Source organism: Streptomyces sp. NBC_01190, assembly GCF_045039895.1.
GTDB lineage: Bacteria > Actinomycetota > Actinomycetes > Streptomycetales > Streptomycetaceae > Actinacidiphila.
The window spans coordinates 1,582,501-1,638,464 of the sequence record NZ_CP108580.1 but is presented as its reverse complement, the minus strand read 5'-3'; the positions used below and the strand labels follow the sequence as shown (position 1 = coordinate 1,638,464).

Genomic DNA, 55,964 nt, shown 5'->3' with positions numbered 1-55,964 from the left:
CATGGCAGTTTTCCTCCTTGATTAGCCACGGCGTACGACCTCGACGCCCCCTGACCGTCGTCCGCATGCCCTGGAGCTTTTCCCGTGATCACTGCCACCGGTATCGAGTTGCGCGCCGGCGCCCGCATCCTCATCGAGTCCGCCTCCTTCCGGGTCGCCAAGGGCGACCGCATCGGCCTGGTCGGCCGTAACGGAGCGGGCAAGACCACCCTCACCAAGGTGCTGGCCGGCGAGGGCCAGCCCGCCGCCGGCTCGGTCGCCCGCAGCGGCGAGGTCGGCTATCTGCCGCAGGACCCGCGCACCGGCGACCTGGAAACCCTCGCCAGCGACCGCATCCTCTCCGCCCGCGGCCTCGACACCGTGCTGCGCAAAATGCGGGAGAACGAGGAGCGGATGGCCAGCGGCAAGGGCGCCACCCGGGAAAACGCGATGAAGAAATACTCGCGGCTGGAAACGGAATTCCTCACCAAGGGCGGCTACGCCGCCGAGGCGGAGGCGGCCACCATCGCCGCCGCGCTCGGCCTGCCCGACCGGGTGCTCGGCCAGCAGTTGCACACCCTCTCCGGCGGTCAGCGGCGCCGGGTGGAGCTGGCCCGCATCCTCTTCTCGGACGCCGACACCCTGCTCCTGGACGAGCCCACCAACCACCTGGACGCCGACTCCATCGCCTGGCTGCGGGACTACCTGAAGACGTACCGCGGTGGATTCATCGTCATCTCCCACGATGTGAACCTCGTGGAGACGGTCGTCAACAAGGTCTTCTATCTGGATGCCAACCGCTCCCAGATCGACATCTACAACATGGGCTGGAAGCTCTACCAGCAGCAGCGCGAAGCCGATGAGAAGCGGCGCAAGCGGGAGCGGGCCAACGCCGAGAAGAAGGCCGCCGCGCTGAATTCCCAGGCCGACAAGATGCGCGCCAAGGCCACCAAGACCGTCGCCGCGCAGAACATGGCCCGCCGCGCCGAGAAGCTGCTCTCCGGCCTTGAGGCGGTCCGGGCGTCCGACAAGGTCGCCAAGCTGCGCTTCCCCGACCCCGCGCCGTGCGGCAAGACCCCGCTGATGGCCAGTGGACTGTCCAAGTCGTACGGATCGCTGGAGATCTTCACCGACGTCGATCTGGCCATCGACCGCGGTTCACGGGTGGTCATCCTCGGTCTGAACGGCGCGGGCAAGACCACGCTGCTGCGGCTGCTCGCCGGGGTGGAGAAGGCCGACACCGGCGAGGTCACCCCCGGCCACGGGCTCAAGCTCGGCTATTACGCGCAGGAGCACGAGACGCTCGACCCGGAGCGGAGCGTGCTGGAGAACATGCGGTCGGCCGCCCCCGACACCGATCTCGTGGAGATCCGCAAGATCCTCGGCTCCTTCCTCTTCTCCGGCGACGACGTCGACAAGCCCGCGGGTGTGCTCTCCGGCGGCGAGAAGACCCGGCTGGCGCTGGCCGCGCTCGTCTCCTCCAGCGCCAATGTGCTGCTGCTCGACGAGCCCACCAACAACCTGGACCCGGCCAGCCGCGAGGAGATCCTGGGCGCGCTGCACACCTTCACCGGCGCGGTGGTGCTGGTGACCCACGACGAGGGCGCGGTGGAGGCGCTCCAGCCGGAGCGGATCATCCTGCTGCCGGACGGCGTGGAGGACCTGTGGGGCCAGGACTACGCGGATCTGGTCGCGCTGGCCTGAGCCGGGCGGGTGTCCAAGGGGTGGACGATCATGCCGATTCGATCTTTCGGCCCATCGTTGATCCTTCATCTGCATGAGTCCGGCTGGTACCCGCTGTCGGCGTGGCCGGCCCCTCGGGGCCGGCCGCCGATCAGCGGTGTGACCTAGGCAAACTCCTTACCAACCCCGGCTGACCTGCCGGTATTGCGGGCGGTGTGTTCTGCTGCCGGAAAATGCTTGACGCAAATACTTCTTCGCACCCCGGTCGCGGACGCTATCGCGGCATTCAGCGCGCGAATGTCTGCGGGACGGACCTTGCCGAATGGGTGGCCAGGATCGCGTCGAGGGGTGATCATGAGAGTTCCATAGCGCACTTCCCTAGAGGAGGCACGGGTGGCCGAGACTCTGAAGAAGGGCAGCCGGGTAACCGGCGCCGCGCGCGAGAAGCTCGCGGCAGACCTGAAGAAGAAGTACGACTCCGGTGCGAGTATCCGGGCGCTGGCCGAGGAAACCGGCCGCTCCTACGGATTCGTGCACCGCATGCTGAGCGAGTCCGGCGTGACCCTGCGCGGGCGCGGCGGCGCGACACGCGGCAAGAAGGCCACCGCGGCCTGACCCCTCGAAGGGGGCCGGGCCACGTCCGCCGGACCATCGTGGTTACTCTTCGGTAATCACGTTCAGGTCCGCTCGGAGGTCTCCCGATGCCCCAAGACAACATCCTGCTCGAACGTGACGGGGTCCGGCTCACCGCCGACGGCTCCGTCGCCTATGTCACCTTGTGCAACGCGGCCAAGCGTAACGTGCAGTCGCCCGCTCTCTGGCGGGCGCTGGGCGAGGCGGGCCGGCTGTTGCCTGGGCAGGTGCGGGTCGTGGTGGTGCGCGGCGAAGGGGTGTCCTTCTCCGCGGGGCTCGACCGGCAGGCGTTCACGCCCGAGGGCTTCGACGGCGAGCCCTCGTTCCTGGACCTAGCGCGCGGTTCCGACGCGGAACTCGACGCGACCATCACCCAGTACCAGGAGGCGTTCACCTGGTGGCGGCGCACCGACCTGATCACGGTGGCCGCCGTCCGGGGCCACGCCATCGGGGCCGGTTTCCAGCTCGCGCTCGCCTGCGATCTGCGGGTCTGCGCCGACGACGCGCAATTCGCCATGCGGGAGACCAGCCTGGGCCTGGTGCCCGACCTCACCGGCAGCAAACCGCTGGTCGACCTGCTGGGGTACGCCCGCGCGCTGGAGATCTGCGTCACCGGCCGCTACATCCACGCCCCGGAGGCCGAGCGGACCGGTCTCGCCAACCTGGTGGTCCCCGCCGCCGAACTCGACGCGGCCGTCACCGACCTCGTCGGCGCCCTGCTGGCCGCCCCCCGGGACGCCGTCAACGAGACCAAGGGGCTGCTGCGTGGCGCCCCGACCCGGACCGAACCCGAGCAGTACGCCGCCGAGCGGGCGGCCCAGGCCCGGCGGCTGCGCGATCTGGCGGGCCTGGGGGAGTAGGGCGGACTCGTGCGGACTCAGCCCACGTCCGTGACCACCACCACGGTCGTCACCGGACCCGGCGCGGCCGGAGCGGCGGCGGCGGTGACCGCCTCGGCGACCGCGCGGGCCACACGCAGCGCCACCTGACCGGGGGCGACCGCGATCTGGACCTGGACATGCCGGGCCGTGGGATCCCCCTGCGGGACATCACGGACCCGGACCCCGGAGCCGAGGCCGGTCAGCCGGTGGGTGAGGCACTGGACGCCCGGCACCGCCAGGGCGGCGGCCTCCAGCGCCTCGCGGCCGCCCGGCCGGGCGGCCGGGCTCCCGGGCGGCGCCCCTTCCGGCGCCGGCACCACGACCCCCTCGACCACCCCCGCCGCCACCCCGGCGGCCATCTGGTCCGGGGACCCGCCGGCGCTGCCGGCCGGCAGCGCCGGCGGATCCTCGTCGAGCAGCCCGGTGATCCGCAGATCGACCGCCGCCACCATCAGGCCCAGACCCTCCTGCGCCCGGCCCCACAGCACGTCCCGCAACCGCTGGGCGGTCAGCGGCAGCGGCTGGTCGGCCGCCGCCTCGAAGGCCGCCTCCACCCGTACCGGCAGATGCGGCAGCGCGCCCACCGGCGCCGCGGCCGGCAGCTCCGCCGTGTCCCACTCGACCACCAGCACCTCGACCTCGCGCAGCCGCACGCCGTGGAGCCCGGCGGCGGTCCGCCGCAGCGACTCCACCGCCGCGCTCTCGGTGATCCAGGCCGTGTCCGCTGGGCCGCCCAGCGGAATCAGCCGCCCCAGTGCGAGCTGCTCCCGTACAGTGCGGGTCAGCCGGTCCACCCGGTCCATGGTCATCAGGCATCGCCTTCCACACGCCGACCACTCGTTCGGGGGGTCGGCTCTACCCTCTGGCCGCATCCCCGGAGCGCTTCAGGGCACGTCCACCTAGTGTGGAACACGGAGCAGCCCAGACGAAGGGACGACTCGCGATGACCGAGGCACAGCAAGGAAGGCCGGAACCCGACGACGCGTCATACGGCGGCGAGAGCAGGACGCTGGAGAAGGGCACGGCCGGCTCCAGCGGCCGTAAGGCGCTCGGCGCGCCGGCCAGTCGGGGCCGTACCACCATCGCCGACGGCGTGGTGGAGAAGATCGCCGGCCTCGCCGCCCGGGATGTGGTGGGCGTGCACGCCATGGGCACCGGGCTCTCCCGTACCTTCGGCGCGGTGCGCGACCGGGTGCCCGGCGGCCGGACCTCGGTGAGCCGCGGCGTCAAGGCCGAGGTCGGCGAGGTGCAGACCGCGCTCGACCTGGACATCGTGGTCGACTACGGGGTCTCCATCGTCGATGTCGCCCGCGCGGTGCGGGAGAACGTGGTCGCCGCGGTGGAGCGGATGACCGGCCTCGAAGTGGTCGAGGTCAACATCGCGATCGGTGATGTGAAGCTCCCCGACGAGGACGACGAGGACGACCGTGAGCAACGCGTCCAGTAGCGCCCCCGGCGGCACCGGCGGCACCGCCCCGACCACCGGATCCGCCACGGACCGGACGGCACAGAAGGACCAGAGGACTCACGAGCGAACTGACAAGAGGTCGCAATGGGCGGGATGAGCAACGCTGTGGTCGGTCTGGTCTACGGGATGACCCTGGCCTTCGCCGGGTTCTTCGGCGGATTCGGGGCCTTCTGCCTGGTCGCGTTCCTCGGCGCGGTCGGCTTCGTCGTGGGCAAGTACTTCGACGGTGACATCGAGCCCGGTGACTTCTTCCGGCTGCGCGACCGGGACCGGGACCGTGACGGTGACCTGGATCGCCGTCGTGACCGCGACCGCGGCCGGCTGCGCTGATGACGGCGGCCGTGCCGACGCGGACCCCCGCCGGGGACCGGGGTTCGCTGCGGATCGCGGACCGGGCGATCGCGCGGATCGCCGCCCACGCCGCCGGTGAGGCGCTCGCCGACGCGCCCGGCGCCGAACTCGTGCCGCGCGCGGCCGCCCCGCAGGCCTCGGTCTCGGTCCGCCGCAACACCGCCCGGCTGCGGATCACCGTCGAGCTCGGCTACCCCGTCGATCTCGGCTCGGTGAGCCAGACGGTACGCCGTCATGTCGTCCGTACGGTGGAGGCGTTGACCGGAATGGGGGTGCCGGAAGTGGCCGTCGAGATCGAGCGGCTGCACTCGGTGACCGCCCGCCGGAAGGACGAGGGGAGGGTGCGGTGAGCCATCTCGACCCGGCTGAGGGGTCCGACCCGGACCGCGAACCCGCGCGGGACCGGCCCGCCGCGGCCGGCCTCGCCACCACCGTTCCCGAGCCGGCCGGCGCCCACCAGGAGGAGCAGCCCGACCAGCAGGCGGTGGCCCGCGACGCCAAGCGGTTCTGGGCCGAGCGCCGCGTGCCCGCCGCGATCACCGCCCTGCCGATCCTCGGCCTGGCCGTGCTCTTCCTCGTCGACGTCATCAACGTACGGGCCGGCAACAAGGCGATGAGCTGGCGCAGGTCGCTCGCCCACCAACTCGCCACCCGCCACCTGGACGACACCTGGATCATCCTGGGCGCCTCGGTGTGCGCGGCGATCGGCCTGTGGCTGCTGGTGCTCGCCTGCACCCCCGGACTGGGCGAGGTGCTGCCGATGGCCCGCCGCGGGCCGACCGGGATCCGCGCCGGGCTCGACCGGCGCGCCGCCGCGCTCGTGGTGCGCGACCGGGCGATGGAGGTGCCCGGCGTCCGCTGGGCGAAGGTCACCGTGGGCCGCCGCCGGGTCAGGGTCCACGTCGCCTCGCACTTCCGCGATCTCACCGACGTACGGCAGGACATGGACGCCGCGGTGGCCGAGGCGGTCCGGCAGCTCGGCCTCGCCAGGCAACCGCGGCTGCGGGTGCGGGTGCAGCGCGCCGACAAGAACACGTGAGGAGAGGCCGATGCGTCGAGCCACCGCCAACCGGATCCTGCTGGGCCTCGTCGGCCTGCTGCTGCTCGCCCTCGGCCTGGCCGTCCTGATCGGCAGCTCCGACCTCCAGACCCACTGGGACTTCAGACTGCCGCCCGCATGGCCTTTCAGCGGCCCCAAGGACGTCCTGCTCACCAACCACGACCGGACCCTCTACACCTCGGACGACTGGTGGTGGCCGGTCGGCATCGCCTTCCTGTCCGTGATGCTGCTCGCCTCCCTGATCTGGCTGCTGGCCCAGCTCCGCACCGGGCGGCTGCGCCAGTTGCGGATCGACACCGAGGACGAGCAGGGCGCCCTGATCCGCGGTCAGGCGCTGGAGCGGGTGCTGACCGACGAGGCGGAGGCGTACGACGGCGTGGAGTGGGCGGGTGCGACCATCCTCGAACGGGACGGCGCGCCGCGGGCCCGGCTCGTGCTCGGCCTGGCCCCGCACGCCACCCCGCGCGATGTCGTGGCGGGCCTGGACGACGAGGTGCTGGCCAACGCCCGCACCTCGGCCGCACTGCGCGAACTCCCGGCCGAGGTACGCCTGCGAGCCGTCCGGCACCGCGCCCGCCGGGTCAGCTAAGTGGCCGGCAGGCCGCCGCCCGAGCCCGACAGGGTGAGCGCGCTGTTGACCAGGCCGACATGGCTGAAGGCCTGCGGGAAGTTGCCGAGCTGCCGGCCCGCCACCGGGTCCCACTCCTCGGCGAGCAGACCGACGTCGTTGCGCAGTGCCAGCAGCTTCTCGAACAGCTCCACCGCCTCGTCCCGCCGGCCGGTGGTGTGCAGCGCGTCGGCGAGCCAGAACGAGCAGGCCAGGAAGGCGCCTTCGCTGCCCGGCAGGCCATCGGAGCCGGCCGTGGGGGAGTAGCGGCGGACGAAGCCGCCGTGGTCCAGCTCGCGGCGCACCGCCTCGACCGTACCGAGCACCCGGGGATCGCTCGGCGGCAGAAAACCCACCTGGGGGATGAGCAGCGTCGCCGCGTCCAGCTCGGCCGAACCGTACGACTGGGTGAAGGTGTTGCGCTCGGCGTCGTACCCCTTCTCGCACACCTCGGCGTGCACCTTGTCCCGCATCGCGCGCCAGCGGGTGGCGTCCCCCTTGAGCTTGGGGCTCTGCTCCAGGGTGCGCACCGCCCGGTCGGCGGCGACCCACGCCATCACCTTGGAGTGCACGAAGTGCCGCCGGCCGCCGCGCACCTCCCACAGACCCTCGTCCGGCTGCTGCCAGGCGGACTCCAGGAAGTCCATCAGGGCCCGCTGCATGTCCCACGCGTGCGGCTCGTCCTTCAGACCGCGCTCCCTGGCCAGGTAGAGGGAGTCGAGCACCTCGCCGTAGACGTCGAGTTGGAGCTGGCCGGCGGCGGCGTTGCCGACCCGGACCGGCCTGGAGCCCTCATAGCCCTTGAGCCACGGCACCTCGTACTCGGGCAGCCGCCGTTCGCCCGCGATGCCGTACATGATCTGGAGGTCGGCCGGATCGCCGGCCACCGCCCGCAGCAGCCAGTCCCGCCAGGCGTGCGCCTCGGTCTTGAAGCCGCCGGCCAGCAGCGCGTTCAGGGTGAGCGCCGCGTCCCGCAGCCAGCAGTAGCGGTAGTCCCAGTTGCGCACCCCGCCGATCTCCTCCGGCAGCGAGGTGGTCGCGGCGGCGACGATCCCGCCGCTGGGGGCGTAGGTGAGCGCCTTGAGGGTGATCAGCGAGCGCAGCACGGCGGAGCGCCACGGGCCCTCGTAGGCGAATCCGGCCGCCCAGGCGTCCCAGTCCTCCAGGCTGTGCTGGAGCGCCTGATACGGGTCGAGCTGGGCCGGCCGCTTCTCGTGCGAGGGGTGCCAGGTGAGCACGAAGGCGATCTTCTCGCCCGCGCTGACGGTGAAGTCCGCGTAGGTGCGCATGCTGCGGCCGTGCATCGACAGCGGTGGGACGCTGCGCAGCCACACCGAGTCGGGTCCCGCGATCGCCACCCGGTGGCCGTCGGTGCGCCGCATCCACGGCACCACGGTGCCGTAGTCGAAGCGCAGCGCCAGCTCGCCGCGCATCTCGACGGTGCCGGTCAGCCCCTCCACGATCCTGATCAGATCGGGGGAGCGGTCGCGCTGCGGCATGAAGTCGGTGACCTTGACGGTCCCGGTGGGGGTCTCCCAGAAGGTGTCCAGGACGAGCGTGTCGCCCCGGTAGCCGCGGTGGTCGCAGCGTTCGGCGTCGCGCGGGGCGAGCCGCCAGCGGCCGTTGTCGTGGTCTCCGAGCAGGGCCGCGAAGGACGCGGCCGAGTCGAAGCGGGGCAGGCACAGCCAGTCGATGGAGCCGTCCTGGCCCACCAGCGCTGCCGTTTGCAGATCACCGATGAGCGCGTAGTCCTCGATACGTCCTGGCACGTGTCGCTTCGCCGCCTTCGTGGGTCCGATCGCCGTCCGGGCCGCCGCCCGCCGTCTCCGGCGCCGCGTCCCGGCTTCCGGCCCGCCCGGCGGTGCTGCGACCGTTCGGCGCGGTGCCGTACCCGGCATTGTCCGACGTAGGGGGCGGGACCCGCGCACCGGCCCCCGCGGTTCGCGCGGTCACCGGGGGCGGGGCGGGGCGGCGGGGGGATCCGGGGCGCGGGTCATCGCGCGGGCCGGGCGGGAATCGCGCGGGGCCGGGCGGCGGCGCGTGCCGCCGTCAGGCCGTGCTCAGGCGGTGGTCGGGGAGCCGATCTTGTCCACGATGCCGGCCTGGCCCTCGGCCCTGGCGCAGTGGCCGCTGCAATACCAGTGGCCGTTCACCTCGACGCCCTTGCCGACGATCCGCACCCGGCAGTGCTCGCAGCTCGGGGCCAGCCGGTGGATGGCGCATTCGAAACTGTCGAAGACATGCACCACGTTCTGGGTGTTGACCTCGAACGCCATCTCGTAGTCGTTTCCGCAAACCTCGCAAATAGCCATGGGGCACAGGCTGCGGTCCCGGCCCCGGCGGGGCAACACAGCTCGCGGGCCGGGGCCGCCGCACCACTCGAACGGCGGCCCGGCGGCCCGGCGGCCCGGCGGCCGCGCCGGGCGCCCGGCGCGGCCGCCGGGTGGGCGGCCTCAGCCGTGCACGCCCGGCGCCGGCTGGACCGCCTTCAGCAGCTCGGCGAAGCGCGCCTCGTCGACGACCGGTGTGCCGAACTCCCTGGACTTGGCCGCCTTGGTGGTGGCGGAGTCGGGATCATTGGTGACCAGGACGCTGGTGAGGCGGCTGACCGAGGAGGCCACATGCAGACCCGCCTCGGTGGTCCGGTCCTCCAGCAGCTCGCGGTCGATGCCGGTGTCCCCGGAGAAGGCCACCCGCATGCCCTGCACCAGCGGGCCGCCCGGCACCATCCGGCCCGGGTTGGGATACGGGCAGGACGGCCGCTTGCGGGCCGGCCGCCAGGTGCGGTAACCCGACCCGTAGAGGCGGCCGTAGGTCGGCGCGGGCGCGGAGCCCGGGCGGCCCGACGCCGGGGCGGGCGCGGGGGCGTCCACCCACTCGGTCAGCGGGCGGCAGGCGTGCAGCGGCAGCGGCAGCCGGGTCGCGGCGGCCAGGTGCAGGCTCGGCTGGAACGCCTCGGCGAGCACCCGTGCGTCGTCCAGCGCGTGGTGGGCCCGCTGCTGGACCACCCCGTAGTGCGCGGCCAGCGACTCCAGCTTGTGGTTGGCCAGCGGCAGCCGCAGCTCCTTGGCGAGCACGATGGTGCACAGCCGGTGCTCCACCGGCGCCGCGGAACCCGCCCTGGCGTACTCCCGGGCGAGCATCGACCAGTCGAAGACCGCGTTGTGCGCCACCAGCACCCGGCCCGCCAGCCGCTCGGCCAGCTCGGTGGCGATCTCCGGGAAGAGCGGGGCGTCGGCGAGCATCGCGTCGGTCAGCCCGTGGATCCACACCGGGCCCGGGTCGCGCTGCGGGTTGACCGGCGAATACCAGTGGTCCTGGACCTCGCCGCGGGCGTCGAGCCGGTAGACGGCGGCGGAGACTATCCGGTCGTTCCGGCCGAGTCCGGTGGTCTCCACGTCGACCACGGCATAACCGTCGGGATAGCCCGCGGGCCACGGCGTGGCGGGGCTTCCCCCGGCGGGGGCGTTCGATGGCTCGGTCAGGTCGTCCAGCATGATTACCGAGGATAGGGGCCACCACCGACACCGCCGACAAGGACTCCGCCTTCTGCCGGTCGCCGAGGCGCGGCGCCCGGCCGTGAGTTGGCGGCGGGAGCGGCGGGAGCCGCCGCCGGCCACCGGCGGACCGGCCCGCCCGACGGGCCGTGGTGTCGCACCTTGTCGGGTGCGCCCGCCCCGAATTCTCACAACGCCTCAGTTTTCAACCCCCGCCCCCTGTTGCGCGAGTTGCCTTCCCTTTACCATTCGGAACCGCGTCGATGTGACGTGAATCACGTTGCGCTCATCGGGAGGTCTCGTGGCAGCACCGCCGGATCCGGCCGTCTACTCGGAAGTGGAAGCCAGCGAGGAGTTCCGAGAACTGCGCCATTCCTACCGGGTGTTCGCGTTCCCGGTCACTGTGGCGTTCATCAGCTGGTATCTGCTCTACGTCCTGCTCTCCAGCTTCGCGGACAGCTTCATGTCCACCAAGGTCGTCGGCCATGTCAATGTGGCGTTCGTCCTCGGCATAGCCCAGTTCGTCACCACCTTCCTGATCGCCTGGCTCTACGCGCGCTACGCCGACACCCGGCTCGACCCGCGCGCGGAAAGTCTCAAGTCCATCATCGAGGGCGGCGGTCGGAGCGCCGCCGGGCCAGGCCCCGCGACCGCCACGCCCACGACACCCGTGGTCGCGCCCGGGGAGCCCGCCGCCCCCGCCACCCCGGAGGAGACGGTATGAGCCCGCACACCATCACGCTGGCCGCCGGCGCCGGTGAGCACCGCACCCTGATCGTCACGCTCTTCTCGGTGTTCGTCGCCATCACCCTCGGCATCACCGTCTGGGCGGGCCGCCAGACCAAGGACGCCACCGACTTCTACGCCGGCGGCCGTACCTTCACCGGATTCCAGAACGGTCTGGCCATATCCGGCGACTACATGTCAGCGGCGTCCTTCCTCGGCATCGCCGGCTCCATCGCGCTGGCCGGTTACGACGGCTTCCTGTACTCCATCGGATTCCTGGTCGCCTGGCTGGTGGCGCTGCTGCTGGTCGCCGAACCCCTGCGCAACTCCGGCCGGTTCACCATGGCCGACGTGCTCGCGTACCGGCTGCGGCAGCGCCCGGTGCGGACCGCCGCGGGCGCCTCCACCATCGTGGTGTCGATCTTCTATCTGCTGGCCCAGATGGTCGGCGCGGGCGCGCTCGTCACCCTGCTGCTCGGCGTGCACGGCGACGGCGCGAAGAAGCTGGTGGTCGCGCTGGTCGGTGTGGTGATGGTGCTTTATGTGACCATCGGCGGGATGAAGGGCACCACTTGGGTGCAGATAGTGAAGGCGGTGCTGCTGATCCTGGGCACCTTGCTGATCACGGTGCTGGTGCTGAACAAATACCACTGGAACCCGTCGAGCCTGCTCGGCGCCGCGGCCGACCGCAGCGGCAAGGGATCGTCCTTCCTCGAACCCGGCCTGAAATACGGCATCAACACCACCAGCAAGATCAATTTCATCTCGCTGGGCCTCGCCCTGGTCCTCGGCACCGCGGGACTGCCGCACATCCTGGTCCGCTTCTACACGGTGCCCACCGCCAAGGTCGCCCGGAAATCGGTCAACTGGGCGATCGGCATCATCGGCGCCTTCTATCTGATGACCATCGCGCTCGGCTTCGGCGCCGCCGCCCTGGTCGGCCGCGACGCCATCGTGGCCAGCGACGCGACGGGCAACACCGCCGCCCCGCTGCTCGCCGAGAACGTCGGCGGCGGCGCCGGCACCACCGGGGGCGCGATCCTGCTCGCGGTCATCTCGGCGGTCGCCTTCGCCACCATCCTCGCGGTGGTCGCCGGGCTCACCCTCGCCTCCTCGGCGTCCTTCGCCCACGACCTGTGGGCCAACGTCATCAAACGCGGCAAGGTCTCGGAGAAGGGCGAGGTGGCCACCGCCAAGGTGGCCGCGGTGGTGATCGGCGCGGTGGCCATCGTGCTCGGTATGTACGCCACCAAGCTCAACGCGGCGGCCCTGGTCGCGCTGGCCTTCGCGGTGGCCGCCTCCGCCAACCTGCCGACCATCCTCTACAGCCTCTACTGGAAGCGCTTCACCACCAGCGGCGCCACCTGGTCGATCTACGGCGGCCTGGTCTCCTCGGTGGTGCTGGTGATCTTCTCACCCGTCGTCTCGGGCGCCGAGGACTCGCTCTTCGCCGGCCGCGACTTCCACTGGTTCCCGCTGACCAACCCCGGCATCGTCTCCATCCCGCTCGGTTTCTTCCTCGGCTGGCTGGGCACGGTGCTCAGCCGCGAGCAGCCGGACGCGGAGAAGTACAAGGAGCTGGAGGTACGCGCGCTGACCGGGGCTGGAGCGCACTGACCGGCCGCTGAAGCGCCGCGACCCACGCCTCACCGGGGCCCCTTCCGCACACCGCGTGCGGATCGGGCCCCTGCGGTTGTCGGCGGCGGGGCCTAAGCTGGGTGGACCGGCGGGCGCGCCGGAATTGTCCGGCCCGCAGGGTGCGACCGGAGTGCTCAGGGAGGGTGGGGACCATGCCGCTGATCGCATGCTGATCGACACCTACGGCCGCGTCGCCACCGATCTGCGGGTCTCGCTGACCGACCGGTGCAATCTGCGCTGTACGTACTGCATGCCGGAAGAGGGCCTGGCGTGGCTCGCCAAGCCTGATCTGCTCACCGACGACGAGATCGTCCGGATGGTGCGGATCGCCGTCTGCCGACTGGGCGTCACGGACGTCCGCTTCACCGGTGGCGAGCCGCTGCTCCGCCCCGGACTCGTCGGCATCGTCCAGGCGTGCGCGGCCCTGGAGCCCCGCCCCCGGCTCTCCTTGACCACCAACGGCATCGGACTGCGCCGCACCGCCGCCGCCCTGCGGGAAGCGGGCCTCGACCGGGTCAATGTCTCGCTCGACACCCTGCGCCCCGAGGTCTTCCACACCCTGACCCGCCGCGACCGCCACCGTGATGTGCTCGCCGGGCTCGAAGCGGCCGGCGCGGCCGGCCTCACCCCGGTGAAGGTCAACACCGTGCTGATGCGCGGGGTCAACGACGACGAGGCGCCCGACCTGCTCGCCTGGGCCCTCGACCACGGCTACGAACTGCGCTTCATCGAGCAGATGCCGCTCGACGCCCAGCACGGCTGGGAGCGCAGCGGCATGATCACCGCGGACGAGATACTCGCCGGGCTGCGTACCCGCTTCGAGCTCACCCCGGAGGGCGGCACGGTCCGCGGTTCGGCGCCCGCCGAGCGCTGGCTGGTGGACGGCGGCCCCGGCCGGGTCGGGGTGATCGGCGCGGTCACCCGCCCGTTCTGCCACGCCTGCGACCGCACCCGACTGACCGCCGACGGTCAGGTGCGCAACTGCCTCTTCGCCCGCGAGGAGTCGGATCTGCGGGCGGTGCTGCGCTCCGGCGCCGGCGACGCCGAGCTGGCCGAGCGCTGGAAGGCCGCGATGTGGGGCAAGAAGGCGGGCTCGGGTCTGGACGATCCGGCCTTCCGCCAGCCCGAGCGGCCGATGTCAGCGATCGGTGGCTGAGGCCGGGCGACCTGACTCGGTGGCGGCGGCCCGCTCCCACTCCGCCAGCGGCACCACGTCCTTGAGGAAGCCCCGCATCCCCAGGAAGGCGGCCAGATGCTCACGGTGCTCGTCGCACGCCAGCCAGGTCTTGCGCCGCTCGGGCGTGTGCAGCTTGGGGTTGTTCCAGGCGAGCACCCACACGGCGGCGGTGCGGCATCCCTTGGCCGAGCAGACAGGCGGCTCGGCGCTCGGAGTGTTGACGGCGCTCGGAGTGCTTTCGGCGGTCGCGGTGTTCTCGGCGGGTGCGGCGTTCACAGCACCCAGTAAACAGGTCCGCGCGAAGGTCCGCGAAACAGCCGCGGAACAGCCACTAAAGGAGTCCGCTCGACTCGCCCGCGAACATGGCGACGCCGGGCAGCCACGGGGGGAGCCGCCCGGCGTCGGTCCGTCGCTCCGACGGGGGATGCGGAGCGCGTACGCAGTATTGCACGCGCTCCGCTCGCCGTGGAGGGGAATCCGCACGATTGAACTGAGCTTTCCTTGAGGTTCGCGGCGGTCGTCAAAGGTCCGGACCGGAGGCTCGCGGGACCGCCAACCGTCAGGCCGCGCCGGTCCCTTCGGCCGGCGCCGCGGCCCGCTCGGTGGCGGCTTCAGCCGCTGGTCCGGGCGCCGGTGCCGCGTCGCGTTCGGCGGTCCGCGCCGTGGCCCACTCCGCCGCGGATTCCACTTTCGTCGCCTCGAGCACCGGCCGTACCGGCGGCGCCTCCGCCACCGGCGGCGGGACGTAGGCCGCCGGCGCCACCGGGGTGTTCTCCCGGCCGGCGTTGGCGAAGACCACGGCGACATAGGGCAGCAGCGCGCCCATCACCAGCGTCACCCAGGCCAGCGGGCGTTCGACGTTCCACAGCACCACGGTCAGGATCACCGAGAGGGTGCGGACCGCCATCGAGATGATGTAGCGGCGCTGCCGGCCGCGTACGTCCTCGGTGAGCCCGGTGCGCGCCCCGCTGATCCGGAAGACCTCGGACCCACTCTGCTTCCGCATCGCGTTCCACCACCCGCTCGACTCGCCAGGACCGTGCTCGGCACACCGGTCACGGACCCCGTCCCGGCCACGACCACGGTACGCCGACGCTACCGTCGAAAGGAGGGCGGGGAGCGGCCATGTCGTACCGGTCGAGCCGAGCACCACCGGTTCGGACCCGTCCCGGGGCGCCGTCGGTCAGTCGACCGCGATCCGCAGCCGCTCCGGCGGCACCGCGTCGGTCAGCCAGACGCCGTTGGCGCTCACCCAGAACGTATGACCGGCCCCGGCCAGCGCGGCGGCGGCCACTTCGAGCACCGCGGGACGGCCGTGCCGCGAACCCACCCGGACCGCCGTCTCCCGGTCCGCCGACAGATGCACCTGCTGACGGCCCATCGGCTTGAGGCCCTCCCGCAGGATCAGCGGCACGGTGGCCGCGGCCGTCCCGTGGTAGAGGACATCCGGTGGCGCGGCGGGGGTCAGGCCCAACTCGACCGCCACCGAGTGCCCCTGGCTCGCCCTGATCCGCCGGCCGTCCGCCGAGAAGGCGAACCGCTGCTTGTTGTTGGTGGCGACCACATGGTCGAGGTCGGCCCGGGAGAAGCGGCGGCCGCGGCCGGCGCACGCGGCGATCAGCACGTCCACATCGAGCCAGCCGCCCTCGTCGAGAACGACACCGATCGTCTCCGGCTTGTGCCGCAGCACCATCGACAGGAACTTCGACACGCTGACCGCGCGCTTGTCGTCCACCGGCTCAGACCCCCTGGCTGACCGAGCTCATATTGAAGTCCGGGATCCGCAGCGCGGGGGCTGCGGCGCGGGTGAACCAGTCGCTCCACTCACGGGGCAGCGTCCGCTCGGTGCGGCCCGCCTCCACGGCCCGGCCCAGCAGGTCCACCGGCGACTCGTTGAAGCGGAAGTTGTTGACCTCGGCGGTCACTTCGCCGTGCTCGACCAGGTAGACGCCGTCCCTGGTGAGCCCGGTGAGCAGCAGGGTGGCCGGATCGACCTCGCGGATGTACCAGAGGCAGGTGAGCAGCAGACCCCGCTCGGTGTCCGCGACCATCTCGTCCAGCGATCGCTCGCCGCCGCCGTCCAGCATCAGGTTGTCCCCGCCGGGGGCGACCGGCACCCCGGTGAGGGACGCGGTGTGCCGGGTGGTTTTGAGCTGGTTGAGGGTTCCGTCCCGCACCCAGTCCACCGGCCCGACCGGCAGGCCGTTGTCGAACACCGACGAGTCGTCGCCCGAGGAGTGGTTGATCACGAACGGCGCGGACTCCAGGCCGGGTTCCGCCGGGTCGCTGCGCAGCGTCAGCGGCAGCGTGGCCAGCTTCTCGCCGATCCGGGTGCCGCCCCCGGGTTTGCTGAAGACCGTGCGGCCCTCGGCGGCGTCCCGGGCGCTCGACGACCAGAGCTGATAGATCATCAGATCGGCGACCGCGGTGGGCGGCAGCAGCGTCTCGTACCGCCCGGCGGGCAACTCCACCCGGCGCGACGCCCACGCAAGCCGCCGGGCCAGATCCGCCTCCAGCGCCAGCGGGTCCACATCCGTGAAGTCCCGGGTGGCGGCCCCGGCCCAGGCCGATTTGGCCCGGTCGGGCGTCTTCGCGTTCAGCTCCAGGGTGCCGGTCGGCTGGTCGTGCCGCAGCCGCAGCCCGGCCGAGGTGCCCAGATAGGTCGAGGTCACCTCGTGGTAGGCGAAGCCGTAGAGCTCCCGGCCGCCGGCCCGGGCGGTGGCGAAGGCCTCGCCGAGCGCGGGGGCGAAGGCGGCGAAGACCTCGGAGTTCGTCTCGGCGGGCGGCGCGGTGAAGTCCGCCGCGGCCGGCGCCCCCGACACCAGCGGCCGTGCGTCCTCGGCGGGGCCGGCCGCCCGGGCCGCCGCCTCCGCCGCCCGGACCAGCGGCTCCAACTCCTCGGCCGACACGGCCGAGCGCGAGACCACGCCGGCGGCGGCGCCCTGGCCGCCGTCCACCGTGGCGATCACGGTGAGGGTACGGCCCCGGGTGACGCCGTTGGTGGTCAGCGCGTTGCCCGCCCAGCGCAGATTGGCGCTGGACGCCTCGTCCGCGATCACCACACAGCCGTCCGCCCGGGACAGCTCCAGCGCCCGCTCGACGATCTCGTGCGGCTTCGTCGCCCCGGCAGTCCCGCTCATCCTTCGTCTCCCCTCAGCCCCAGGCCCGGCGCCCGGAGAACAACCCCACCACCCACCGCCGCGGAGCACACGCTCTTCCCCGAAGGGCCCCCGCATCCGGGGCGGACCCGACGCGGCGTCCTGGATCAGGGAAGAGATTACGGCCTGGCCGACGACTTCCGGTGCGGGCGGCGCGGACGTCCGGGGAATGCCCGCGCTCGCACCACCGGCGGGAATCGCCGATGCCCCGGCGCGGAGCAGGCGCCGAACGCTGCTCGCCTCCGACTTATTCGACTTCTTCGACTTCTTCGCCCTGGGGCCGGGGGTGGAGCCCGCGTGCTTTCCATGCCGCGTCAAGTGGCCGGCTGTCCTGCTCGCGCCGGGGTGGCGAAGGTTATTTCTTCGGGCCGCCCGGTCCGCCCGGCTTGCCGTCCGGACCGGGGGCCTTGTCCTTCTTGTGCTCGACGGCGCCTTTTCCGTTGCCGGAAGCGCCGGCGCTCTTCCCCCCGCCGGAAGCGGGGAGAGGCTGCTGGGCGGGGGGGTTGGCGGCGTGAGGGGTTCGGACCGGTGTGACACCGCGCACGGAGCTGGGAAGGGCCGTATCCGTGGGACGGGGAGTGCCGGCGAGGACGGGAGGAGCTTCGGCCGCCGAGGAGCGGGCCGGAGCCGTGCCGGGATCCTTGCCTTGCGTGCCGGCCGGAACACGATGGTGGGTGTCCGCGTCCGGGGCCGACGTGCCGCCGCCCTGCATGGCCAGCAACGTCGTCCCCGTGGCGGCCATGAGGACGGCGGCCGCCGCGCCGGCGACCAGCCTCGTGTGCCGGCGCCGCTCGCGCCCTTCGCCACGAATGACGGTGGTTTGGCTGCGGTGGGTGGGGTCGTCAGCGGTGAAGACCGTGCGCGGTGTACGGAAGTCGGCGGCATCGCGGAGACGATGGGCGCAGCTTTTCGCGTCGGGGCGCTCCGCGGGCTCGGTGCGGGTCATCTCCTCGATGAGGGAGGCCAGTTCCTCCGGTAGCCACAGCGGGATTTCCGGCGGGCGGAGCAGCCGGGCCGCGCCCGCCTCGAGTGGCGCCCCCTGGTATTCCCTTTCGCCTTTCAAGGCTTCGAGCAGGACCAGCCCCAGCGAGTAGACATCGCTGGCGGGGCTGGAGCCTTTGCCGAGCACCTGTTCCGGGGCCAGGTAGGGCACCGTGCCGACCACCGTGCCGGGTTCGGCGCGGGTGGGTTCGTCGATGAGCCGGGAGATCCCGAAGTCGGCCAGATAGGGCACGTCGTCAGGGCCGAGGAGAACGTTGGAGGGCTTCACATCCCGGTGGACGATCCCGGCCCGGTGGGCGTGGGCCAGCGCGAGGGCCAGTTGTTCACCGAGCCGGGCCACCTGGGTGCTCGTCAGCTGCGTGTCATCGAGGCGCTCACGCAAGGTGACGCCCCTCACCAGCTGCATCACCACGTAGGCGCCGCCCAGGTACCGGCCCGCGTCGTACACCACGACCAGCGCCGGATGCGCGAGCCGGCCCAGCAGGACGGCCTCTTCGCAGAACCGATCGGCGGACACCGCGGTGGCGCCCGGACGGAACACCTTCACCGCGACCTCTCGCCGCAGCGTCAGATCGGTGGCCCGGAAGACGTCGGCGGTCCCGCCGGTGCCCAGCGTCTCCTCCAACCGGTATCGGTCACCGAGCACATCCCCGGCTCTCGGGCCGGGGCGGCCGGCCAGACTTTCAAGGGCGGACATGGGACCCCCGCGACGACGACACTTGTCCGAGACGCCTACCCGGGCGTCCGCTGTCCATTCAACCGTGCCGGATCTCAGCGGGGCGCGTCGAGCACGTCGCGGATGCGGGTGGCGACGTGCAGATTGAGGCGGGTCTCGATGTCGCCGAGGTCGTGCCCGGTCAGCTCACGGATGCGCTGGAGGCGGTACCGGACGGTGCTGCGGTGGATGAGGAGCGTCTCGGAGGTCGCGTCGTAACTGCCGCCGCTCTCCAGATAACGCGACAGCGTGGTCACCAGTTCGGTGTGGTGGCGGGCGTCGTAGTCCAGCAGTCGGCCAAGCCACTCGCGCACGAAGCGGTCGGCTTCCCGTTCGCCGTCGCCGGTGCCCATCATGCGGCGCAGGCCGAGTTCCGCGAAGCCGGTGCTGCCGTGCGGATCATGGGACCGGCGGCGGACGGTGAGGGCACGGACGGCCTCGTCGTAGGAGTGGGGCAGATCGATCAGGGCCTCGCAGTGGCCGCCGACCCCTATCGCGCCGGCCCCGGTGCCGAGTTCCGCCGAGACGGCCCGGTGCAGTTCGGGTCCTGGATCACGCCGGTCCTCGCCGGCCACCAGGACGACGGTGGTCTCACCACGCGAGCCCACGATCATGTCCCGGCCCAGCCGTCCGGCCGCCCGCAGCACCGCGTCGCCGAGCGCGGCTCTGTCGGCCGCCCCGGGCCATTCCAGTACGGCGACCCTGTGCTGCCGGTGCAGATCGTGACCCAGGGCCGCGGCTCGGGCGAAGACGTCGTCGGTCGCCTCACCCGAGATCAGCCGGTCGACCAGGTCGCCCCTCAGCCGGGGCTTCAGCTCGGCCAGAGCGCGCTCGTGGGAGAGCTGCGGAGCCAGCAGCAGAGCGGCCTGTTCAAGCGCCTTGGTGGCCGTTTCCGTCGCGCGCCGGTCCGGATCGGCCAGCGTGACCACGCCGAGCAGATCCCCGGCCATCTCGATGGGGACGATCAGCCGGTCCCGGTCCCGGACGGCGCCGGGCCGGCGCCGCGCGCGGTGCACGGATGCGTTCCCGCGCCGGCTCCTCGGCCCCGCCCCGGCCCAGGGCGTTCCTCGGGGTTCGCCCCGGCCGGGACCGACCCGGGCCCGCGGGTTGCCGAACCGGTCCTCGGTGAGGGCCGCGAAGCCGGTCTTGTCGTACAGGACCTGGAGGATTCCCACCTCGCCCCCGCCGGAGACGGCAGCTCGGGAGAGCGCGTCGTGGAGGGCGAGCCGCGAGGCCAGGACGGAGACGGTCGCGTCCGGCGCGGCGCTGGATGAGCCGCACTCGGTTTCCGTCCCCGCCAGGCTCCCGGCCTCCGACGGGTCACCGGTCCCCGGGAAGCTCACCGGTCCGGCACCGGCCGGCTCTTTCCGGGGCCCGGCGCGGCGCGCGAGGGCGATGCCGGTCTGGTCCGCGAGCAGATCGGTCAGGGCGGTCTGCTCGGCCGAGGGGGTGGTCGGGGACCGGACGACGAGATAGCCGAGGCAGTCGTCCCGGTACCGCAGGGCGATGGCCCGTACCCACGGGCCGCCCGGCTCGCGCAGGGGCCGGCTGTGGCCGTCCAGGGCGCCGATCTGCCGGTCGAGCCAGTCCGCGGCCATCTCCTCGGCGGCGGCCGCCTCAGCCGGTGGCTCGCCGATGGGATCCACCGTCGGCTGTCGCGCCTGCGCGCGCTCGGGCCGGGCGGCGGCCACCTGGCGCGGTGGACAGCGCCGCGCCAGACCGTGGTGCACGGCGTACGCCGCTTCGGCGGTGAAAGGGCCGGTCGCGGCGATCGCCGCCATGGCGCCCCACAGCACGTCGTGCTCGTCGTCGCAGTCGAGCATGACCGTCACCAGCCGTAGCAGTGCGTGTCGGGCGGACCCCGGCTGCGAGAGGGAGTGCGGGGGCCCGGCGGCCGGAAAGGGAACAGCGTCCATGGCGGGTCCGTTCGCGGCTTGACAGCGGCTTCCCGTCTCCACGCTACGCCGGTCGGCACGGGGTCTCACCTGCGAGCCGTGCGGCGCCCCGTCCTCGGGGGCCGGAACGGGAACGCGGATTGGTCCTGTCGGGCCGGAGCAGCGCGCCGCGTTCCGCACGAGGCTGACAAACGTGCGGACCCCGGCTCCGTGACCCGGGCAGTCCGCCGATCGGCCACGCGTCGCGACGGAGGAGATTCCCATGGCGAAGGCAGTAGGCATCGACCTCGGTACCACCAACTCGGTCATCGCGGTCTGGGAGGGCGGCGAGCCCAGGGTCGTCCCGAACGCCGAGGGGTCAAGGACGACCCCGTCGGTGGTGGCCTTCTCCGAGAGCGGTGACCGGCTGGTCGGACAGTTGGCGCGCCGCCAGTCGATCCTCAACCCCAAGGGCACCATCACCTCGGCCAAACGGTTCATCGGCCGCCGGTACGACGAGGTGTCCGACGAGGCCAAGGCGGTCTCCTTCGACGTGGTCGAGGGGCCAGGGGGTGTGGCCCGCTTCGAGGTGGACGGCAAGCAGCACGCGCCCGAGGAGATCAGCGCGCAGGTGCTGCGGAAGCTGGCCGACGACGCCGGGAAGTCGCTGGGCGAGAAGGTGACCGAGGCGGTCATCACCGTGCCGGCGTACTTCAACGACGCCCAGCGCCAGGCCACCAAGGACGCCGGGAAGATCGCCGGCCTCGAAGTCCTCCGGATCATCAACGAACCGACCGCCGCGGCGCTGGCCTACGGGCTGGACAAGAAGGGCCACGAGACCGTCATGGTCTTCGACCTGGGCGGCGGCACCTTCGACGTCAGTCTGCTGGACGTCGGTGACGGCGTGGTGGAGGTCCGCGCCACGGCCGGCGACTCCCACCTGGGCGGCGACGACTTCGACCGCCGGCTGGTGGACCACCTGGCGGACGGCTTCCAGCAGGCCGAGGGCATTGACCTGCGCAAGGATCCGCAGGCCCTGCAACGCCTGTTCGAGGCGGCCGAGAAGGCCAAGACCGAGCTGAGTTCGGTCACGCAGACCCAGGTGAGCCTGCCGTTCGTCACGGCCGACGCCGGCGGGCCGAAGCATCTCACCGAGACGGTCCGCCGCTCCACCTTCGAGCAGATCACCGCGGACCTGGTGGAACGCTGTCTGGAGCCGGTCAAGCAGGCGATGAGCGATGCCAAGGTCACCGACAACGACATCGACGAGGTGATCCTCGTCGGCGGCTCCACCCGTATCCCCGCCGTGCAGACGCTGGTACGGCGACTGACCGGCGGCAAGGACCCGAATATGAGCGTCAATCCGGACGAGGTCGTGGCGCTGGGCGCCGCCACCCAGGCCGGTGTGCTCAAGGGAGAGGTCAAGGACGTCCTGCTGCTGGACGTCACCCCGCTGTCGCTGGGCGTGGAGACCGCCGGTGGCGTGATGACCAGGATCATCGAGCGGAACACCACCATCCCGGCCCGCCGCTCGGAGATCTTCTCCACGGCCGAGGACAATCAGCCGGCCGTGGACATCGTGGTGCTCCAGGGAGAACGCGAGATGGCCGCCGACAACCGGGTGCTCGGCCGCTTCCGGCTGGAGAACCTGCGGCCGGCCCGCCGTGGCGAGACCCAGATCGAGGTCACTTTCGACATCGACGCCAACGGCATCCTCAAGGTCAGCGCGAAGGACAAGGACACCGGCGCCGAGCAGGGCATCACCATCAGCGAGGGCTCCAACCTGGACCCGTCCGAGGTCGAGCGCATGATCCAGGAAGCCGAGGCCAACCGCAGCTCCGACCAGGCCATGCGCGAGGTCGTCGACGCCCGCAACGAGCTGGATGCCACCGCCTACCAGGTCGAGCGCCGGATGCACGAGTTGGAGGACGCCGCACCGGAGCACGAGCAGGCCCGCGCCCGGATGCTCATCGAGGAGGCGCGTGCCGCCGACAAGCAGGACGCGCCGCTGGACCGGGTCCGTGATCTCACCTCCGAACTCCAGCAGATCCACGCGGCGCTGGCCTCCCACGCCGCCGGAGCCGGTCGGCCGGGCGCCGAGCCCGGCGCGGGGCCCGGCCAGGGTCCCGGGGGCGGATCTCAAGGTGGCGACGACGACGTCATCGATGCGGACTTCGACAAGAGCTGAGGCGCCGAGATGTCGGATCAGGAACAGGCCCACCGCCCCGCGGGCCACTCCGCCACGGAGCGGCCCCCGCCCGAGCCCGCCCAGCCGGCGGCGCCCGAACCCGAGGCCCGTGAGGCCGGGGAAGGGGCGCGGACGCCCGAAGACACACGCCCGGATCCGCCCGAGGAACAGGCCGCCCGTATCGCGGAATTGGAGGACAAGTGGCGGCGAGCCCTCGCCGACCTTGACAACCTCCGCAAGCGGTACGCCCGCGAACTCCCCCGAGAGCTGGAGGCCGAGCGGGCCCGAGTGGCCTCCGCTTGGCTCCCCGTCGTCGACAACCTCGACCTGGCCCTGGAGCACGCGGACGCGGACTCCGGAGCGGTCGCCAGCGGTGTCAAGGCGGTACGCGATCAGGCGGTCGAGGTGCTGCGAAGTCTCGGCTACCCCCGCCACGAGGAGACCGGCGTGCCCTTCCATCCCGAGGAGCACGAGGTGGTGTCCGTGGTGGACGACCCGGACACAGCCCCGGGCACCGTCGTCCAGGTGCTGCGGCCCGGCTACGGCGAACCCGGCCGCCAACTGCGGCCGGCCGCGGTAGCGGTCAGCCGCAAGCAGGAGTGAGACGCCATGGCAACCGACTACTACGAAGCCCTGGGCGTCCCCCGCACCGCCGACGCCGCCGAGATCCAGCAGGCCTTCCGTACTCTGGCCCGCCGCTACCACCCGGACGTCAACAAGGATCCGGCCGCGGAGGAGCGCTTCAAGGAGATCAACGAGGCGTACAGCGTGCTGTCCGACCCCGACACCCGGTCCCGGTACGACCGCTTCGGCCCGGACTTCCGGCAGATCCCCGAGGATTACCAGGCTTACCAGGGCGACGGCGAGCGGGCCGCGGCCGGACCGGGGTTCGGCGGCGGAGCCGCGTACCGCGGCGGTCCCTTCGGCGGCAGCCGAGACCGGGCGGGCGGCAGGACCTGGACGGAGACCGACTTCGACACCGCCGGCGTGGACTTCGAGGACCTCTTCGGCGGCATGTTCGGCGGCCGGACCGGCCGCGCCGGACGGGGCAGCCCGATCCCCGGCGCGGACCAGGAGGCCGAACTCACGCTCAGCGTGGAGGAGGCGTACCGCGGCGGCCGGCAGAAGATCACCCTGGGCGGCCCCGGTGGGGAGCGCGCCTACGACGTCACCGTCCCGGCCGGGGTGGTCGACGGACAGCGCATCCGGCTCGCGGGGGAGGGCGGCCGGGGCCGGGGCCCGGATTCCGCCGGGGACCTCTACCTCGTGGTCCGCGTCGCCCCCCACCCCCGCTACCGGCTCGTCGGACGCGACATCCACGTCGACCTGCCCGTCACCCCCTGGGAGGCCGCCCTCGGCGCGACGGTCCCGGTCACCGGACCGGGCGGGACCGCCAAGGTGCAGGTGCCGCCCGGTACCTCCACCGGCCGCCGGCTGCGGCTGCGCGGCGAGGGGATGCCCCATCCCAAGGGTTCCCCCGGTGACCTCTACGCCGAGATCAAGGTCATGGTGCCGCCCTCCCCCAGCGCGCGCGAACGCGAACTGTTCGAGGAAATGGCCGCCGTCTCCTCCTTCGACCCGAGGAAGCAGACATGACGACACATCGCCGTACTTCCGCCCCCACGGGGGCCCGCAGCGCGCGTGCCGCCCGCGCTGTCCGCCAGGTCGGCCCCGAGTATCCCCTGACGCGGGTCTACCGGACCAGCCCCTATCAGCTCACCGTGGCCGACGTGGCCGCCCGCAGTGGACTGCCGCCCGACCTGGTACGCCGCTACGTGGCCCTCGGGCTGGTGGACGCCGACCGTGACGCCGGAGGCCGGCTGTGGTTCCGGGCGGGCGCGCCTTCGGCCATCGCCCGGGTGCAGCGGCTGCGGGCCGGACTGTGCCTGAACTATGCCGCTGTCGGCGTCGTCCTGGACCTGCTCGACCGTATCGATCGCCTGGAGACCGCACTGCGGCGCACCGAGCGAGCCGCCAAGGAGCCCACGACATGGACATGAACCGCCTTACCCAGAAGACCCAGGAAGCACTCCAGGAAGCGCAGAGCGTGGCGGTACGGCTGGGCCAGACCGAGGTCGACGGGGAGCACGTGCTGCTGGCCCTGCTCGATCAGCGGGACGGCCTGACCACCCGGCTGCTGGCCGACGCCGGGGCCGACCCGGCAGCATTGCGGGCCGTCGTCGAGGCCGACCTCGCCAAACGCCCGCGCACCACCGGTCCGGGCCCCGCCCCCGGCCAGGTCATGGTGACCCAGCGGCTCGCCCGGCTGCTGGACACCGCGGAGCAGGAGGCCAGGCGGCTCAAGGACGAGTACGTCTCCACCGAGCACCTGGTGCTGGCCCTGGTGGACGAGGGCTCGACCACCGCGGCCGGCCGGCGGCTCGGCGAACAGGGCGTCAGCAAGGACTCCTTCCTCGCCGCCCTCACCGCGGTGCGCGGGAACCAGCGGGTCACCTCCGCCAATCCCGAGGAAGCCTACGAGGCCCTGGAGAAGTACGGCCGTGACCTCGTCGAGGAGGCCCGCGCCGGCCGTCTCGACCCGGTGATCGGCCGGGACGCCGAGATCCGCCGGGTGGTCCAGATCCTCAGCCGGAAAACCAAGAACAACCCCGTCCTGATCGGGGAACCCGGCGTCGGCAAGACCGCAATCGTCGAGGGACTCGCCCAGCGGATCGTGCGCGGCGACGTGCCCGAGGGGCTACGGGACAAGACGGTGTTCTCGCTTGATATGGGCGCGCTGGTGGCCGGCGCCAAATACCGCGGCGAGTTCGAGGAGCGCCTCAAGGCCGTGCTGTCGGAGGTCAAGGGCGCGGAGGGCCGGATCCTGCTGTTCGTGGACGAGCTGCACACCGTGGTCGGGGCCGGCGCCGCGGAAGGCGCCATGGACGCGGGCAACATGCTCAAACCGATGCTGGCCCGCGGCGAGCTGCACATGATCGGCGCCACCACGCTGGACGAGTACCGCAAGCACATCGAGTCCGACGCCGCCCTGGAGCGCCGTTTCCAGACCGTGCTGGTGGACGAGCCGACCGTCGAGGACGCGATCTCCATCCTGCGCGGCATCCGGGAGCGGCTGGAGGTCTTCCACGGCGTCAGGATCCAGGACAACGCCCTGGTCGCCGCGGCCACCCTCAGCCACCGCTACATCAGCGACCGCTTCCTGCCCGACAAGGCCATCGACCTGGTCGACGAGGCCTGCGCGCGGCTGCGGACCGAGATCGACTCCATGCCCGCCGAACTCGACGAACTCACCCGCCGGGCCACCCGGCTGGAGATCGAGGAGGCCGCGCTGGACCAGGAGACCGATCCGGCCAGCCGAACCCGCCTGGCGGACCTGCGGCGTGAACTGGCCGACCTGCGGGGCGAGGTGGACGCCAAGCACGCCCAGTGGGAGGCCGAGCGCCAGGCCATCCGCAAGGTCCAGGAACTGCGCCAGGATCTGGAACGCGCCCGGCAGGAGGCCGAGCAGGCCGAACGCGCCTACGACCTCAACCGCGCCGCCCAGCTCCGCTACGGAACCGTCGCCGAACTTGAGCGGCGCCTGGCCGCCGAGGAGGAGCAGCTCGCCGACAAGCAGGGCGAGACCCGGCTGCTGCGCGAGGTGGTCACCGCCGACGAGATCGCCGAGATCGTCTCCGCGTGGACCGGCATCCCCGTCACGCGGCTCCAGGAGGGCGAGCGGCAGAAGCTGCTCAAGCTGGACGAGATCCTGCGCGAGCGGGTCGTCGGGCAGGACGAGGCCGTCCAGCTCGTCGCCGACGCGGTGATCCGGGCCCGCTCCGGAGTGCGTGACCCGCGCCGGCCGATCGGCTCCTTCATCTTCCTCGGCCCCACCGGCGTCGGGAAGACCGAGCTGGCCAAGACGCTGGCCGCCGCGCTGTTCGACAGCGAGACCAACATGATCCGCCTCGACATGAGCGAATACCAGGAACGGCACACCGTCAGCCGGCTGGTCGGCGCGCCCCCCGGATACGTCGGCTACGAGGAGGGCGGTCAGCTCACCGAGGCGGTGCGCCGCAAGCCCTACTCGGTCGTCCTGTTCGACGAGATCGAGAAGGCGCACGCCGACGTGTTCAACACGCTCCTCCAGGTGCTGGACGACGGCCGGATCACCGACGCCCAGGGGCGGACCGTCGACTTCCGCAACACCGTCGTCATCATGACCTCGAATCTGGGCTCGCAGTACCTGCTCCAGGACGCCACCCAGGCAGGCGAGATCAAGCCCGAGGCGCGGGCGCTGGTGATGACCGAACTCAACGGCCACTTCCGCCCCGAGTTCCTCAACCGGGTCGATGACATCGTCCTCTTCCATCCGCTCGGCATCGCGCAGATCGAGCGCATCGTCGATCTGCTCCTCGCCGAGCTGCGCGACCGCCTCGCCGAACAGCGCATCACCCTCGTCCTCACCGAGCCGGCCCGCCGGCTGATCGCGGGGGAGGGCTACGACCCGGTCTACGGGGCCAGGCCGCTGCGCCGCTTCATCTCGCACGAGGTCGAGACCAGGATCGGCCGCGCGCTGCTCAGCGGCGAGGCACGCGAAGGCGTGACCATCCTGGTCGACGCCGGTGACGGCGAACTGACCGTCACCCTCCAAGACGAGCCGCAGGAGCCGTGATGACCACTCTTCCCGATCCGCATCTGTCCATGGTCCGGCCCGTGACGCCCAGAACACCGCAGGGCTGCGAGGACTGCCTGCGCATGGGAACCCCTTGGGTGCACCTGCGCCTCTGCCTGACCTGCGGCCACGTCGGCTGCTGCGACTCCTCGCCCATGCGGCACGCCCGTGCTCACGCGGCGACCGACGAGCACCCGATCGTGCGGTCGTTCCAGCCCGGTGAGGACTGGCGGTGGTGCTTCGTGCACGAGGCGATGGTCTGAGCCCGGTGGGCTCGCCCGGCGCTTCTTCCGGCGCTGTCGCCTCCGCCGCTGTTCGTGCCGTTCCCGCTCTTCCGCCGAAAGGAGTGAGCCGTGACCACAGCCAAGGCCTCGCACGTCGTCGACGTGCTGTACGCCACCGAGCCGGCCGCGCCGATGCCAGTACCGACCGCGGACGTCTACGGCGCCTATCCGCGGCTGACCGACGAGCAGATCGCGATCCTGAGATCCTGCGGACAGGTACGGCAGGTCCGCGAGGGGGAACAGCTCTTCCGGGCGGGCGAACCCGGCGAGGAGTTCTTCGTCGTCCTCAGCGGCGCGGTGGCCGTGGTCGAACACCATGGCGACCAGGAGCACGTCCTCAAGCTGCACGGTCCGCGCAGCTTCCTCGGCGAACTCGGCCTGCTGGAAGGCCAGACCGCCTTCCTCAGCGCGGTGGTGAGCACACCCGGCGAGGTGCTGGCGGTGGGCTCGGCCGCCCTGCGTGACCTGCTCAGCCGCGAACCCGCGCTCGCCGACGTGATCCTGCGGGCCTACCTGCTGCGCCGTACGATGCTGGCCGGCGCGGGCACGGGCTTCCGTATCATCGGCTCCGCCTTCGACCCCGACACCCGCCGGCTGCTGGAGTTCGCCGCCCGCAACCGTCTCCCGCACCGCTGGGCCGATCTGGAGAAGGACACCGAGGCCGAGGCGCTGCTGACGCGTCTTGGTGTCGCCGCGGAGGAGACCCCGGTCGTCGTCTGGCACGACCGCCAGGTGCTGCGCAATCCCTCCAACGTCGAACTCGCCCAGGTGATCGGGCTGCGAACCGAGCCCGTCGCGAGGGCCGTCTGCGACCTGGTGGTGGCCGGCGCGGGACCCGGCGGTCTGGCCGCCGCGGTGTACGGCGCCACCGAGGGACTCTCCACCGTCGTCCTGGACGCGGTGGCGACCGGCGGCCAGGCCGGTACGTCCTCCCGGATCGAGAACTACCTCGGTTTCCCCGCCGGGATCTCCGGCATGGAGCTCGCCGAACGCGCCGTCGTACAGGCCGACCGGTTCGGCGCCCGGATCGACGTCCCCGCCGAGGCCGTCGGCCTCGAACAGCGCGACGGGGTCAACGTGGTGCGGCTCGCCGACGGCGGCACGGTCACCGCCAACAGCGTGGTCGTGGCAACCGGCGCCCGCTACCGACGGCTGACCGCCCCCGGCGTCGAGCGGCTCGAAGGATTGGGGGTGCACTACGCCGCCACCCTCTGGGAAGCACGGACCTGCCGTCTTGACCCGGTGGCGGTCGTCGGCGGCGGCAACTCCGCGGGCCAGGCGGCCCTGTTCATGGCGCGCGAGTCGCCCGCCGTCCATCTACTGGTCCGCGGCGAAGACCTCGGCGAGAACATGTCCCGCTACCTGATCGACCGCATCCAGCGCCACCCCCGGATCCATGTCCGGCCGCATACCGAGGTACGGGAGGTCACCGGCGAGGAACGGGTCGAATCCCTCGTCGTCGAGGACAACCGCACCAGCGAGCGGCACGTGCTGGCGGCCCGCGCCCTGTTCGTCTTCATCGGCGCGCGCCCCGCCACCTCCTGGCTCGCCGACGCCGTCCCCCTGGACCGGCGCGGCTTCATTCCGACCGGGCAGGACGCGGCCCAGAAAGCGGCGGACAGCTGGGAGCCCCTGGCCCGAGCCCCGCTCGCCCTGGAGACCGGTCTGCCGGGAGTCTTCGCCGTCGGCGACGTCCGCAGCGGCTCGGTCAAGCGGGTGGCCTCCGCGGTCGGCGAGGGCGCCATGGCCATCCGCCTGGCGCACGAGCACCTCGGGGAGGTGGGACCACCCGCCATCCGATGACCTCAGCCCACATCAGCCCGACATCACCCATTCACTATCGCGAAAAGGTGGGACGACATGCCCGTCATGGGAGTCGCCAAATTCGAGCGCTTCTTCCGCGCGGCCGCCGGCCTTGACGTCGACAAGAACGACCTCAAGCGCTACAACGACTTCGTGGACGCCAAGCTCTACGACCTCTTCCTCATCGGCACGGCCGACGCCAAGGCCAACGACCGGGACGTCATCGAGCCACAGGACCTTCCGATCACCAAGGGCCTACAGGAGAGCGTCCACACCTTCAAGAAGCTGGAGGAGGGCATCGAACTGCGCCCGTTGCTCGACCAGCTCGCCGCCCGCCCCGCCCTCGGCATGGACGCCGCCGAGGACACCCAGCAGCGGCTGCCCGACCTGGCCGGTGGCCTCAGTGTCGCCCTCGCCCGCGCTCTAAAAACGATCGCCCGCGACACTCGCCGCCCCTCCACGGACCAGTGGGACGAGGCCTTCGAACTCTTCGACCTGCTGATCTGAGCGGAAGCGTCCGCCGGACCGACGGGTCAATGGCGTCCGGCCTCGCCGGTGGTGTTGAGGATGTTCACCCCTCTGAAGAGGGCGGAGGGGGAGCCGTGGGAGACCGCGGCGACCTGGCCGGGCTGCGCCTTGCCGCAGTTGAAGGCGCCGCCGAGGACGTAGGTCCGCGGGCCGCCGACGGCTTCCATGGAGCCCCAGAAGTCGGTGGTGGTCGCCTGGTAGGCCACATCCTTGAGCTGGCCGGCGAGTCTGCCGTGCTCAATCCGGAAGAACCGCTGGCCGGTGAACTGGAAGTTGTACCGCTGCATGTCGATCGACCAGGAACGGTCACCGACCACGTAGATCCCGCGGTCCACACCGGCGATCAGCTCGTCGGTGGAGGGGCCCGCCGGGTCCGGACGCAGGGAGACATTGGCCATCCGCTGCACCGGGACGTGCGCGGGGGAGTCGGCGAACGCGCAGCCGTTGGAGCGCTCGAAGCCGCTGAGCCGGGCGATACGGCGGTCGAGCTGATAACCGACCAGGACGCCGTCCCTGACCAGGTCCCAGGACTGTCCTGCCACGCCCTCGTCGTCGAACCCGATGGTGGCCAGGCCGTGTTCGGCGGTGCGGTCGCCGGTCACGTTCATCAGCGGTGAGCCGTACTTCAGGGTGCCGAGCCGGTCGAAGGTGGCGAAGGAGGTGCCGGCGTACGCCGCCTCGTATCCGAGCGCGCGGTCCAGCTCGGTGGCGTGGCCGATCGACTCATGGATGGTCAGCCACAGATTGGACGGGTCGACCACCAGGTCATATGACCCGGCCTCGACCGAGGGGGCGCGCATCTTCTCGGCCAGCAGGCCGGGGATCGCGGCGAGTTCGGCGTCCCAGTCCCAGCCGGTGCCGGTCAGATACTCCCAGCCGCGGCCGGTCGGCGGCGCCAGGGTCCGCATCGACTCGAAGTCTCCGCTCTCCGGGTCCACCGAGACCGCCGTCAACTGCGACTGGATCCTGACCCGTTGCTGAGTGGTGCTGGTCCCGGCGGTGTCCGCGTAGAACTTGTTCTCCTGCACGGTCAGCAGGGCGGCGTCCGCGTGCGAGACACCCTCGGCCGCGAGCAGCCGGGCACTCCACTCGGCGAGCAGCGCGTTCTTCTCGGCGTCCGGCACATCGAACGGATTGACCTCATACGACGACACCCACACCTGGTCGGCGTGGACCGGCTCCGGGGCCAGCTCCACCCGCTCGTCCGACCCCGAGGCGGCGATCACCTTCGCCGACAGCTTGGCCATCGAGACCGCCCGGGCCGCCACCTTCGCCGCCGCGTCCATCGTCAGATCCACCCCGGCGGCGAACCCCCAGGCCCCGCCGTGCACCACCCGCACCGCGTAACCGAGGTCGGTGGTGTCCGAACTCCCGGTCTGCCGGGCGTCCCGCAGCCGCGACGACGCGCCGCGCACCCGCTCCAGCCGGAAGTCGGCGTGCTCGGCCCCCAACGCACGGGCGCGCGCCAGCGCCGCGTCCGCGAGCGCCCGCAGCGGCAGCGCCAGGAATGACTGATCGACCTCGTGAGGCACGACGGTGTTCCCCTTCGACCATACGAACTGTTCGGCCGTGCGGCCGTGCGTTTCTTCCGGCTTTTCCGGCCCACCGGTTTCCCGACCGGCCGGCTTTTCGGCCGGCTGACCGTTCGACGACTACCCGCAGTGAATCATGGACCGCCGACAGTCGACTTGGCCACGCCATTCCACCGGGCCGCCCGACCCCTTGAGTTTGGTCCAGACCAATCCGTATGCTCATGACAACCGCCCTCCTTGTCCGCAGAGCAACCACCTCAGGCACGACAGGAGCCCCCCACATGTCACTACGCCGCAACACCGCCGCGGCCGCGGCGGTCGGCGCCGCCGCCCTGCTGATCGGCACCTTCACGGCCGGCTCGGCCAGCGCGCACGGAGCCCTCAGCACCCCGGTCAGCCGGATCTCCGGCTGCTACGCGGAAGGCCCGGAAAACCCCAAGTCCCAGGTCTGCAAGGACCTCGTCGCGGACAGCGGCACCCAGCCGCTCTACGACTGGAACGAGGTCAACATCGCCAACGCCAACGGACAGAGCCGCACGATCATCCCCGACGGCCACCTCTGCTCGGCCAACCGCGACAAGTACCGCGCCCTGGACTGGGCCCGCACCGACTGGCCCGCCACCCCCGTCTCGGCGGGCACCAGCAGCGTCACTTTCCGGGTCACCGCCCCGCACAAGGGCACCATGACGCTCTACCTCACCAAGCAGGGCTACGACCCGACCAAGCCGCTGAAGTGGTCCGACCTGGACACCACCCCGATCGCGACCTATACCACCGCCGCCTCGGCGGCCAGCGGGTATTACACCTTCAGTGCAACATTGCCCGCCCGCACCGGCCGGCAATTGATGTACCAAGTCTGGCAGCGCAGCGACAGTCCGGAGGCTTTCTACGGCTGCGCGGATGTCGTCTTCGGCCAGACGGGAGCCGCGGCCGCCCAAGGCGCGCCCAAAGCCCCGACCGACGCGCAGATCGCCGCCGGCGAATCCAGGTCCACCGTCAGCCACTATGGCCATGGAGGCACCGAACCCATCGCGACCAGTGACGTAGCCGACGCGCGCCCCGCCGGGGCCACCCTGGAGGCCGCGTTGTCCGGCAGCGCGGTCCTTGCGTCAGGAGCCCTCGGTTTGCTCTTCTGGAGCCGGCGCAAAGCGGGAACACGCGCAAGGGTCTGACCTGGGACTTGTAGGGAAGTGACAGGGGACCGCTAAGCAGCCTGTGGGGGGCCGATTCCCCGGAAAGGACCGGGGACCGGTAGCTTTCCCTGGACAGGCTGTCTAGTGGGAAGAGTGATCCGTTGAGCCGCTCGGTTCTCGTCACCGGAGGAAACCGGGGCATCGGCCTCGCCATCGCCCGGGCATTCGCCGATGCCGGCGACAAGGTCGCCGTCACGTACCGCTCGGGCAAGCCCCCGGTCGAGCTCCTGGGCCTCGGGGTCCACGCGGTGCGGTGCGACATCACCGATGCCGAGCAGGTGGAGCAGGCGTACAAGGAGATCGAGGCCGCGCACGGAAACGTCGAGGTGCTCGTCGCCAACGCCGGCATCACCCGGGACCAGCTCCTCATGCGGATGACGGAAGAGGACTTCACCGCTGTCCTCGACACCAATCTCACCGGCACCTTCCGGGTCGTCAAGCGTGCCAACCGCGGCATGCTGCGCGCCCGGAAGGGACGGGTCGTCCTGATCTCCTCCGTCGTGGGCCTGAGCGGCCAGGGCGGACAGGCGAACTACGCGGCCTCGAAGGCGGGCCTGGTCGGCTTCGCCCGCTCACTCGCCCGCGAACTGGGCAGCCGAAACATCACTTTCAACGTGGTCGCCCCCGGGTACGTCGACACCGACATGACCAGGGCGCTCACCGACGAACAGCGGGCCGGCATCGTCTCCCAGGTGCCGCTCGGCCGCTACGCGCAGGTCGAGGAAGTGGCCGCGGCTGTCCGTTTCCTCGCCTCCGACGACGCCTCGTACATCACCGGAGCCGTCATTCCCGTTGACGGCGGATTGGGCATGGGTCACTGATCTCATGAGCGGAATCCTTGCGGGCAAGCGTGTCTTGATCACGGGTGTACTGATGGAATCCTCCATCGCCTTCCACACCGCCAAGCTGGCCCAGGAGCAGGGCGCCGAAGTCATCCTGACCGCGTTCCCACGGCCAACGCTGACAGAGCGCATCGCCAAGAAGCTGGACAAGCCGGTCAAGGTGATCGAGCTGGACGTCACCAACACCGAGCACCTCGGCGAGCTGGAGACCGTGGTCCGTGAGGAGTTGGGCGGCCTCGACGGAGTGGTGCACTCCATCGGCTTCGCGCCGGCGGACGCGCTCGGCGGGAACTTCCTCAACACGCCGTTCGAGTCCGTCGCGACCGCGATGCACGTCTCGGCGTACTCGCTGAAGTCGCTCACCATGGCGTGCCTGCCCCTCATGGAGAGCGGCGGCTCGGTGGTCGGCCTCACCTTCGACGCACAGTTCGCGTGGCCGCACTATGACTGGATGGGTCCGGCCAAGGCCGCGCTGGAGGCCACTTCCCGCTACATAGCCCGCGACCTGGGCAAGCAGAACGTGCGCTGCAACCTCATCTCGGCCGGTCCGATCGGCTCGATGGCCGCCAAGTCCATCCCGGGCTTCGCCGCCATCTCCGGCCTGTGGGCCGAGCGTTCCCCGCTGGAGTGGGACCTCACCGACCCCGAGCCGGCCGGCCGTGGCGTCGTCGCCCTCCTCTCCGACTGGTTCCCGAAGACCACCGGCGAGATCATCCACGTGGACGGAGGGTTCCACGCGATCGGTGGTTGATCCTCCGCCGGGTGGGTCCGCCGGGCGGAGTCCGGTGCGGCCGTCCGATGCCCGGGAGGCCCGCATCGCTGGTCGCGGGTTCCCGGGTTGAGCCCAGGGCCCCGGGGGTTCCTGGGGTCAGACGGGGCGGGTGTCGGCCAGGGAGTGTTCTGCCGGGTGGTGGGGCGGGGTGCTTCCCGGCGTCGGGCGCAGGGTCGTGGTGAAGCGGCAGCGGACCGCGTGGTCGCCGGCCTCCGCGGCGGCGCGGGACGGATCGCCGGCCCGGATCGCCGCGACCAGGCCGGCGTGGTCGCGGTGCTCCGTCGGGCGCCCGGCGGCGATCGCCACGCCGCGGAAGTCCCGCAGCACCTCTCCGAGGTCGGCGTAGAGCGTGGTCAGCACCTCGTTGTGGGCGGACGCCACCACCGCCTGGTGCAGCCTGGCGTCCGCCTCGGCGAAGGCCTCGACCGTGCCCGAGGCGAACGCCAGGTCGCGCCCCGCGAGCAGCGCGTCGAGCCGCCGCAGATCCGCCTCGTCCCGGCGGCGCGCCGCCAGCGCCGCCGCGGTCGCCTCCAGCGAGCCCCGCACCTCCGCCACGTGCGGCGGATCCACCTCGGCGAACCGTTTCGCCATCACGCCCGCCAGCTCGCTGGTCGCCACGACATACGTACCCGAGCCCTGCCGGATGTCGAGCAGCCCGTTGTGGGCGAGCGCCCGCACCGCCTCGCGCACGGTGTTGCGGGCCACGCCGAACCGTTCCACCAGCTCCGGCTCGGTGGGAATGCGCGACCCGACCGGCCACATCCCCGCGACGATCTCGGTCCGCAGGACCGCGATGACCTGGTCGGCGAGCGTGGTGGACCGGGTTAAGTGTCCAAGATTCATCCCATGATCCTATGGCAACCAAAGCAATGCCCCGTCCCCTCGACTGGCCCCTCGACTGTCCCCGCGCCCGTCCCTTCGCCAGTCCCCCTCCACGGTCGCCCGGCGCCGCGGGCACTTTCCAGGACGAACCTTGACCCGGCCGTACCCCACCCCGGCCCGGCCCGCCCCACCCCCGGTGCCAAACTGAACCCATGCCCGTACTCGAGCCCAACCCCCCGCAGCCCCACCGGCGCCTGCTGATCATCTTCGGTCTGATGATGGGCGTCCCCGCCCTCGTCGCGGTGGTCGCCACCATCGCCGCCCGCATGGGCTGACCCGGACGGACCCCTGGCCGGGGGGTGCGGACGGATCCCTGACCGGGGGGTGGGGACAACCCCACCATCCCTAGGGGGCCAGGGTCAGGGTCAAGTGGGTGGACGACCGGATGGGAGCCGTCACCCCGCCCCCGTAGCGTCGAACCGTACTCAGCGATACGGCACTTCGACGGTCCAACCACGGAGGCGGTCACCGTGACCACGCAGTCCCCCCACCTCTACGCCGCGCCGGTGCCCCCGCGGGCCGCCCGGCGGGATCGCCCCGCTCCCCTCCCCGAGCGGCCGGCCCCGGTGCAGACCCGGCTGCCGTGGTGGGCGGTCGCGCTGCCCGCCGCCGCCTTCGCCGCCCTGCTGGGCCTGCTCAGCGCCGGACCCGCCGACGCCTCGGCCGCCGCGCCGGCCGCGGAAACCCTCGGCCGCCTCGTCGCCGCCTTCGGCGCCCTCCTCCAGCACCTGCTGTGACCTGCGGGTGACCGTCCGCCGGATCACACCGGCCTGCCCGCGCCCGCGGGGCGGTTTTCTGGAAAGCTGAAGGCATGACCGTCGATTCGCCCCGCACCATCGTCCTGCTCCGGCACGCCAAGGCCGACTGGCCCTCCGTCCCTGACCACGAGCGCCCGCTGGCCGAGCGCGGCCGGATGGACTCCCCGGCCGTCGGCCGCCGTTTCGCCGACGACGGCATCGACCTCGACCTCGTCCTGTGCTCCACCGCCGCCCGGACCCGGGAGACCTGGAAGCTCGCTTCGCACGAGCTGCCGCACCGCCCCAGGACGGTCTACGAGGAGCGGCTGTACGAGGCGACCCTCGGCGATCTGCTGGCGGTCCTCATCGAGACCCCCGACGACATCGGCTCGCTGCTGCTGGTGGGCCACAACCCGGGTATGCACGCGCTCGCCGACGCGCTGACGGGCACCGCCGAGGAGGAACCGCTGGAGCGGCTGAACCGGATCGGCTTCCCCACCGCCGCCTTCGCCGTCCTGACCTTCAGCGGCTCATGGAAGTCCGTGGAGCCCGGGACGGCGCGGCTGACGGGCTTCTGGGCCCCGCACGAGGCGTAAGCGGGCACAAGACGCAAGCGGGCGGCGGGCGCAAGGCGTAGGCCCGGCCAAGGCGTAGGCCCGGACCAGGCGCGGGCACCACACCTGGCGTACGCACCGCCCCAGCGGCGTCAGCGCGCCGCCGCCGCTGGGACCGACCCCGCCGGCCCCCTGGCGCGGTCAGCCCGTGACCACACCGTCCAGCTCGTCGGCGGCCTCGATCTCCTCCCGCGTGATGCCCAGCAGATACAGCACCGTGTCGAGGAACGGTACGTTCAGCGCCGTGTCGGCCGCCTCGCGCACCACGGGCTTGGCGTTGAAGGCGACGCCGAGCCCGGCCGCGTTCAGCATGTCCAGGTCATTGGCGCCGTCGCCGATGGCCACGGTCTGGCTCAGCGGCACCCCGGCCTCCGCGGCGAACCGGCGCAGCAGCGCGGCCTTCCCCGCCCGGTCCACGATCGGCCCGGTCACCCGGCCGGTGAACCGGCCGTCGGCGACCTCCAGGGTGTTCGCGGCGGCGAAGTCGAGGCCGAGCCGCTCCTTGAGGTCGTCGGTGACCTGGGTGAAGCCGCCGGAGACCACCCCCACCTGGTAGCCGAGCCGCTTGAGGGTGCGGATCAGCGTCCGGGCGCCCGGGGTCAGCCGCACCTCGGCGCGGACCTTCTCCGCCACCGAGACGTCCAGGCCGGCCAGCAGCGCCACCCGCGCGTGCAGCGACTGCTCGAAGTCCAGCTCGCCGCGCATCGCCGCGGCCGTCACCTCGGCGACCTGCGCCTCGCACCCGGCGTGCGCGGCGAAGAGCTCGATCACCTCGTCCTGGATGACCGTGGAGTCCACGTCCATCACCACCAGCCGCTGCGCCCTGCGGTGCAGCCCGGCCGGCACCACCGCCACGTCCACACCGCGGGCCGCACCCTCCACCGAGAGCGCGGACCGCAGCGCGGCCGGCTCGACCCCGGAGACGGCGAACTCCACCGCCGTCACCGGGTACTTCGCCAGCCGGAAGATCCGGTCGATATTGCCGCCGATACCGGTGATCAGCGCGGTTATGGCCGCCGTCGACTCGGCGGTCAGCGGGCTGCCGAGCACCGTCACATGCGAGCGGCCCTCACCGCGCGGCCGGTTGTCGCCGATGCCCGAGATGATCTCGGCCTGCATCCGCATGCTCTCGGCCCAGGTGTGCACGGTGGCGCGCAGTACGCCCTCCGCCCCGCGCTCGGTGGGCGCGGTGACCAGGGCGCACAGCACGATCCGGCCCCGGGTGACGACCTGCTCGATGTCCACCACGTCCAGGCCGTACTCGGCGAGCGTGTCGAACAGCCCGGCGGTGATGCCGGGCCGGTCCTTGCCGAAGATCTTGACCAGCAGCGTCTGTGTGTCCGACGGCGGCAGGCCGGCGGCGCTCTGCGAGGCGTTGTCCATGGTGCCTCCACGGTATCCGCCCGGCGATCACCACGCCCCTCCGTCCCGCTGGCCGGACACCTCGGCGCCGCCCGCCCCGGCCGGGCGCCCCCGGGCGCCGATCAGGCCGGGGGAGCGGGCGGCGGGGGCGGCCACTTCTCGGCGTCCGGCCGCGGGCCCTGGCGCGGCGCCGGGGGCGGCGCGAGGACCGTCGGGGCGTCGGAGATCGGCGGCGCTTCGTCCTGGGGCGGGGATGCGTAGGGGTTCTCCTCCTCGGCCGGCCGGTAGGGGCGACTCGGCAGATACGGGCCCGGCTGGTACGCCACCGCCGGATACGTACGGTTCGCGTCATCGAGCCCGCCGGGCAGCGGCGGCCCGCCCGGCCCGTCCGGACCCGCCGGTGTCCGCGCGGGACCAGCGGCGGCGGCCAGCGGGGCGACCTTGCGGCCGGCCGAACCGGTGGCGCGGGCGAGCAGCGCCCCCACCGCCCCCGCGCCGGCTCCCCACGCCGCCCCGAGCAGCAGCGCCAGGCCGGCGTTGCCGTGCAGGTCGACGCCCGCGCCGACCGCGTCGAAGCCGAAGACCGACAGATTGGCGTTCACCTTCACCGCGCTGAGCCACACCAGCAGCGGCAGCGTCACCGCCGTGACCACCCCGAGCCGCAGCGCGCACGCCCCCACGTAGCGCGGCCAACCGCCCTCCACCGGGGTGCGGGTGGCCGTCAGGGCCCCCGCGAGCACCATCAGCAGCGCGACGGCGACCGGCAGCAGCCGCACCTGCCCGTTGAGCTCGGCGAGCCGGCCCGGGGTGATGGTGGCGCCGCCGTGCCCGGCGAGGAAGCGGTTCAACGGGTCGGGCAGCAGCGCGGTCAGCGGCCCGGACGCGGTGCCCTTCCAGGGGACGAAGAGTCCGAGCGGCACCGCGAGCCAGACGCCGTTGGGCGTGCCGAGCAGCGCGGAGCCCATGATCCGGCCCGGCTCGTCACCGGTCGCCGCCGCGAAGGCCGCCGCGGCGAACCCGGCGAGCACCGCCACCAGCAGCGCCGCGTTCAGCGCGGACGCGGCCGGCCGCACCACCCGGTGCAGCCGGCCCCAGCCGGCGGGGAGCGGGGTCCTGCGGGAGGCGAGCAGCGCGATCAGCAGCACCGCGAGCACCCACAGCAGCGCGCCGAGCAGGGTCCGCCCGGTGTCGACATGGAACGTCACCGAGGTCTTGGTCCTGGCGATGTGCTGGAGTCCGTCGGCCAGGCCGCCGCTGATCTTCCCGATCCCGGGCAGACCGCTGAGCAGGTCGTCGGTGGCGCCGCGCGGCGGGCCGACCGAACCCGCGTCGATGGCCACCGTGTCCTGCCCCGCCCATGCCAGGCCGCCGGCCATGGCGAGGAAGAACGCCGCCGTCGTGGCGACCCGCGCGGCCAGTTCGGCCGGCCGGACGGTGGCTCCGGCCCGGCGCAGGGAGCGCAGGAACACCCAGGCGAGCAGCAGCGCGCCGGCCAGCGCGACCCCCAGCGGTGTGATGCCGAGCGACCCTTGCGTCTGCGAGCCGGTCAGCCCGAACACGCCGACATCACCGGTCGGCAGCACCTTCCCGCCGATCGCCATCGCGACCACCGCCGCCGTCAGCGGCCCGAGCGAGCCCGCCGTATCGGCCCCCACCAGGTGAAGTCCCAGCGCGGCGACGCCGATCATCGCCGCGAAGGCCCAACTCACCGCCGCCAGCGACCCGAACAGCACCCGTGCCCACGGTGTTCTCCGCGCATCCATAGCGACCCCCGAGGTCGTCGTCCCCCAACGCACGCAACTGGCCCCAACTGTCGGGGCGCGCGGCGGGGGCCGTCAACGGCCCGATACGGAATACGTACACGTGACGGCGTTCTGTTACGAGACCGGGTCCTGCGATGGTTCCTCCCGATGTTCGGTGTCCCCCTACACTCCCCTGAAGGGGACAACTCGGGGGGCGACACATGGGGCTTGGGGTGCCTGAACTCGTACTTGAATTGAATGGAAGGACCTGGTCGCTCGACGCGGCCCGGTCGTACAGCCTGGGGCGCGATCCGCAGGGCGACGTGGTGTTCGACGACGCGCGGGTGTCCTGGCGGCACGCCACCGTCCGCCGCGGCGAGCGCGGTTGGGTCATCGAGGACCTCGGCAGCACCAACGGCACCTTCGTGGTGGGGCAGCGGGTCCAGCGGACCGACGTCGGGCCGGGCACCGCCGTCCATCTCGGCAATCCCACGGACGGGCCGCGGCTGAACTTCCGCGGTGTGGCGAGCCCGCAGGCCGCCGCCGTACCACGGCCCGCCGTCGGCGTCCCGGAGGCCCAGGCCCAGGCCCAGGCCCAGGCCCAGGCCCAAGCCCTGGTCCAGGGGCAGGTCCGGCCGGGCCGGCAGCAGGTTCAGCCGCAGTTCCAGCCGCAGGCCCAGGCCCAGGCGCCGGTCGTGGCACCGGCCGGCGGGGGCGCGGGCTTCGGCGACCGCAACCCCACCACCTTCCACCAGCTCTCCCTCGGCCGGGTGATGAGGATCGGCCGCGCGCTGGAGAACGAGCTGGTCGTCTCCGACCTCCAGGTCTCCCGCTACCACGCGGAGTTCCGGGCCCACCCCGACGGCCGCTACGAGATCGTCGACCTCGGCAGCCACAACGGCACCTACGTCAACGGCCAGCCGATCCAGCGCCATCTGCTCGGCCTGCACGACATCGTGGGCGTAGGACACTCCACCTTCCGGCTGGTCGGCGACCGGCTCGAGGAGTTCGTCGACACCGGCGAGATCTCCTTCTCCGCCCGCCGGCTGTCGGTCACCGTGCCACACGGCAAGACCACCAAGACCATCCTCAAGGACGTCTCCTTCGGCGTCCCGGAGAAGTCGCTGATCGGTGTGATCGGCCCGTCCGGCTCCGGCAAGTCCACGCTGCTGCGCGCCCTCACCGGCTACCGCCCCGCGGACCAGGGCGAGGTGCTCTACGACAACCGCGATCTCTACAAGCAGTTCGCCGAGTTGCGCCAGCGCATCGGCCTGGTCCCGCAGGACGACATCCTGCACAAGGAACTCCAGGTCAAGACGGCGCTCAAGTACGCGGCCAAGCTGCGCTTCCCCGGCGACACCGCGGCCGCCGAGCGCGAGGCGCGGATCAACGAGGTGCTGCGCGAGCTGAAGCTCGACATCCACGCGGACAAGCGCGTCACCTCGCTCTCCGGCGGCCAGCGCAAGCGCGTCTCGGTCGCCCTCGAACTGCTCACCAAGCCGTCGCTGATCTTCCTGGACGAGCCGACCTCCGGCCTCGACCCGGGCATGGACCGCGATGTGATGAAGCTGCTGCGCGGCCTCGCCGACGACGGCCGCACGGTGCTCGTGGTCACCCACTCGGTGGCCGAACTGGCCCTGTGCGACAAGCTGCTGGTGATGGCGCCGGGCGGCGCCGTGGCCTACTTCGGGCCGCCGGACGAGGCACTGACCTTCTTCGGCTACGAGACCTGGGCCGACGTCTTCTCCGCCTTCGAGAACTACCGCGACTACGACTGGTCGGGCCGCTGGCGCGGTTCGCAGCACTACCAGCTCTACGCCGCCGAACTCGACGTCGCCGCCCCGCAGACGGCGCCGGCCATCCCGCACCAGGTGGCCAAGCCGCCCAAACCCACCGGCTGGACCGCCCAGCTGTTCACGCTGATCCGCCGCTATCTCTCGGTGATCTCCTCCGACCGCGGCTTCATCGCGCTGATGTTCGTGCTGCCCGCGGTGCTGGGCGTGGTCAGCGTGGTCATCCCGGCGGCCAGCGGACTCGGCCCGGGACCGGCCAAGGCCCACGGGATCAACAAGGACGCCGGCACCATCCTGCTGATACTCGCGGTCGGCGCCTGCTTCTCCGGGGCGGCCAACTCGGTCCGTGAGCTGATCAAGGAACGGGTGATCTACGAACGCGAGCGGGCCACCGGCCTGTCCCGCTCGGCCTATCTGATGTCCAAGGTCATCGTGCTCGGCCTGATCACCGCGCTCCAGGGCGCCATCATCTGCGGCATCGGCTTCGCACCACGCGAACTGCCGGTCGAGGGCGTCATCGTGAAGGGCCAGCCCGCCGTCGAGATGACGCTGGCGATCATCGGGCTCGGCTTCACCTCGATGATGTTCGGCCTCATCATCTCCTCGCTGGTGAAGACCGCGGAGAAGACGATGCCGCTGCTGGTCATGTTCGCCATCGTGCAGGTGGTGTTCACCGGCGTGCTCTTCCAGCTCTACGACTCGCCGGGGATCGAGCAGTTCGCCTGGCTGATGCCGGCCCGCTGGTCGGTGGCCGCCCTCGGTGCCACCGCGAACCTCAATGCGGTCATGCCCTGGGACCCCGGCAACCCCGACCCGCTGTGGCAGCACACCGCCGGTGCCTGGACGCTCGACATGGCCGTGGTGATCGGCCTCGGCATCGTCTGCGGCATCGTGGTGTCCCGGCTGCTGCGCCGCCATGAGCCGGAAGTCATGCGGAAGTAGCGGCACGCGTCACGGGAACTCTGCGAAAGGCGAGAAAGGCGAGAAAGGCGAGAAAGGTGCGAAAGGGCGGCGGGACCACGAGGTCCCACCGCCCTTTCCCGTGCGCCGGACGGCGCGGGCCGGCTCAGTACGCGGAGTATACGTTGTCCATCGAACCGTACCGGTCGGCCGCGTAGTTGCACGCGGCGGTGATGTTCGCGACCGGGTCGTAGATGTTCCACGAGGTGCCGGACACGTGGTAGGTGGCGAAGGTCGGCGGAATCACCTGGAGCAGACCCTTGGACGGAATGCCGTTCTGGGCGTTGATGTCCCAGAGGTTGATCGCGTTCGGGTTGCCGCTCGACTCCCGGATGATGTTCCGGTAAATGCCGTTGTAGCTGCCCGGAATACCCTTCTGGTGCATGATGTCGAGCGACTGCCTGATCCAGCCGTCCAGGTTGTTGGCGTAGACCGGCTTGGCGGCGACCGGAGCGGGCCTCGGGGCCGGGGCCGGGGCCTTGGCCTTGAGGACCACCCGGTGCGTCGGCTGGGTCACGGCCGCCCTGGGCGCCACCGGCTTCGGCGCGGGCTTCGGTGCGGCGGGCTTGGGGGCCACGTGCTTAGGGGCCACGGGCTTGGGAGCGGCGGGCTTCGGCGGTGCGGGCTTGGGCGGTGCGGGCCTGGCCGGCGTGGTCTTGGGCGCGGCCGGCTTCGGCGCGGCCTTCTCGGCCGCGTGCGGGGTGGCGGTGCGCGCCTTGGCCGGCGCCTTCTCCGCGGCCGTGTCGGCCTTCGCGTCCGACGTCTTCGCGTGCTGGGCGGCCGAGGCGGACGTGGCAGCCGGTTGGGCGGAGGCGGCCGTCGTGGATCCGCCAGTCGCCTGGAAACCGGTGACTGCCAGAACGACCGCAGTCGCGGCGCCGGCGCCGGCGACCGTGATCTTCTTTTTCTTGGACAGTGACCCGATCTTCGGGATCGTGGGGAGCTGCATGGCGGGATTTCCTCTTCCGGTTGCGGACCTGAGAATTCTTAGAGGGTCCGAAATCGGGGGTCAAAGGGCTCCGCTACGAATAAGGTTCGTAGTTCGGCGGTCAACCGAGGTGGATTCCGCTGTTTACCGGTAATGCGGCCGGCGGTTTTCCGACTAAGCCGCTTAGTATGTGACGCACGCCCTATAGGTCACCTCACACGGCGCCGCCCCCTCGATCGCACATGGTGATCGAGGGGGCGCTTTGTGTGAGGGTTTGTTTTCCGGACCCGGAGCTCGGCGCAAAAGTTCCCGGGCTCCCGCACGGCTCGGTCCGATCCTCAGGGGAGCAGCAGATTGAGGTCCCCGAATTCATGCCAGCGGTAGCGTTCGCGCAACGCCTCGGCATAGACCCGCTCCAGCAGCCGGTCGCCGGACAGGGCCCGCAGCATCAGCAGATGCGAGGCCTCGGGCTCGTGCATCCCGGTCAGCAGGCCGTCCACCGCCCGTACGCCGCGCTCCGGGGTGATCACCAGGCCGGTCCAGCCCCGTGCGGCCGACACCACACCGCGTTCGTCGGCCGCCGACTCCAGGGCCCGTACCGCCGTGGTGCCCACTGCCACCACCCGGCCTCCGGCCGCCCGCGCCGCGTTCACCTGCCACGCGGTGCTGGCCGGCACCTCATAGGGCTCCGGGTACGGCGGCTCGTGCGCCTCGGCCGACGCCACGCCGGTGTGCAGCGCGATCGGCGCGATCTGCACCCCCCGGCTCACCAGCTCGGTCACCAGCGTCGCGGTGAAGGGCCGCCCGGCGCTCGGCATCTCGGCCGAGCCCGCCCCCACGGCCCCGTCGGCGGCCGTGCTCCCCGCCGCCGTGGCGAACACGGTCTGGTAGGCGGCCAGCGGCTGGTCCCGCTCGGTGTACCCGTACCGGATCGGCCGGCCGTGCCGGTACAGCTCCCGCACCAGATCCCGTACCGAGGGCGTCGCCACCCACAGGCGGTCGCCGGCCGGGTCGAGCGGCTCGTCCAGCACCAGCCGGCCGCCGCCCGCCAGCTCGATCACGGCGCCCACCGCACCTGTCCCGGCCCCTGGTGAGCCACCCGGCGGCCCCCACCGCCTGCGGACCGTCGACCCATGCCCGTCCGGGGTGCGTACCTCCACCACCCAGCGGCCGTCGTCCCGCCGGGTCGAGCAGTGCACCACCACGGCCTCACCGGCCAGTTCCCCGTCCACCGCCGCCGGGAGCGTCCGCGAGGTGTTCACCACCAGCACGTCGCCGGCCCGCAGCAGCCCCGGCAGCTCGCGGAAACCGTGGTGCGTCACCGTGCCCCCGCCGCCCGGACCGCCGCCCGGGTCACCATGCGGGCTGTCACTTTGCCGGCCGACGAGCAGCCGGACCGCGTCCCGGCGGGCCGGCGGCGCGGTGGCCAGCAGCTCCGGCGGCACCCGCAGCCCGGCCAGCCCGGCCGCCGACACCCGCGCCGCCTCCACCTCGCACCTCGCGCACACCACCGCGGTCATCGCGCCCCCAACAGGGCCCGCGCCACATAGCGGCCGCTCGGCGGCCGCTCGTCCAGCAGCCGGACGAAGGCCGGCCCGACCTCCGCCGGGAGCAGCCGGTCGGCGAAGCCCGGATCACCGGGGACCGCCGCCGCGTACAGGTCGGTCCGCAGCTCGCCCGGGTCCACCCACCACACCCGCAGCCGCGGCTCCTCCGCGGCGAGCACCGCGGAACCGTGGTCGAGCGCGGCCTTGGCGGCGCCGTACCCTCCCCACGTGGGGTACGCCGCCACCGCCGCGTCCGAGCTGACGTTCAGCACCGCGCCGCCGGCCGCCCGCAGCGCCGGCAGCGCCGCCCGGACCAGTGCGAACGGCGCGACCACATTGGTTTCCAGCGCCTCCCGCCACCCCGCCTCCGACAGCCGCGCCAGCGGTACGAGCGGCTCGGCGCCCAGCGCGCTGGCGTTGTTCACCAGCAGGTCCACCCCGCCGAGCGCCAGCGCCGCCGCCACCAGCGCCGCCCGGTGCGCGCTGTCGGTGACATCACCCGGCAGCGCCTCGACAGGGCCGCGGTCCACGGGAGCGGGCAGGTCGCGGGCCCGGGCCGCGGCCGTCAGTTCGGCCGCCACCGACCGCAGCGCCGCCGCGTTCCGCCCGTCGACCACCAGGTCCCAGCCGCGCGCCGCCAACTCGAGCGCCAGCGCCCGTCCCAGTCCCCGCGACGCCCCGGTGATGATCGCTACCGGCATGATCCAGCTCCCCGTCCGTCCCGTGATCCGGCCGGCCGCCGGACCATCTGGCGCCACCGTAGGAACCGGGCGGTCCGGTCCGCGTCGGCCGGCCGCCGCAGAACCCCGGGGCCGTTCGGCGTAGTCCCTACGACCGAGCCCGGCCGGTCCGTCCGCCGGACAACGGCGGGCACCGGCGCCGGTACGGTGGGACGCATGGCCAGCAGGACGCCCCGGGGCGGAATCGAAGCGGTCAGCGCCGCGCTGCTGGCGATGAACCGGCGTCTGGAGGTGCGCGAAGTGCTCCAGACCATCGTCGTCTCCGCCCGCGAGCTGCTCGGCGCCGAGTACGCCGCGCTCGGCGTGCCCGACGACCACGGCGGTTTCGCCCAGTTCGTGGTGGACGGCGTCGGCGACGGGCAGTGGAAGGCCATCGGCCCGCTGCCGCGCCAGCACGGTGTGCTCGCCGCGATGCTGCACGAGGCCACCCCGCGCCGCCTCGCCGACGTCCGCGACTTCGAGAGCTTCCAGGGCTGGCCCCGCGCCCACCCGGAGATGAAGGACTTCATCGGCATGCCGATCGTCGACGACGACGAGATCCTCGGCGCGGTGTTCCTCGCCAACAAGCGCTGCCCCGCCACGCCCGCCGCCGTCGACGGCTTCACCCAGGAGGACGAGGACCTGCTGCGGATCCTCGCCGACCACGCCGCGCTCGCCCTGACCAACGCCCGGCTCTACGAACGCAGCCGCGAGCTGACCCTGGCCGGGGAGCGGGGCCGGATCGCCCACGAACTGCACGACGCGGTCTCACAGAAGCTCTTCTCGCTCCGGCTGACCGCGCGGGCCGCCGCCGCCCTGGTCGACACCGACCCGGCGCGCGCCAAGGAGGAGATCAAGCACGTCGCCGCGCTCGCCGCCGAAGCCGCCGACGAACTGCGGACCGTGGTGGTCGAGCTGCGTCCGGCCGGGCTCGACGAGGACGGCCTGGTCGCCACCCTGCGCACCGAGGTCCGGGTCCTGGACCGGGTGCACGCCGCCGCCGTCACCTTCCGTACCGACCGGATACGGGCGCTGCCCGCCGCCCAGGAGGAGGCGCTGCTGCGGGTCGCCCAGGAGGCGATGCACAACGCGCTGCGGCACGCCGGCGCCACCGCGGTCGAGGTCAGCCTCGAAGGCCGCGGCAAGGGCGCCCGGCTGCGGATCGGCGACGACGGCCGCGGCTTCGACCCGTCGGCGGTCCGCCGGGCCGGGCGCCATCTCGGCCTGGTCTCCATGCGGGACCGCGCCGACCGCGTCGGCGGCCGGCTCACCGTGCGATCGGAGCCCGGCGGGGGCACCGTCATCGAGATGGAGGTGCCCGGTGGCTGACGCGAACGGCCGGACCGGCGACAACGGCGCGACCATTCCCGCCCGCCAGGGTGGCCAAGGCGCCCAGGCCAGCCGTGGCGCCGGGAAGGCGGCGCCGCCGAGCGGCCGGGCGCCGGGCACACGGGCGGCCGACCGGGGAGCCGGCGCCCGTATCCGGGTGCTGCTGGTCGACGACCATCAGGTCGTCCGTCGCGGCCTGCGCACCTTTCTCGAAGTGCAGGGCGACATCGAGGTGGTCGGCGAGGCGGCCGACGGGGCCGAGGGGGTGGCCCGCGCCCAGGAGCTGCGGCCCGACGTGATCCTGATGGACGTCAAGATGCCCGGCACCGACGGCATCGAGGCGCTCCGGCTGCTGCGCGAGACGGAGAACCCGGCCCGGGTGCTGATCGTGACCAGCTTCACCGAGCAGCGCACGGTGGTGCCCGCGCTGCGGGCCGGCGCGGCCGGATACGTCTACAAGGACATCGATCCGGTGGCGCTCGCCGACGCGATCCGCTCGGTGCACGCCGGGCACGTCCTGCTCCAGCCCGAGGTGGCGGGCGTGCTGCTCGCCGGCGACCAGCACGGCGGGGGCACCGGGCGGGGCACCACCCTGACCGAACGCGAACGGGAAGTCCTCGGGCTGATCGCCGACGGCCGCTCCAACCGGGAGATCGCCCGCGCCCTGGTGCTCTCCGAGAAGACGGTGAAGACCCACGTCTCCAACATCCTGATGAAGCTGGACGTCGCCGACCGCACCCAGGCGGCGCTGTGGGCGGTCCGCAACGGCGCGGGGAACTGAGGCGCGGCCCGGACGTCCGTCAGGGCCGACGGCGCTCCACCTCCTCGACGTACGCGTTGTACGCCGCCACCTGCGCCCGGCGGGCGGTCCGCTCCACCGGCCGCAGCAACTCCGCCCGCGCCGCGATCTGTGACGCGCTCACCGCCGCGCCATGTCCGTCGGAGGCGATCTCCACCACCGCCGCCACCCGCTGCGCCAGCTCGAGCACCCGCACCGCCCGTGGCGGATAACCCGGCGCGAGCACCTCGCGACCGCGCGCCGCCCGGGCCCGGTACGCGTCGAGCGCCGCCTGCGCGGCCGGTCCCGCGCCCGCCACATCGAGCTGGGCCAGCGCCTCACCCGCGTCCCGCAGCGCCTCCGCCAGCTCCCGCTCCGCCTCGCCGAGCGAGGGCACATCGGCCGGCGGCGCGTCCCGTACCGCCAGGCACTCCCACACCACCTCCACATGCAGGTCGCCCTCGGGGCCCGCCTCGTGGACCTCGGGCACCAGGCCCAGGTGCGCCGCGCCCACGGTGACCACCGCCTCACCGGCGACCAGCGCGCGGGCGTTGAACTCCGGCGGACCGCTCAGCCCCAGCGGGTGCCCGGCCACCGGCAGCGCCAGCCGCAGGCCGGTCACACCCAGCGCCCGCAGCCGGCCGAGGCCCAGCGTGAGACCCACCGGAGCGTGTTCCCCCGGGAGCCCGGTGATCCGGTGCACGACGTCGTCGGCCGTGATCCGCTGTGCGACGTCATCCGGCGCGGCAAGTCCGGCAAGCAGGGCATTTCCCCACGCGGTGAGCCGTCCGGAGCGAGGTTCATCAAGCATGGCCCCAGCCTAAGGACTGGACCGGACCGGCGGTGGCGTAAGTTTTCCCCGGGGGTTCCTTCTGGCCCGTGCCGACATGGGCACACCGGACAGCCGAGACTGCAATGGGAGACAACGCGCTCATGAGCGATGTGCTGGAGCTGGTGGACGTATCCGTGGTCCGCGACGGACGAGCTCTGGTGGACCAGGTCTCGTGGTCGGTCGCCGAAGGCGAGCGCTGGGTCATCCTCGGTCCGAACGGGGCCGGCAAGACCACCCTGCTCAATGTCGCCTCCAGCTATCTCTTCCCGACCGCCGGCACCGTCCAGATCCTCGGCGAGAAGCTCGGCAATGTCGACGTCTTCGACCTGCGGCCCCGGATCGGCATGGCGGGCGCCGCCATGGCCGAGAAGATGCCGCGCGGGCAGACCGTGCTGGAGACCGTGCTCACCGCCGCTTACGGCATGACCGCGACCTGGCAGGAAGGCTACGAGCAGGTCGACGAGGACCGGGCCCGCGCCTTCCTCGACCGGCTGGGCATGAGCGACTTCCTCGGCCGGAAGTTCGGCACCCTGTCGGAGGGCGAGCGCAAGCGCACCCTGATCGCCCGCGCGATGATGTCCGACCCCGAACTGCTGCTGCTCGACGAGCCCGCGGCCGGTCTCGACCTCGGCGGCCGCGAGGACCTGGTGCGCCGCCTCGGCCGGCTGGCCCGCGACCCGATCGCCCCCTCCATGATCATGGTCACCCACCATGTCGAGGAGATCGCGGCCGGCTTCACCCATGTGCTGATGATCCGGCAGGGCAAGGTCGTCACCGCGGGCCCCATCGCCGAAGAACTCACCTCCCGCAACCTCTCCGTCTGCTTCGGCCTCCCGCTCGTGGTCGAGCGCCGCGGCGACCGCTGGACCGCCGCCGGGCTGCCGCTCTCCTGACGTCTCCCGAGGTGTCCTGACCCATCGCCCGGCACATCGCCCGGCGTCTCCTGGGTTTCCTGGCGCCTCCTGGCACCTCCTGGTTTTCCCTCCACGCCCCCCGCTCGCGAAGTCGCGAACATCGCCGTCAGTGCGCACTGCCGCAACAGGGGTCCGCACGCCTACGATTGACGCCGTGGAAGCATGGGTGTGGTGGCTGATAGCCGCGGTGGGGTTGGGCATCCCACTGGTGATCACGGCAATGCCCGAACTGGGCATGTTCGCCGTCGGCGCGGTGGCGGGCGCGGCCACGGCCGCACTCGGCGGCGGGATCGTGGCCCAGGTCGTCGTCTTCGTGGCCGTCTCGGTCGCGCTCCTGGTCTTCGTACGGCCACTGGCCTACCGCAACCGCCAACGGCCCGAGCAGCGCAGCGGTGTCGACGCCCTGCGGGGCCGGCAGGCCGTGGTTCTCGAACGGGTCGACGGCGGCGCCGGCGGCCGGATCAAACTGGGCGGGGAGGTCTGGTCGGCCCGGTCCCTCGAACACGGCCAGGTCTTCGACCCGGGGCAGCACGTGGACGTGGTGGAGATCGAGGGAGCGACCGCGGTCGTGATGTAACCCCGCGCCGCGAGGCGGGAATTGGCAGAATCGGCCCGCGGCGCCCCTGCCGTCTGCGAGAATTGATCATGACAGCGTAGTCGGACGTTCGCATCCAAGCTTGCCGTCAATCGGCGCCGGGAGTTGGCCATGCAGCCCATCATCATCGTGCTCATCATCCTGGTGGTGCTCGTCTTCATCGCCCTGATCAAGACGGTCCAGGTCATCCCGCAGGCGAGCGCCGCCATCGTCGAACGCTTCGGCCGCTACACCCGCACCCTGAGCGCCGGACTCAACATCGTCGTTCCGTTCATCGACACCATCCGCAACCGGATCGACCTGCGCGAGCAGGTCGTCCCGTTCCCGCCGCAGCCGGTGATCACCCAGGACAACCTGGTGGTGAACATCGACACCGTCATCTACTACCAGGTGACCGACGCCCGGGCCGCGACCTACGAGGTGGCCAGCTACATCCAGGCGATCGAGCAGCTCACCGTCACCACCCTGCGCAACATCATCGGCGGCATGGACCTGGAGCGGACCCTCACCTCCCGCGAGGAGATCAACGCCGCGCTGCGCGGCGTGCTCGACGAGGCCACCGGCAAGTGGGGCATCCGCGTCAACCGCGTCGAACTCAAGGCGATCGAACCGCCCACCTCCATCCAGGACTCGATGGAGAAGCAGATGCGCGCGGACCGTGACAAGCGCGCCGCGATCCTCACCGCGGAAGGCATCCGGCAGTCCCAGATCCTCACCGCTGAGGGCGAGAAGCAGTCCTCCATCCTGCGCGCCGAAGGCGAGTCCAAGGCGGCCGCACTGCGCGCCGAGGGCGAGGCGCAGGCCATCCGGACCGTCTTCGAGTCGATCCACGCCGGCGACCCGGACCAGAAGCTGCTCGCCTACCAGTACCTCCAGATGCTGCCGAAGATCGCCTCCGGCGACGCCAACAAGCTCTGGATCATCCCCAGCGAACTCAACGACGCGCTCAAGGGCCTGGGCGGCATAGTCAACATCCCGGGCGCGCCCGGCACCGGCGGCGGCCCCGGCACCGGCGCGCCGGCCGCCGACCGGGCCCCCGCCCCGCGCCGCGAGTCCCCCCGCTTCGACAAGGAGTGAGCCCGGCCGGGGGCCAGGCGGTCCCCGGTCACGCTGTCGGACGAGGTTCGGCTGAACCAGCCGTTGAGCCGGCCCTTGCATGGGCCCTGCCACCGGGCCCGGCGCGCACCGCCCCTATAGTCATGGCCACCGAGCACCCCCCGACCAGTGAGGCGGGGAGGAGCGGGGAGGAGCGCGGAGATCATGGAGAGTCAATGTCCCCCAGCGAAGCCCTGGCCGTCCTCGCGGCCGGAATCGGCGCCGGCACCATCAACACCATTGTCGGCTCCGGGACATTGATCACCTTCCCGGTCCTGCTCGCCGTCGGCCTGCCGCCGGTCACCGCCAATGTCTCCAACACCCTCGGCCTGGTCCCCGGCTCCCTCACCGGAGCCATCGGCTACCGCCGCGAACTCGGCGGCCAGCGAACCCGGTTGCTGCGCCTGGGCGCGGTCTGCCTGATCGGCGGCGCCAGCGGAGCGCTGCTGCTGGTCACCCTGCCGTCCGGGGCCTTCAACGCGATCGTGCCGGTCCTGATCGGCATAGCGCTGGTGCTGGTGGTCCTGCAACCGCGGCTCGCCCGCGCGATCCAGGCCCGCAGGCAGCGCGCCGGGGCCCCCGTGCCCACCCACGGCGGCCCCGTACTGCTGCTCGGCATGCTGCTCGCCAGCGCCTACGGCGGCTACTTCGGCGCCGCCCAGGGAGTCCTCTACCTCTCCCTGATGGGCCCCTTCCTCGACGAGCCGCTGCAACGCGTCAACGGCCTGAAGAACGTACTCGCCGCCCTCGTCAACGGGATCGCCGCGGTCTTCTTCATCTTCGTCGCCCACCTGGACTGGGCGGCCGTCGCGCTGATCGCCGCCGGCGCCACCATCGGCGGCCTGATCGGCGCACGCGTCGGCCGCCGCCTGCCGCCCACCGTGCTGCGCGCACTGATCGTGGTCGTCGGCCTCGCCGCCATCGTCCAGCTCGTCCTCAGGGACCGCTGAGCCTCAGGCCGGCAGCGCCAGCCACTCCGGCAGGCTCTGCCGGTCGGTGACCCCGAGCGCCAGCAGCAGCGCGTCCGCGGGTGTCGGCTCGAACGGCCGGACCAGCAGCCGCATCCCCGCCTGCTCCGGCGTACGGTCCGCCTTGCGCTGGTTGTCCTCCGAGCATGCCGCGACGGTGTTCAGCCAGGTGTCCCGGCCGCCCCGCGACTTCGGCTGGATGTGGTCCACGGTGGTGGCCCGCCGCCCGCAGTAGGCACAGCGGTGCCGGTCACGGACGAGAACACCGCGCCGAGACCACGGAGCCCGTTGTCGGAACGGCACCCGGACGTAGCGGCAGAGCCGGATCACCTGCGGCACCGGCACCTCGACCCCGGTGGCCCGGATCCGCAGCCCGGGATGCGCCTGCTCCACGACGGCCTTGTCCTGCATCACCAGCACGACCGCACGCCGCAGCGACACCGTCGACAACGGCTCGAAGCTCGCATTCAGCACCAGCGTCTCCCGCATCCCGCCCACCTCCCCGGCCCGATCGCCCCGACGGGCGAAGTGGCTCAACTGTGCCTGTCGGCCGCTATGGCGGACAACGCAATTTCCCGCCGTAGGACAGCGGACGGGCAGGGGGGAATTTCCCGGCGAAGCGTGCGGAAAGCCCAAGGGAAGAAGACCGCCGGCCGAACGGGGAGCGAAAACTGCGCTCCGGATGCCGTCCCCCTGGGGAGGGCCGCACCCGGAGCGCGCCGGCCGGCGCGGACACCCGGCGTCACGACCGGATTCCGGCAGGCGGCCGGCGAAACCCGGCCGGCACTCTCCCCGAGCCGTCAAGGCCCAGGGGTGTCCCGGCCGCGCCGCGTCCCGCCGCCCCCGCGATGACGCGGTGCCGACCACCCGGCTCAGGGAACCCGCCGGGCGCATACCGGGGGCCACCGCCGCACCGGGGCGCCCTCACTGTGCGACCCACCGGCCCGGCGCCGCAACGGATTTACCGCGCGGCCCGGGGAGGCGGGGCCGATCGCGCCGGTCAGTGCGCCGGCGGCACCTCGTACTCACCGATGAGGTTCGCCCGCCCGATCGCGTGGAACCGCAGATTGAAGCCGACGTACGCCGGCGTCGCGTCCGCGTCCAGGCCCAGCGTCTCGGTGTCGACCGCGTACACGGTGAACACATAGCGGTGCGGCCCGTCGCCGGGCGGCGGCGCCGCGCCACCGAAGTCCCGGCTGCCGTAGTCGTTGCGGGACTGCACCGCGCCGGCCGGCAGCCCCTCGAAGCTCCCGGAACCCGCGCCGGCCGGCAGCTCCGTCACCGACGCCGGGATGTCGAAGACCACCCAGTGCCAGAACCCGCTGCCCGTCGGCGCGTCCGGGTCGAAGCACGTCACGGCGAAGCTCTTCGTCTCCGCCGGGAAGCCCTCCCAGCGGAGCTGCGGCGAGGTGTTCCCCGCCGCGTAGACCTGATCGTCCTTCAGGGACACGCCCTGCGTGACATCGTCACTCACCACCGTGAACCCCGCCACCGGCGGGTGGAAGTCATGGGGGAGCGGCCGTCGCCCTTGCTCGGTCACCTCGGCACCTCCTGATCGCACATGAAGCATGAGGCAGGAGGCACGCCGCCTGCCCACACTCGGAAGCCTGCGTGGCCGAGCCTAAACTCCATGGTCACCACCAGTTCCGCTTGCCCCCCACCTCGGCGAGCCACTGGTGCAGATACCCGGTCCAGTCCGTCTGCTGGTACGTGTGCAGGCCCATCGTGAACGACCGGTACGTGTCGCTGCCCGCGCTGAACAGCCCCGGCTTCTTGTCCATCTCCAGCACCACGTCCATCTCCTCGCCGTCCGCGACGAAGGTCAGCTCCACCTGCTTCAGCCCCCGGTACTGCGACGGCGCGTGGAACTCGATCTCCTGGTAGAACGGCAGCCGCTGCCGGGTGTGCCGGATCACCCCCTTCTCCAGGTCCGCGCTCCTGAACGCGAAGCCGAGCTGACCGAAGGCGTCGAGCAGCGCCTGCTGGGCCGGCAGCGGATGCACATGCACCTCGTCCACATCGCCCGCGTCCACCGCGCGGTCGATCGCCAGCTCCGTGGTGACCCCGAGCTTCATCCCGGTCAGATGGCGCCCCATGAACATCGTCACCGGTGTCTCCCACGGGATCTCCAGCGCGAACGGCACATCGTGGACCGCGCCCGCCGCAAGCTCGAAGGCCCCGCCGATCGGCTGCCGGTGGAACTCGATGTCCTGGTGGTACTCGGTGTCATTGCCGTGCAGGTCCCGCTGCTCCACCTCGACCCGGGCCTGGAGCCCCACCGAGAGGCCCTCGATCCGCTGCCCGACCGACCCGCCCTGGATCCGCACCTCACCCTGGACGATCCCGCCCGGCACGGCGTGGGCCTGCGTCAGCTCCGTCTCCACCGACGCTCCGCCGGCCCCCAGACTCGCCAGCAGCTTCCTGAACCCCATGGTCCGCCTCTCCCTCGTTCCCGCTCGTTGTCGCTGTCGTTGTCGTTTCTGTCCGCCCGAACGCCTGAACGCCCGTCCGGCCGAGCATCAGCGCACTCTACGAGCGCGGCGGCCCCGCCCGCGGTTCCACTACGCTCGGGCGCTGTGATCACCGCAGCCGAGCGGACCCCGCTGGCCCGCTCCTTCTTCGACCGGCCGGTCCTGGAGATCGCGCCCGATCTGCTGGGCCGCGTCCTGGTACGCGAGACCGACGACGGCCCCATCGAACTCCGCCTCACCGAGGTCGAGGCGTACGACGGCCCCAATGACCCGGGTTCCCACGCCTACCGGGGCCGGACCGACCGCAACGCCGTGATGTTCGGCCCGCCGGGACACGTCTACGTGTACTTCACCTACGGCATGTGGCACTGCCTGAACCTGGTCTGCGGCCCCGAAGGGCGGCCCAGCGGAGTGCTGCTCCGGGCCGGCGAGATCGTCCTCGGCGCGGATCTGGCCCGGGTGCACCGGCCCACCTCCCGCAAGGCGAGCGACCTCGCGCAGGGGCCGGCCCGGCTGGCCACCGCCCTCTCCGTCGACCGCGCCCTGGACGGCGCCGACGCCTGCGCCGGCGGTCCCGACGGCCCCGGCGGCCCTGAACAGGGGAGCAGCCCGTTCCGTGTCCTCACCGGCACCCCGCCGGACCGGGCGCTGATCCGCAGCGGGCCCCGCACCGGCGTCGGCGGCGGCGGAGCCGACCACCCCTGGCGCTACTGGATCGACGGCGACCCCACCGTCAGCCCCTACAAGGCCCACAGCCCGCGCAAACGCCGCTGAACGCCGCTGAACGCCGCTGAACGCGGCAGGAAGCGGCAGGAAGCGGCGAAGGAGCCGCGCGGCGGCGCCGCCGGTGCCGGTGAGCGCAGACCATCGCGGAGCCAGGACCACGTACCCTCGGACACGCTGGATTCCCGGCATCGAGCCGACCGTACGACCAAGGGAGACACGGAACCGTGACGGACATCGTCGACGAGCTGCAGTGGCGCGGACTGATCGCCGTATCCACTGACGAGGACGCGTTGCGCAAGGCGTTCGCGGACGGCCCCGTCACGGTCTATTGCGGCTTCGACCCCACCGCGCCCAGCCTGCACCTCGGCAACCTGGTGCAGATCCTCACCGTCCGCCGGCTCCAACTGGCCGGGCACCGTCCGCTCGGCCTGGTCGGCGGTGCCACCGGCCTGATCGGCGATCCCAAGCCGACCGCCGAGCGCACGCTGAACGACCCCGAGGTCGTCGCCGACTGGGTGCGGCGGGTACGAGCCCAGATCGAGCCCTTCCTCTCCTTCGAGGGCCCCAACGCGGCGGTCATGGTCAACAACCTGGACTGGACGGCCGGGCTCTCCGCGATCGAGTTCCTGCGCGACATCGGCAAGCATTTCCGGGTCAACAAGATGATCAGCAAGGAGGCGGTCGCCCGCCGGCTCAACTCCGACCAGGGCATCAGCTACACGGAGTTCAGCTACCAGATCCTCCAGGGGATGGACTTCCTGGAGCT

Annotated in this window: 54 protein-coding genes and 1 pseudogene (1 of these 55 running past the window's edge); 34 read left to right on the top strand and 21 right to left on the bottom strand. The window is 72.1% G+C overall.

What is annotated here, in order from left to right; translation table 11 throughout:
• The first annotated feature begins 84 nt into the window (after positions 1–84).
• From OG519_RS06970 to OG519_RS06960, 3 genes are all read left to right on the top strand, one after another.
• The gene (locus tag OG519_RS06970; protein ID WP_405580037.1) at positions 85–1,683 is read left to right on the top strand and encodes an ABC-F family ATP-binding cassette domain-containing protein; all 1,599 of its coding nucleotides are present in this window, start codon (positions 85–87) and stop codon (positions 1,681–1,683) included.
• A 372-nt stretch (positions 1,684–2,055) separates the two neighbouring features.
• Entirely contained in the window at positions 2,056–2,277 is a 222-nt protein-coding gene (locus OG519_RS06965; protein WP_177246478.1) for a helix-turn-helix domain-containing protein, read from the top strand.
• A gap of 86 nt (positions 2,278–2,363) precedes the next feature.
• Positions 2,364–3,155 carry an enoyl-CoA hydratase/isomerase family protein gene (locus OG519_RS06960; protein WP_405580034.1) on the top strand — a complete coding sequence of 264 codons (792 nt, stop codon included), beginning with the start codon at positions 2,364–2,366 and terminating at the stop codon, positions 3,153–3,155.
• A 17-nt stretch (positions 3,156–3,172) separates the two neighbouring features.
• Here OG519_RS06960 and OG519_RS06955 read toward each other — a convergent pair whose 3' ends face one another.
• Positions 3,173–3,985 (bottom strand): hypothetical protein, encoded by an 813-nt coding sequence (locus OG519_RS06955; RefSeq protein WP_405580031.1) that lies wholly within the window; start codon positions 3,983–3,985, stop codon positions 3,173–3,175.
• Positions 3,986–4,119: 134 nt separating this feature from the next.
• Between OG519_RS06955 and OG519_RS06950 the strand changes: the two genes are divergently transcribed.
• The 5 genes from OG519_RS06950 (at position 4,120) to amaP (ending at position 6,644) form a co-directional block, all read left to right on the top strand.
• Positions 4,120–4,623 carry an Asp23/Gls24 family envelope stress response protein gene (locus tag OG519_RS06950; RefSeq protein WP_405580028.1) on the top strand — a complete coding sequence of 168 codons (504 nt, stop codon included), beginning with the start codon at positions 4,120–4,122 and terminating at the stop codon, positions 4,621–4,623.
• A gap of 114 nt (positions 4,624–4,737) precedes the next feature.
• Positions 4,738–4,974: a hypothetical protein gene (locus OG519_RS06945; protein WP_405580025.1), complete on the top strand. Its 237-nt coding sequence runs from the start codon at positions 4,738–4,740 to the stop codon at positions 4,972–4,974.
• A complete protein-coding gene (locus OG519_RS06940; RefSeq protein WP_405580023.1) occupies positions 4,974–5,345 on the top strand; it encodes an Asp23/Gls24 family envelope stress response protein in 372 nt (123 codons plus the stop codon). The genes OG519_RS06945 and OG519_RS06940 overlap by 1 nt, the downstream gene beginning before the upstream one ends.
• A complete protein-coding gene (locus tag OG519_RS06935; RefSeq protein WP_405580020.1) occupies positions 5,342–6,034 on the top strand; it encodes a DUF6286 domain-containing protein in 693 nt (230 codons plus the stop codon). The genes OG519_RS06940 and OG519_RS06935 overlap by 4 nt, the downstream gene beginning before the upstream one ends.
• Before the next feature lie 10 nt (positions 6,035–6,044).
• A complete protein-coding gene (gene amaP / locus OG519_RS06930; RefSeq protein ID WP_405580017.1) occupies positions 6,045–6,644 on the top strand; it encodes an alkaline shock response membrane anchor protein AmaP in 600 nt (199 codons plus the stop codon).
• Here amaP and OG519_RS06925 read toward each other — a convergent pair.
• The 3 genes from OG519_RS06925 to OG519_RS06915 form a co-directional block, all read right to left on the bottom strand.
• On the bottom strand, positions 6,641–8,431 hold the full coding sequence (locus OG519_RS06925; RefSeq protein ID WP_405580014.1) for a glycoside hydrolase family 15 protein: 1,791 nt from the start codon (positions 8,429–8,431) through the stop codon (positions 6,641–6,643). The genes amaP and OG519_RS06925 overlap by 4 nt on opposite strands.
• A 291-nt stretch (positions 8,432–8,722) precedes the next feature.
• Positions 8,723–8,974, bottom strand: a complete 252-nt coding sequence (locus tag OG519_RS06920; protein ID WP_405580011.1) for a hypothetical protein — start codon at positions 8,972–8,974, stop codon at positions 8,723–8,725.
• A gap of 141 nt (positions 8,975–9,115) precedes the next feature.
• Positions 9,116–10,159 carry a DEDDh family exonuclease gene (locus OG519_RS06915; RefSeq protein ID WP_405580008.1) on the bottom strand — a complete coding sequence of 348 codons (1,044 nt, stop codon included), beginning with the start codon at positions 10,157–10,159 and terminating at the stop codon, positions 9,116–9,118.
• Between the two features lie 301 nt (positions 10,160–10,460).
• On the opposite strand from OG519_RS06915, the pseudogene OG519_RS06910 reads away from it, so the two are divergent.
• From OG519_RS06910 to moaA, 3 genes and pseudogenes are all read left to right on the top strand, one after another.
• Positions 10,461–10,778: pseudogene (locus tag OG519_RS06910) on the top strand (DUF485 domain-containing protein); the annotation flags it as partial.
• 101 nt (positions 10,779–10,879) lie between these two features.
• On the top strand, positions 10,880–12,502 hold the full coding sequence (locus OG519_RS06905; protein ID WP_405580005.1) for a cation acetate symporter: 1,623 nt from the start codon (positions 10,880–10,882) through the stop codon (positions 12,500–12,502).
• Between the two features lie 187 nt (positions 12,503–12,689).
• Positions 12,690–13,679, top strand: a complete 990-nt coding sequence (gene moaA, locus OG519_RS06900; RefSeq protein ID WP_405580002.1) for a GTP 3',8-cyclase MoaA — start codon at positions 12,690–12,692, stop codon at positions 13,677–13,679.
• Here the strand turns inward: moaA and OG519_RS06895 are convergent.
• The 6 genes from OG519_RS06895 to OG519_RS06870 all read right to left on the bottom strand — a co-directional run bounded on the left by OG519_RS06895 (position 13,662) and on the right by OG519_RS06870 (position 20,491).
• Positions 13,662–13,976 (bottom strand): hypothetical protein, encoded by a 315-nt coding sequence (locus tag OG519_RS06895; RefSeq protein WP_405579999.1) that lies wholly within the window; start codon positions 13,974–13,976, stop codon positions 13,662–13,664. The genes moaA and OG519_RS06895 overlap by 18 nt on opposite strands.
• A 283-nt stretch (positions 13,977–14,259) precedes the next feature.
• Positions 14,260–14,706: a DUF3099 domain-containing protein gene (locus OG519_RS06890; protein WP_405579996.1), complete on the bottom strand. Its 447-nt coding sequence runs from the start codon at positions 14,704–14,706 to the stop codon at positions 14,260–14,262.
• Between the two features lie 177 nt (positions 14,707–14,883).
• On the bottom strand, positions 14,884–15,435 hold the full coding sequence (locus OG519_RS06885; protein WP_405579993.1) for an RNA 2'-phosphotransferase: 552 nt from the start codon (positions 15,433–15,435) through the stop codon (positions 14,884–14,886).
• A 4-nt stretch (positions 15,436–15,439) separates the two neighbouring features.
• Positions 15,440–16,840: a metallopeptidase TldD-related protein gene (locus OG519_RS06880; RefSeq protein ID WP_405579990.1), complete on the bottom strand. Its 1,401-nt coding sequence runs from the start codon at positions 16,838–16,840 to the stop codon at positions 15,440–15,442.
• Between the two features lie 373 nt (positions 16,841–17,213).
• On the bottom strand, positions 17,214–18,557 hold the full coding sequence (locus tag OG519_RS06875) for a serine/threonine-protein kinase (protein ID WP_405579987.1): 1,344 nt from the start codon (positions 18,555–18,557) through the stop codon (positions 17,214–17,216).
• A 74-nt stretch (positions 18,558–18,631) separates the two neighbouring features.
• Positions 18,632–20,491 carry a PucR family transcriptional regulator gene (locus tag OG519_RS06870; RefSeq protein WP_405579985.1) on the bottom strand — a complete coding sequence of 620 codons (1,860 nt, stop codon included), beginning with the start codon at positions 20,489–20,491 and terminating at the stop codon, positions 18,632–18,634.
• A 241-nt stretch (positions 20,492–20,732) separates the two neighbouring features.
• Here OG519_RS06870 and dnaK point away from each other — a divergent pair, with 241 nt between their 5' ends.
• The 8 genes from dnaK (at position 20,733) to OG519_RS06830 (ending at position 29,846) form a co-directional block, all read left to right on the top strand.
• Entirely contained in the window at positions 20,733–22,637 is a 1,905-nt protein-coding gene (gene dnaK / locus OG519_RS06865; protein WP_405579982.1) for a molecular chaperone DnaK, read from the top strand.
• A gap of 9 nt (positions 22,638–22,646) precedes the next feature.
• Complete coding sequence (locus tag OG519_RS06860; RefSeq protein WP_405579980.1) at positions 22,647–23,240, top strand: nucleotide exchange factor GrpE; 594 nt, start codon at positions 22,647–22,649, stop codon at positions 23,238–23,240.
• 6 nt (positions 23,241–23,246) lie between these two features.
• Positions 23,247–24,233: a DnaJ C-terminal domain-containing protein gene (locus tag OG519_RS06855; protein WP_405579978.1), complete on the top strand. Its 987-nt coding sequence runs from the start codon at positions 23,247–23,249 to the stop codon at positions 24,231–24,233.
• Entirely contained in the window at positions 24,230–24,637 is a 408-nt protein-coding gene (locus tag OG519_RS06850) for a chaperone modulator CbpM (protein ID WP_405579975.1), read from the top strand. The genes OG519_RS06855 and OG519_RS06850 overlap by 4 nt, the downstream gene beginning before the upstream one ends.
• A complete protein-coding gene (gene clpB / locus OG519_RS06845) occupies positions 24,628–27,252 on the top strand; it encodes an ATP-dependent chaperone ClpB (RefSeq protein WP_405579972.1) in 2,625 nt (874 codons plus the stop codon). Before OG519_RS06850 ends, clpB begins: the two co-directional genes overlap by 10 nt.
• Entirely contained in the window at positions 27,252–27,515 is a 264-nt protein-coding gene (locus tag OG519_RS06840; protein ID WP_405579970.1) for a UBP-type zinc finger domain-containing protein, read from the top strand. Before clpB ends, OG519_RS06840 begins: the two co-directional genes overlap by 1 nt.
• Positions 27,516–27,605: 90 nt before the next feature.
• Positions 27,606–29,339, top strand: coding sequence for an FAD-dependent oxidoreductase (locus OG519_RS06835; RefSeq protein ID WP_405579967.1), 1,734 nt, complete (start codon positions 27,606–27,608; stop codon positions 29,337–29,339).
• Between the two features lie 57 nt (positions 29,340–29,396).
• A complete protein-coding gene (locus OG519_RS06830; RefSeq protein ID WP_405579964.1) occupies positions 29,397–29,846 on the top strand; it encodes a DUF1931 family protein in 450 nt (149 codons plus the stop codon).
• A gap of 26 nt (positions 29,847–29,872) precedes the next feature.
• On the opposite strand, the gene OG519_RS06825 is transcribed toward OG519_RS06830, so the two are convergent.
• Positions 29,873–31,399, bottom strand: a complete 1,527-nt coding sequence (locus tag OG519_RS06825; RefSeq protein ID WP_405579962.1) for a TldD/PmbA family protein — start codon at positions 31,397–31,399, stop codon at positions 29,873–29,875.
• 281 nt (positions 31,400–31,680) lie between these two features.
• Between OG519_RS06825 and OG519_RS06820 the strand changes: the two genes are divergently transcribed.
• The 3 genes from OG519_RS06820 to fabI all read left to right on the top strand — a co-directional run bounded on the left by OG519_RS06820 (position 31,681) and on the right by fabI (position 34,185).
• Positions 31,681–32,571: a lytic polysaccharide monooxygenase gene (locus OG519_RS06820; RefSeq protein ID WP_405579959.1), complete on the top strand. Its 891-nt coding sequence runs from the start codon at positions 31,681–31,683 to the stop codon at positions 32,569–32,571.
• 122 nt (positions 32,572–32,693) lie between these two features.
• Complete coding sequence (gene fabG / locus OG519_RS06815) at positions 32,694–33,413, top strand: 3-oxoacyl-[acyl-carrier-protein] reductase (protein ID WP_405579957.1); 720 nt, start codon at positions 32,694–32,696, stop codon at positions 33,411–33,413.
• 4 nt (positions 33,414–33,417) lie between these two features.
• On the top strand, positions 33,418–34,185 hold the full coding sequence (gene fabI / locus OG519_RS06810; RefSeq protein ID WP_405579955.1) for an enoyl-ACP reductase FabI: 768 nt from the start codon (positions 33,418–33,420) through the stop codon (positions 34,183–34,185).
• A gap of 117 nt (positions 34,186–34,302) precedes the next feature.
• Here fabI and OG519_RS06805 read toward each other — a convergent pair whose 3' ends face one another.
• Positions 34,303–35,049, bottom strand: coding sequence for a FadR/GntR family transcriptional regulator (locus tag OG519_RS06805; RefSeq protein WP_405579954.1), 747 nt, complete (start codon positions 35,047–35,049; stop codon positions 34,303–34,305).
• A 191-nt stretch (positions 35,050–35,240) separates the two neighbouring features.
• Here OG519_RS06805 and OG519_RS06800 point away from each other — a divergent pair, with 191 nt between their 5' ends.
• The 3 genes from OG519_RS06800 to OG519_RS06790 all read left to right on the top strand — a co-directional run bounded on the left by OG519_RS06800 (position 35,241) and on the right by OG519_RS06790 (position 36,421).
• A complete protein-coding gene (locus tag OG519_RS06800; protein ID WP_405579952.1) occupies positions 35,241–35,363 on the top strand; it encodes an SGM_5486 family transporter-associated protein in 123 nt (40 codons plus the stop codon).
• Positions 35,364–35,558: 195 nt separating this feature from the next.
• The gene (locus OG519_RS06795; RefSeq protein WP_405579950.1) at positions 35,559–35,825 is read left to right on the top strand and encodes a hypothetical protein; all 267 of its coding nucleotides are present in this window, start codon (positions 35,559–35,561) and stop codon (positions 35,823–35,825) included.
• 74 nt (positions 35,826–35,899) lie between these two features.
• On the top strand, positions 35,900–36,421 hold the full coding sequence (locus tag OG519_RS06790; RefSeq protein ID WP_405579948.1) for a SixA phosphatase family protein: 522 nt from the start codon (positions 35,900–35,902) through the stop codon (positions 36,419–36,421).
• A gap of 159 nt (positions 36,422–36,580) precedes the next feature.
• Here OG519_RS06790 and serB read toward each other — a convergent pair whose 3' ends face one another.
• Both serB and OG519_RS06780 read right to left on the bottom strand, forming a co-directional pair.
• On the bottom strand, positions 36,581–37,822 hold the full coding sequence (gene serB, locus OG519_RS06785; RefSeq protein WP_405579946.1) for a phosphoserine phosphatase SerB: 1,242 nt from the start codon (positions 37,820–37,822) through the stop codon (positions 36,581–36,583).
• Between the two features lie 101 nt (positions 37,823–37,923).
• Complete coding sequence (locus tag OG519_RS06780; RefSeq protein WP_405579943.1) at positions 37,924–39,534, bottom strand: streptophobe family protein; 1,611 nt, start codon at positions 39,532–39,534, stop codon at positions 37,924–37,926.
• Positions 39,535–39,764: 230 nt separating this feature from the next.
• On the opposite strand from OG519_RS06780, the gene OG519_RS06775 reads away from it, so the two are divergent.
• Complete coding sequence (locus OG519_RS06775; protein ID WP_405579940.1) at positions 39,765–42,278, top strand: FHA domain-containing protein; 2,514 nt, start codon at positions 39,765–39,767, stop codon at positions 42,276–42,278.
• Positions 42,279–42,402: 124 nt separating this feature from the next.
• On the opposite strand, the gene OG519_RS06770 is transcribed toward OG519_RS06775, so the two are convergent.
• The 3 genes from OG519_RS06770 to OG519_RS06760 form a co-directional block, all read right to left on the bottom strand.
• A complete protein-coding gene (locus OG519_RS06770) occupies positions 42,403–43,245 on the bottom strand; it encodes a transglycosylase SLT domain-containing protein (protein ID WP_405579938.1) in 843 nt (280 codons plus the stop codon).
• Between the two features lie 317 nt (positions 43,246–43,562).
• Entirely contained in the window at positions 43,563–44,744 is a 1,182-nt protein-coding gene (locus tag OG519_RS06765) for an S-adenosylmethionine:tRNA ribosyltransferase-isomerase (RefSeq protein ID WP_405579936.1), read from the bottom strand.
• Complete coding sequence (locus OG519_RS06760; RefSeq protein ID WP_405579934.1) at positions 44,741–45,472, bottom strand: SDR family NAD(P)-dependent oxidoreductase; 732 nt, start codon at positions 45,470–45,472, stop codon at positions 44,741–44,743. The genes OG519_RS06765 and OG519_RS06760 overlap by 4 nt, the downstream gene beginning before the upstream one ends.
• 195 nt (positions 45,473–45,667) lie before the next feature.
• Between OG519_RS06760 and OG519_RS06755 the strand changes: the two genes are divergently transcribed.
• Entirely contained in the window at positions 45,668–46,819 is a 1,152-nt protein-coding gene (locus tag OG519_RS06755) for a GAF domain-containing sensor histidine kinase (protein WP_405579932.1), read from the top strand.
• Positions 46,820–46,970: 151 nt separating this feature from the next.
• On the top strand, positions 46,971–47,600 hold the full coding sequence (locus tag OG519_RS06750) for a response regulator (RefSeq protein ID WP_405592521.1): 630 nt from the start codon (positions 46,971–46,973) through the stop codon (positions 47,598–47,600).
• A gap of 19 nt (positions 47,601–47,619) precedes the next feature.
• Here OG519_RS06750 and OG519_RS06745 read toward each other — a convergent pair whose 3' ends face one another.
• On the bottom strand, positions 47,620–48,408 hold the full coding sequence (locus OG519_RS06745; protein WP_405579929.1) for a hypothetical protein: 789 nt from the start codon (positions 48,406–48,408) through the stop codon (positions 47,620–47,622).
• Between the two features lie 104 nt (positions 48,409–48,512).
• Between OG519_RS06745 and OG519_RS06740 the strand changes: the two genes are divergently transcribed.
• The 4 genes from OG519_RS06740 (at position 48,513) to OG519_RS06725 (ending at position 51,983) form a co-directional block, all read left to right on the top strand.
• Positions 48,513–49,322 carry an ABC transporter ATP-binding protein gene (locus OG519_RS06740; protein WP_405579927.1) on the top strand — a complete coding sequence of 270 codons (810 nt, stop codon included), beginning with the start codon at positions 48,513–48,515 and terminating at the stop codon, positions 49,320–49,322.
• 175 nt (positions 49,323–49,497) lie between these two features.
• Positions 49,498–49,920, top strand: a complete 423-nt coding sequence (locus OG519_RS06735; protein WP_405579924.1) for an NfeD family protein — start codon at positions 49,498–49,500, stop codon at positions 49,918–49,920.
• Positions 49,921–50,049: 129 nt separating this feature from the next.
• Positions 50,050–51,015: an SPFH domain-containing protein gene (locus OG519_RS06730; protein ID WP_405579922.1), complete on the top strand. Its 966-nt coding sequence runs from the start codon at positions 50,050–50,052 to the stop codon at positions 51,013–51,015.
• 194 nt (positions 51,016–51,209) lie between these two features.
• Positions 51,210–51,983: a sulfite exporter TauE/SafE family protein gene (locus OG519_RS06725; RefSeq protein WP_405579920.1), complete on the top strand. Its 774-nt coding sequence runs from the start codon at positions 51,210–51,212 to the stop codon at positions 51,981–51,983.
• A gap of 3 nt (positions 51,984–51,986) precedes the next feature.
• Here the strand turns inward: OG519_RS06725 and OG519_RS06720 are convergent, their stop codons facing one another.
• The 3 genes from OG519_RS06720 to OG519_RS06710 all read right to left on the bottom strand — a co-directional run bounded on the left by OG519_RS06720 (position 51,987) and on the right by OG519_RS06710 (position 54,433).
• On the bottom strand, positions 51,987–52,490 hold the full coding sequence (locus tag OG519_RS06720; RefSeq protein ID WP_405579918.1) for an HNH endonuclease: 504 nt from the start codon (positions 52,488–52,490) through the stop codon (positions 51,987–51,989).
• Between the two features lie 511 nt (positions 52,491–53,001).
• Positions 53,002–53,541, bottom strand: coding sequence for a YbhB/YbcL family Raf kinase inhibitor-like protein (locus OG519_RS06715; RefSeq protein ID WP_405579916.1), 540 nt, complete (start codon positions 53,539–53,541; stop codon positions 53,002–53,004).
• Positions 53,542–53,635: 94 nt separating this feature from the next.
• Complete coding sequence (locus OG519_RS06710) at positions 53,636–54,433, bottom strand: sporulation protein (RefSeq protein ID WP_405579914.1); 798 nt, start codon at positions 54,431–54,433, stop codon at positions 53,636–53,638.
• A 144-nt stretch (positions 54,434–54,577) separates the two neighbouring features.
• Between OG519_RS06710 and OG519_RS06705 the strand changes: the two genes are divergently transcribed.
• On the top strand, positions 54,578–55,246 hold the full coding sequence (locus OG519_RS06705) for a DNA-3-methyladenine glycosylase (RefSeq protein ID WP_405579911.1): 669 nt from the start codon (positions 54,578–54,580) through the stop codon (positions 55,244–55,246).
• A 176-nt stretch (positions 55,247–55,422) separates the two neighbouring features.
• Positions 55,423–55,964 carry the start of a tyrosine--tRNA ligase gene (gene tyrS / locus OG519_RS06700; RefSeq protein ID WP_405579909.1) on the top strand. It continues 730 nt past the right edge of the window, so only the first 542 of its 1,272 coding nucleotides appear in the window; it begins with the start codon at positions 55,423–55,425; its stop codon lies beyond the right edge, outside the window.

Excerpts from the sequence above, each read along its gene's own strand:
- OG519_RS06760 (WP_405579934.1), bottom strand. The coding sequence starts at position 45,472 with ATGCCGGTAGCGATCATCACCGGGGCGTCGCGGGGACTGGGACGGGCG.
- OG519_RS06765 (WP_405579936.1), bottom strand. The coding sequence starts at position 44,744 with ATGACCGCGGTGGTGTGCGCGAGGTGCGAGGTGGAGGCGGCGCGGGTG.
- OG519_RS06800 (WP_405579952.1), top strand. The coding sequence starts at position 35,241 with ATGCCCGTACTCGAGCCCAACCCCCCGCAGCCCCACCGGCGCCTGCTG.
- dnaK (WP_405579982.1), top strand. The coding sequence starts at position 20,733 with ATGGCGAAGGCAGTAGGCATCGACCTCGGTACCACCAACTCGGTCATC.
- OG519_RS06875 (WP_405579987.1), bottom strand. The coding sequence starts at position 18,557 with ATGTCCGCCCTTGAAAGTCTGGCCGGCCGCCCCGGCCCGAGAGCCGGG.
- OG519_RS06745 (WP_405579929.1), bottom strand. The coding sequence starts at position 48,408 with ATGCTTGATGAACCTCGCTCCGGACGGCTCACCGCGTGGGGAAATGCC.
- OG519_RS06920 (WP_405580011.1), bottom strand. The coding sequence starts at position 8,974 with ATGGCTATTTGCGAGGTTTGCGGAAACGACTACGAGATGGCGTTCGAG.
- clpB (WP_405579972.1), top strand. The coding sequence starts at position 24,628 with ATGGACATGAACCGCCTTACCCAGAAGACCCAGGAAGCACTCCAGGAA.
- serB (WP_405579946.1), bottom strand. The coding sequence starts at position 37,822 with ATGGACAACGCCTCGCAGAGCGCCGCCGGCCTGCCGCCGTCGGACACA.
- OG519_RS06790 (WP_405579948.1), top strand. The coding sequence starts at position 35,900 with ATGACCGTCGATTCGCCCCGCACCATCGTCCTGCTCCGGCACGCCAAG.
- OG519_RS06960 (WP_405580034.1), top strand. The coding sequence starts at position 2,364 with ATGCCCCAAGACAACATCCTGCTCGAACGTGACGGGGTCCGGCTCACC.
- OG519_RS06890 (WP_405579996.1), bottom strand. The coding sequence starts at position 14,706 with ATGCGGAAGCAGAGTGGGTCCGAGGTCTTCCGGATCAGCGGGGCGCGC.
- OG519_RS06755 (WP_405579932.1), top strand. The coding sequence starts at position 45,668 with ATGGCCAGCAGGACGCCCCGGGGCGGAATCGAAGCGGTCAGCGCCGCG.
- OG519_RS06805 (WP_405579954.1), bottom strand. The coding sequence starts at position 35,049 with ATGAATCTTGGACACTTAACCCGGTCCACCACGCTCGCCGACCAGGTC.
- OG519_RS06870 (WP_405579985.1), bottom strand. The coding sequence starts at position 20,491 with ATGGACGCTGTTCCCTTTCCGGCCGCCGGGCCCCCGCACTCCCTCTCG.
- fabI (WP_405579955.1), top strand. The coding sequence starts at position 33,418 with ATGAGCGGAATCCTTGCGGGCAAGCGTGTCTTGATCACGGGTGTACTG.
- amaP (WP_405580017.1), top strand. The coding sequence starts at position 6,045 with ATGCGTCGAGCCACCGCCAACCGGATCCTGCTGGGCCTCGTCGGCCTG.
- OG519_RS06770 (WP_405579938.1), bottom strand. The coding sequence starts at position 43,245 with ATGCAGCTCCCCACGATCCCGAAGATCGGGTCACTGTCCAAGAAAAAG.
- OG519_RS06720 (WP_405579918.1), bottom strand. The coding sequence starts at position 52,490 with ATGCGGGAGACGCTGGTGCTGAATGCGAGCTTCGAGCCGTTGTCGACG.
- moaA (WP_405580002.1), top strand. The coding sequence starts at position 12,690 with ATGCTGATCGACACCTACGGCCGCGTCGCCACCGATCTGCGGGTCTCG.
- OG519_RS06775 (WP_405579940.1), top strand. The coding sequence starts at position 39,765 with ATGGGGCTTGGGGTGCCTGAACTCGTACTTGAATTGAATGGAAGGACC.
- OG519_RS06730 (WP_405579922.1), top strand. The coding sequence starts at position 50,050 with ATGCAGCCCATCATCATCGTGCTCATCATCCTGGTGGTGCTCGTCTTC.
- OG519_RS06905 (WP_405580005.1), top strand. The coding sequence starts at position 10,880 with ATGAGCCCGCACACCATCACGCTGGCCGCCGGCGCCGGTGAGCACCGC.
- OG519_RS06855 (WP_405579978.1), top strand. The coding sequence starts at position 23,247 with ATGGCAACCGACTACTACGAAGCCCTGGGCGTCCCCCGCACCGCCGAC.
- OG519_RS06710 (WP_405579914.1), bottom strand. The coding sequence starts at position 54,433 with ATGGGGTTCAGGAAGCTGCTGGCGAGTCTGGGGGCCGGCGGAGCGTCG.
- OG519_RS06915 (WP_405580008.1), bottom strand. The coding sequence starts at position 10,159 with ATGCTGGACGACCTGACCGAGCCATCGAACGCCCCCGCCGGGGGAAGC.
- OG519_RS06740 (WP_405579927.1), top strand. The coding sequence starts at position 48,513 with ATGGGAGACAACGCGCTCATGAGCGATGTGCTGGAGCTGGTGGACGTA.
- OG519_RS06850 (WP_405579975.1), top strand. The coding sequence starts at position 24,230 with ATGACGACACATCGCCGTACTTCCGCCCCCACGGGGGCCCGCAGCGCG.
- OG519_RS06880 (WP_405579990.1), bottom strand. The coding sequence starts at position 16,840 with ATGAGCGGGACTGCCGGGGCGACGAAGCCGCACGAGATCGTCGAGCGG.
- OG519_RS06860 (WP_405579980.1), top strand. The coding sequence starts at position 22,647 with ATGTCGGATCAGGAACAGGCCCACCGCCCCGCGGGCCACTCCGCCACG.
- OG519_RS06840 (WP_405579970.1), top strand. The coding sequence starts at position 27,252 with ATGACCACTCTTCCCGATCCGCATCTGTCCATGGTCCGGCCCGTGACG.
- OG519_RS06725 (WP_405579920.1), top strand. The coding sequence starts at position 51,210 with ATGTCCCCCAGCGAAGCCCTGGCCGTCCTCGCGGCCGGAATCGGCGCC.
- OG519_RS06830 (WP_405579964.1), top strand. The coding sequence starts at position 29,397 with ATGCCCGTCATGGGAGTCGCCAAATTCGAGCGCTTCTTCCGCGCGGCC.
- OG519_RS06950 (WP_405580028.1), top strand. The coding sequence starts at position 4,120 with ATGACCGAGGCACAGCAAGGAAGGCCGGAACCCGACGACGCGTCATAC.
- OG519_RS06820 (WP_405579959.1), top strand. The coding sequence starts at position 31,681 with ATGTCACTACGCCGCAACACCGCCGCGGCCGCGGCGGTCGGCGCCGCC.
- OG519_RS06940 (WP_405580023.1), top strand. The coding sequence starts at position 4,974 with ATGACGGCGGCCGTGCCGACGCGGACCCCCGCCGGGGACCGGGGTTCG.
- OG519_RS06945 (WP_405580025.1), top strand. The coding sequence starts at position 4,738 with ATGAGCAACGCTGTGGTCGGTCTGGTCTACGGGATGACCCTGGCCTTC.
- OG519_RS06955 (WP_405580031.1), bottom strand. The coding sequence starts at position 3,985 with ATGACCATGGACCGGGTGGACCGGCTGACCCGCACTGTACGGGAGCAG.